This window comes from Cellulophaga sp. F20128 (genome assembly GCF_023015805.1).
GTDB lineage: Bacteria > Bacteroidota > Bacteroidia > Flavobacteriales > Flavobacteriaceae > Cellulophaga.
In genome coordinates this window covers 115,343-173,013 of the sequence record NZ_JALKBA010000001.1, presented here as the reverse complement: position 1 = coordinate 173,013, position 57,671 = coordinate 115,343, and the positions used below count along the sequence as shown (strand labels likewise).

General features: G+C 36.4%; 49 protein-coding genes, 1 tRNA gene and 1 pseudogene (2 of these 51 running past the window's edge). 14 read left to right on the top strand and 37 right to left on the bottom strand.

Going from position 1 to position 57,671, the window contains the following annotated elements; genetic code table 11:
• Nucleotides 1–346, bottom strand: partial view of a M20/M25/M40 family metallo-hydrolase gene (locus MWU65_RS00740; RefSeq protein WP_247074839.1) — the start only. 1,205 nt of this gene lie to the left of the window's left edge; only the first 346 of its 1,551 coding nucleotides appear in the window; the start codon lies at nucleotides 344–346; the stop codon falls past the left edge of the window.
• 386 nt (nucleotides 347–732) lie between these two features.
• Here MWU65_RS00740 and MWU65_RS00735 point away from each other — a divergent pair, with 386 nt between their 5' ends.
• Both MWU65_RS00735 and MWU65_RS00730 read left to right on the top strand, forming a co-directional pair.
• Nucleotides 733–2,124 carry a DUF1800 domain-containing protein gene (locus tag MWU65_RS00735; protein ID WP_247074836.1) on the top strand — a complete coding sequence of 464 codons (1,392 nt, stop codon included), beginning with the start codon at nucleotides 733–735 and terminating at the stop codon, nucleotides 2,122–2,124.
• 33 nt (nucleotides 2,125–2,157) lie between these two features.
• Nucleotides 2,158–3,348, top strand: coding sequence for a DUF1501 domain-containing protein (locus MWU65_RS00730; RefSeq protein WP_247074834.1), 1,191 nt, complete (start codon nucleotides 2,158–2,160; stop codon nucleotides 3,346–3,348).
• Here the strand turns inward: MWU65_RS00730 and MWU65_RS00725 are convergent.
• The 8 genes from MWU65_RS00725 to MWU65_RS00690 all read right to left on the bottom strand — a co-directional run bounded on the left by MWU65_RS00725 (nucleotide 3,345) and on the right by MWU65_RS00690 (nucleotide 13,833).
• Nucleotides 3,345–5,468 carry a Tex family protein gene (locus MWU65_RS00725; protein WP_247074831.1) on the bottom strand — a complete coding sequence of 708 codons (2,124 nt, stop codon included), beginning with the start codon at nucleotides 5,466–5,468 and terminating at the stop codon, nucleotides 3,345–3,347. The two genes, MWU65_RS00730 and MWU65_RS00725, sit on opposite strands and share 4 nt — an antisense overlap.
• Nucleotides 5,469–5,555: 87 nt before the next feature.
• Nucleotides 5,556–6,260 carry an OmpA family protein gene (locus tag MWU65_RS00720; RefSeq protein WP_247074829.1) on the bottom strand — a complete coding sequence of 235 codons (705 nt, stop codon included), beginning with the start codon at nucleotides 6,258–6,260 and terminating at the stop codon, nucleotides 5,556–5,558.
• 85 nt (nucleotides 6,261–6,345) lie between these two features.
• The gene (locus MWU65_RS00715; RefSeq protein ID WP_247074826.1) at nucleotides 6,346–6,816 is read right to left on the bottom strand and encodes a lipocalin family protein; all 471 of its coding nucleotides are present in this window, start codon (nucleotides 6,814–6,816) and stop codon (nucleotides 6,346–6,348) included.
• 390 nt (nucleotides 6,817–7,206) lie between these two features.
• Nucleotides 7,207–7,725: a ferritin gene (locus tag MWU65_RS00710; protein ID WP_247074825.1), complete on the bottom strand. Its 519-nt coding sequence runs from the start codon at nucleotides 7,723–7,725 to the stop codon at nucleotides 7,207–7,209.
• Nucleotides 7,726–7,848: 123 nt separating this feature from the next.
• Nucleotides 7,849–8,313 (bottom strand): META domain-containing protein, encoded by a 465-nt coding sequence (locus MWU65_RS00705; RefSeq protein WP_247074821.1) that lies wholly within the window; start codon nucleotides 8,311–8,313, stop codon nucleotides 7,849–7,851.
• 95 nt (nucleotides 8,314–8,408) lie between these two features.
• Nucleotides 8,409–10,487, bottom strand: a complete 2,079-nt coding sequence (gene metG, locus MWU65_RS00700) for a methionine--tRNA ligase (RefSeq protein WP_247074817.1) — start codon at nucleotides 10,485–10,487, stop codon at nucleotides 8,409–8,411.
• Between the two features lie 127 nt (nucleotides 10,488–10,614).
• On the bottom strand, nucleotides 10,615–12,324 hold the full coding sequence (locus MWU65_RS00695; RefSeq protein WP_247074814.1) for a DUF1501 domain-containing protein: 1,710 nt from the start codon (nucleotides 12,322–12,324) through the stop codon (nucleotides 10,615–10,617).
• 9 nt (nucleotides 12,325–12,333) lie between these two features.
• A complete protein-coding gene (locus MWU65_RS00690; RefSeq protein WP_247074812.1) occupies nucleotides 12,334–13,833 on the bottom strand; it encodes a DUF1800 domain-containing protein in 1,500 nt (499 codons plus the stop codon).
• A gap of 196 nt (nucleotides 13,834–14,029) precedes the next feature.
• Between MWU65_RS00690 and MWU65_RS00685 the strand changes: the two genes are divergently transcribed.
• Both MWU65_RS00685 and MWU65_RS00680 read left to right on the top strand, forming a co-directional pair.
• Nucleotides 14,030–14,395, top strand: a complete 366-nt coding sequence (locus MWU65_RS00685; RefSeq protein WP_247074808.1) for a YraN family protein — start codon at nucleotides 14,030–14,032, stop codon at nucleotides 14,393–14,395.
• A gap of 165 nt (nucleotides 14,396–14,560) precedes the next feature.
• On the top strand, nucleotides 14,561–15,220 hold the full coding sequence (locus MWU65_RS00680; RefSeq protein ID WP_247074805.1) for an aspartate kinase: 660 nt from the start codon (nucleotides 14,561–14,563) through the stop codon (nucleotides 15,218–15,220).
• Nucleotides 15,221–15,312: 92 nt separating this feature from the next.
• Here MWU65_RS00680 and MWU65_RS00675 read toward each other — a convergent pair whose 3' ends face one another.
• The 3 genes from MWU65_RS00675 to MWU65_RS00665 form a co-directional block, all read right to left on the bottom strand.
• A complete protein-coding gene (locus MWU65_RS00675) occupies nucleotides 15,313–16,626 on the bottom strand; it encodes a TlpA disulfide reductase family protein (protein WP_247074804.1) in 1,314 nt (437 codons plus the stop codon).
• A gap of 71 nt (nucleotides 16,627–16,697) precedes the next feature.
• Entirely contained in the window at nucleotides 16,698–20,045 is a 3,348-nt protein-coding gene (mfd, locus tag MWU65_RS00670; protein WP_247074800.1) for a transcription-repair coupling factor, read from the bottom strand.
• A gap of 200 nt (nucleotides 20,046–20,245) precedes the next feature.
• The gene (locus tag MWU65_RS00665; RefSeq protein WP_247074797.1) at nucleotides 20,246–20,488 is read right to left on the bottom strand and encodes a hypothetical protein; all 243 of its coding nucleotides are present in this window, start codon (nucleotides 20,486–20,488) and stop codon (nucleotides 20,246–20,248) included.
• Nucleotides 20,489–20,800: 312 nt separating this feature from the next.
• On the opposite strand from MWU65_RS00665, the gene MWU65_RS00660 reads away from it, so the two are divergent.
• Nucleotides 20,801–21,223 (top strand): TerB family tellurite resistance protein, encoded by a 423-nt coding sequence (locus MWU65_RS00660; protein ID WP_247074796.1) that lies wholly within the window; start codon nucleotides 20,801–20,803, stop codon nucleotides 21,221–21,223.
• 53 nt (nucleotides 21,224–21,276) lie between these two features.
• Here the strand turns inward: MWU65_RS00660 and fbp are convergent, their stop codons facing one another.
• Nucleotides 21,277–22,296 (bottom strand): class 1 fructose-bisphosphatase, encoded by a 1,020-nt coding sequence (gene fbp / locus MWU65_RS00655; protein ID WP_247074795.1) that lies wholly within the window; start codon nucleotides 22,294–22,296, stop codon nucleotides 21,277–21,279.
• A 113-nt stretch (nucleotides 22,297–22,409) separates the two neighbouring features.
• Here fbp and MWU65_RS00650 point away from each other — a divergent pair, with 113 nt between their 5' ends.
• From MWU65_RS00650 to MWU65_RS00640, 3 genes are all read left to right on the top strand, one after another.
• Nucleotides 22,410–22,889: a GNAT family N-acetyltransferase gene (locus MWU65_RS00650; protein ID WP_247075378.1), complete on the top strand. Its 480-nt coding sequence runs from the start codon at nucleotides 22,410–22,412 to the stop codon at nucleotides 22,887–22,889.
• Nucleotides 22,886–24,136, top strand: a complete 1,251-nt coding sequence (locus MWU65_RS00645) for an aspartate kinase (protein WP_247074794.1) — start codon at nucleotides 22,886–22,888, stop codon at nucleotides 24,134–24,136. The genes MWU65_RS00650 and MWU65_RS00645 overlap by 4 nt, the downstream gene beginning before the upstream one ends.
• 89 nt (nucleotides 24,137–24,225) lie before the next feature.
• A complete protein-coding gene (locus tag MWU65_RS00640) occupies nucleotides 24,226–26,031 on the top strand; it encodes a lysophospholipid acyltransferase family protein (RefSeq protein WP_247074791.1) in 1,806 nt (601 codons plus the stop codon).
• A gap of 123 nt (nucleotides 26,032–26,154) precedes the next feature.
• On the opposite strand, the gene MWU65_RS00635 is transcribed toward MWU65_RS00640, so the two are convergent.
• From MWU65_RS00635 to MWU65_RS00560, 16 genes and pseudogenes are all read right to left on the bottom strand, one after another.
• The gene (locus MWU65_RS00635) at nucleotides 26,155–26,547 is read right to left on the bottom strand and encodes a TM2 domain-containing protein (protein WP_247074788.1); all 393 of its coding nucleotides are present in this window, start codon (nucleotides 26,545–26,547) and stop codon (nucleotides 26,155–26,157) included.
• A 54-nt stretch (nucleotides 26,548–26,601) separates the two neighbouring features.
• Nucleotides 26,602–26,988 carry a VOC family protein gene (locus MWU65_RS00630; protein ID WP_247074787.1) on the bottom strand — a complete coding sequence of 129 codons (387 nt, stop codon included), beginning with the start codon at nucleotides 26,986–26,988 and terminating at the stop codon, nucleotides 26,602–26,604.
• 7 nt (nucleotides 26,989–26,995) lie between these two features.
• Nucleotides 26,996–27,450 (bottom strand): annotated as a pseudogene (locus MWU65_RS00625) (DUF1801 domain-containing protein).
• A 36-nt stretch (nucleotides 27,451–27,486) separates the two neighbouring features.
• On the bottom strand, nucleotides 27,487–28,425 hold the full coding sequence (locus MWU65_RS00620) for a 2-hydroxyacid dehydrogenase (protein WP_247075377.1): 939 nt from the start codon (nucleotides 28,423–28,425) through the stop codon (nucleotides 27,487–27,489).
• 2 nt (nucleotides 28,426–28,427) lie between these two features.
• On the bottom strand, nucleotides 28,428–28,793 hold the full coding sequence (locus MWU65_RS00615) for a cupin domain-containing protein (RefSeq protein ID WP_247074785.1): 366 nt from the start codon (nucleotides 28,791–28,793) through the stop codon (nucleotides 28,428–28,430).
• Between the two features lie 17 nt (nucleotides 28,794–28,810).
• On the bottom strand, nucleotides 28,811–30,487 hold the full coding sequence (gene ggt, locus MWU65_RS00610) for a gamma-glutamyltransferase (protein WP_247074781.1): 1,677 nt from the start codon (nucleotides 30,485–30,487) through the stop codon (nucleotides 28,811–28,813).
• Nucleotides 30,488–30,515: 28 nt separating this feature from the next.
• Entirely contained in the window at nucleotides 30,516–31,490 is a 975-nt protein-coding gene (locus MWU65_RS00605) for an MBL fold metallo-hydrolase (RefSeq protein WP_247074780.1), read from the bottom strand.
• A 73-nt stretch (nucleotides 31,491–31,563) separates the two neighbouring features.
• The gene (locus MWU65_RS00600) at nucleotides 31,564–31,854 is read right to left on the bottom strand and encodes a DUF1801 domain-containing protein (protein ID WP_247074778.1); all 291 of its coding nucleotides are present in this window, start codon (nucleotides 31,852–31,854) and stop codon (nucleotides 31,564–31,566) included.
• Between the two features lie 13 nt (nucleotides 31,855–31,867).
• Entirely contained in the window at nucleotides 31,868–32,830 is a 963-nt protein-coding gene (locus tag MWU65_RS00595; protein WP_247074775.1) for a YitT family protein, read from the bottom strand.
• A 203-nt stretch (nucleotides 32,831–33,033) separates the two neighbouring features.
• On the bottom strand, nucleotides 33,034–34,380 hold the full coding sequence (gene mgtE, locus MWU65_RS00590) for a magnesium transporter (RefSeq protein WP_247074772.1): 1,347 nt from the start codon (nucleotides 34,378–34,380) through the stop codon (nucleotides 33,034–33,036).
• A complete protein-coding gene (gene rsmA, locus MWU65_RS00585; protein ID WP_247074769.1) occupies nucleotides 34,367–35,227 on the bottom strand; it encodes a 16S rRNA (adenine(1518)-N(6)/adenine(1519)-N(6))-dimethyltransferase RsmA in 861 nt (286 codons plus the stop codon). Before rsmA ends, mgtE begins: the two co-directional genes overlap by 14 nt.
• 46 nt (nucleotides 35,228–35,273) lie before the next feature.
• Nucleotides 35,274–35,609, bottom strand: coding sequence for a DUF4286 family protein (locus MWU65_RS00580; protein ID WP_247074767.1), 336 nt, complete (start codon nucleotides 35,607–35,609; stop codon nucleotides 35,274–35,276).
• A gap of 56 nt (nucleotides 35,610–35,665) precedes the next feature.
• A complete protein-coding gene (locus MWU65_RS00575) occupies nucleotides 35,666–37,384 on the bottom strand; it encodes a tetratricopeptide repeat protein (RefSeq protein ID WP_348646010.1) in 1,719 nt (572 codons plus the stop codon).
• A 123-nt stretch (nucleotides 37,385–37,507) separates the two neighbouring features.
• Nucleotides 37,508–38,779: a serine--tRNA ligase gene (gene serS, locus MWU65_RS00570; RefSeq protein ID WP_247074763.1), complete on the bottom strand. Its 1,272-nt coding sequence runs from the start codon at nucleotides 38,777–38,779 to the stop codon at nucleotides 37,508–37,510.
• Nucleotides 38,780–38,894: 115 nt separating this feature from the next.
• On the bottom strand, nucleotides 38,895–40,205 hold the full coding sequence (locus MWU65_RS00565) for an HTTM domain-containing protein (protein ID WP_247074757.1): 1,311 nt from the start codon (nucleotides 40,203–40,205) through the stop codon (nucleotides 38,895–38,897).
• Nucleotides 40,202–41,131, bottom strand: a complete 930-nt coding sequence (locus MWU65_RS00560) for a bifunctional riboflavin kinase/FAD synthetase (protein WP_247074755.1) — start codon at nucleotides 41,129–41,131, stop codon at nucleotides 40,202–40,204. The genes MWU65_RS00565 and MWU65_RS00560 overlap by 4 nt, the downstream gene beginning before the upstream one ends.
• Before the next feature lie 47 nt (nucleotides 41,132–41,178).
• Between MWU65_RS00560 and MWU65_RS00555 the strand changes: the two genes are divergently transcribed.
• Together MWU65_RS00555 and MWU65_RS00550 are read left to right on the top strand one after the other, a co-directional pair.
• A complete protein-coding gene (locus MWU65_RS00555) occupies nucleotides 41,179–44,946 on the top strand; it encodes a reprolysin-like metallopeptidase (protein ID WP_247074754.1) in 3,768 nt (1,255 codons plus the stop codon).
• Nucleotides 44,943–45,620, top strand: coding sequence for a hypothetical protein (locus MWU65_RS00550; protein ID WP_247074753.1), 678 nt, complete (start codon nucleotides 44,943–44,945; stop codon nucleotides 45,618–45,620). The genes MWU65_RS00555 and MWU65_RS00550 overlap by 4 nt, the downstream gene beginning before the upstream one ends.
• Here the strand turns inward: MWU65_RS00550 and pth are convergent, their stop codons facing one another.
• From pth to MWU65_RS00535, 3 genes are all read right to left on the bottom strand, one after another.
• Complete coding sequence (pth, locus tag MWU65_RS00545) at nucleotides 45,621–46,256, bottom strand: aminoacyl-tRNA hydrolase (RefSeq protein WP_247074752.1); 636 nt, start codon at nucleotides 46,254–46,256, stop codon at nucleotides 45,621–45,623.
• Nucleotides 46,257–46,344: 88 nt separating this feature from the next.
• On the bottom strand, nucleotides 46,345–46,965 hold the full coding sequence (locus tag MWU65_RS00540; RefSeq protein WP_247074749.1) for a 50S ribosomal protein L25/general stress protein Ctc: 621 nt from the start codon (nucleotides 46,963–46,965) through the stop codon (nucleotides 46,345–46,347).
• 52 nt (nucleotides 46,966–47,017) lie between these two features.
• Nucleotides 47,018–47,965, bottom strand: a complete 948-nt coding sequence (locus MWU65_RS00535) for a ribose-phosphate pyrophosphokinase (RefSeq protein ID WP_247074747.1) — start codon at nucleotides 47,963–47,965, stop codon at nucleotides 47,018–47,020.
• Nucleotides 47,966–48,122: 157 nt separating this feature from the next.
• Between MWU65_RS00535 and MWU65_RS00530 the strand changes: the two genes are divergently transcribed.
• A tRNA-Leu gene (locus tag MWU65_RS00530) sits at nucleotides 48,123–48,202 on the top strand.
• A gap of 71 nt (nucleotides 48,203–48,273) precedes the next feature.
• On the opposite strand, the gene MWU65_RS00525 is transcribed toward MWU65_RS00530, so the two are convergent.
• The 3 genes from MWU65_RS00525 to MWU65_RS00515 are packed head-to-tail and all read right to left on the bottom strand — an operon-like array spanning nucleotide 48,274 to nucleotide 50,224.
• Complete coding sequence (locus MWU65_RS00525) at nucleotides 48,274–49,152, bottom strand: alpha/beta hydrolase fold domain-containing protein (RefSeq protein ID WP_247074745.1); 879 nt, start codon at nucleotides 49,150–49,152, stop codon at nucleotides 48,274–48,276.
• Between the two features lie 38 nt (nucleotides 49,153–49,190).
• Nucleotides 49,191–49,556 carry a DUF1801 domain-containing protein gene (locus MWU65_RS00520; protein ID WP_247074742.1) on the bottom strand — a complete coding sequence of 122 codons (366 nt, stop codon included), beginning with the start codon at nucleotides 49,554–49,556 and terminating at the stop codon, nucleotides 49,191–49,193.
• 32 nt (nucleotides 49,557–49,588) lie between these two features.
• The gene (locus tag MWU65_RS00515) at nucleotides 49,589–50,224 is read right to left on the bottom strand and encodes a DUF1801 domain-containing protein (protein ID WP_247074741.1); all 636 of its coding nucleotides are present in this window, start codon (nucleotides 50,222–50,224) and stop codon (nucleotides 49,589–49,591) included.
• Between the two features lie 78 nt (nucleotides 50,225–50,302).
• Here MWU65_RS00515 and MWU65_RS00510 point away from each other — a divergent pair, with 78 nt between their 5' ends.
• Both MWU65_RS00510 and MWU65_RS00505 read left to right on the top strand, forming a co-directional pair.
• The gene (locus tag MWU65_RS00510) at nucleotides 50,303–51,220 is read left to right on the top strand and encodes an endonuclease/exonuclease/phosphatase family protein (RefSeq protein WP_247074739.1); all 918 of its coding nucleotides are present in this window, start codon (nucleotides 50,303–50,305) and stop codon (nucleotides 51,218–51,220) included.
• A gap of 19 nt (nucleotides 51,221–51,239) precedes the next feature.
• Complete coding sequence (locus tag MWU65_RS00505; RefSeq protein ID WP_247074738.1) at nucleotides 51,240–52,487, top strand: alkaline phosphatase family protein; 1,248 nt, start codon at nucleotides 51,240–51,242, stop codon at nucleotides 52,485–52,487.
• Between the two features lie 160 nt (nucleotides 52,488–52,647).
• Here MWU65_RS00505 and MWU65_RS00500 read toward each other — a convergent pair whose 3' ends face one another.
• Together MWU65_RS00500 and MWU65_RS00495 are read right to left on the bottom strand one after the other, a co-directional pair.
• The gene (locus MWU65_RS00500) at nucleotides 52,648–54,198 is read right to left on the bottom strand and encodes an arylsulfatase (RefSeq protein ID WP_247074735.1); all 1,551 of its coding nucleotides are present in this window, start codon (nucleotides 54,196–54,198) and stop codon (nucleotides 52,648–52,650) included.
• 15 nt (nucleotides 54,199–54,213) lie between these two features.
• A complete protein-coding gene (locus MWU65_RS00495; protein WP_247074733.1) occupies nucleotides 54,214–56,079 on the bottom strand; it encodes a sulfatase in 1,866 nt (621 codons plus the stop codon).
• 418 nt (nucleotides 56,080–56,497) lie between these two features.
• Here MWU65_RS00495 and MWU65_RS00490 point away from each other — a divergent pair, with 418 nt between their 5' ends.
• On the top strand, nucleotides 56,498–57,671 hold the 5' portion of the coding sequence (locus tag MWU65_RS00490) for an FAD-dependent oxidoreductase (protein ID WP_247074731.1). It continues 620 nt past the right edge of the window; 1,174 of the gene's 1,794 nt are visible here — the first part of the coding sequence; its start codon is at nucleotides 56,498–56,500; the stop codon falls past the right edge of the window.

The window sequence follows — 57,671 nt, the reverse complement described above, 5'->3', positions numbered from 1 at the left end:
TCCAAGCTAGCTGCATACCATTAAGGCTTACAACTCTTGGTGAAACCAGATCTACATGGGTTATACCGCGTTCCCAACCACGCCATTTTCCCCATTCTTCATTCCTGGCTTCAATACCCCATTTTTTATAGGTAGCCACAGCCCAATCATTAGCTTGTTTCATTTGAGGTGTACCCACAAGTCTTGGACCTATAACATCCATTAATTGATGCGCTAAAGATTCTAATTGAGAATTTTCATTGGCTTCCTTAATTATTTGATCTACAATTTCGGTTTTTGTTTGTCCGCTTACCATAAGGCAGCTTAAAAACAGAGAAAAGGCAAAGATGGAAGTGATTTTTTTCATTTTTTATATCGTTTTGTTAAAATTTAAAGATACTAAATTTTTTATGTTCATTGCGGTTTAATTTCTGGCTAGAGACTGGCCATAAATTCCTTTTTTTTAGAGACGTACCCTAAAAGTAATACACATTCTTTTTCTATCAAGGAGAAGCAATAGTTGTATCTGTTGTTCTGGAATTGGTGTAAACATCGGTTCTGTTAATTTTCTAACGGTTGAAGTCTTAGTGAATCAAAAATTACTTTAGATTTAGGGTGTCAACAACAGGTTTTAAGCTCTCTTATGTCCAATACTATTTACTTTAAATAGCGCGAGTGCTATTATTTGCTAATTTTTTGTTAAACCTTTTAATTGGTTTGATGTCAAATGGATAGCGCCTTAAGAAAATTAGTATGAAAGAAAAGGAAATACAACATCTATATTGGAGGGCAGGATTTGGCCTTGGATACAACCAATTGCAGCATCTTAAAGGGAGATCTAAAACAAACATACTCGGTGATCTTTTTTCGGAGGCCCAAAACTATACACCCATACAACTTGACCTTTCTGAATTTGGTGTGGTCAATAGAAAGGATGCTGTAAATGTAATGAGCAACATGGGGGCAACCTCCCTGCAACAATTGCGAAAAAAAAGCCAGGAAAAAGTGAAGGAGCTCAACTTTGCTTGGGTAGCAAAGCTCGGAGATTCTAAGGCGGTTTTTAGAGAAAAAATGACTTTATTTTGGGCCAATGTATTTGTGTGCAGAGATAATAATATTGTACATCTTCAGCAGTACAACAATACATTGAGACACCATGCTTTGGGTGACTTTAGAACCTTTGTAAAAGCCATTAGCAGACAAGCTTCTATGAGTAAATACCTGAACAACAAACAAAACGTAAAACAAAGTCCCAATGAAAATTTCGCTAGAGAACTAATGGAGTTATTTACATTGGGGGTGGGTAATTACACGGAAAACGACATCAAAGAAGCGGCACGCGCCTTTACAGGATGGTCCTTTTTACCCAATGGCGATTTTTACCTAAGAAAAAACAAACACGATTTTGAAACGAAGACTTTTTTCGGAAAAACAGGAAATTTTGACGGTGATGAGATCATCGATATTATTTTAGATCAAAAACAATGTGCCACATTTATATGCACCAAAATCTACACCTATTTTGTAAACCCTAAAATTGATAAACAAAGGCTCGATGAAATTACAAATCTATTTTACCAAGACTATAATATAGAAACCCTAATGCATTATATATTTTCTTCCAATTGGTTTTATAAGGAAACCAATATTGGCGTAAAAATAAAATCTCCTATGGAATTGATAGCTGGGGTATATAAAATAGTTCCCTTTAGTTTCAATAACAAAAAGCAGCTGCTTTATTTGCAAAAAATGATGGGGCAAGTGTTGTTGTATCCCAATAATGTGTCTGGATGGAAAGGTGATACCTACTGGATAGATTCTAACACCCTAATGTTTAGAATGAAATTAGCCTCTTTACTTTTGAATAATGCCGTTATCAATTTAGAAGAAAAAGGAGAGTTTGAAGATTCCTTTGAACGCTATTATAAAAGAGAACAAAACCGAAATCGGTATTTAAAAATAACCCAGCAATGGGACACCTTCAACAAGGAATATGCCGGTGTTACCCCAGAAGATTTACAACAGGTCCTTATTTTATCTAAAATGGATACAGATACTGAAAATTTTATAAAAAATCTTTCCATAGGTTCTAATAAAGACTATTGTATTCAATTGATGTCGCTACCAGAATACCAACTTTGTTAAAGACAACAGAATTAATTACATAAACCTCAAAAGATGAAGAGAAGAAATTTTTTAAAACAAAGTACGCTAGCCAGTAGTTTGGTGCTTGTGCCGAGTTTTGTAAAGGCTTTTGAAACTGTTGCCAAAGAGTCCTTCGGATTTAAAAAACTGGTAATTGTACAATTGTCTGGAGGAAATGATGGTTTAAACACTATAGTTCCATTTACAAATGATTTGTATTATAAGAATAGGCCCAATCTTTTTATTCCCAAAAAAGATCTTATTAAAGCTACAGATCATTTAGGTTTTCATAAAAGCTTAGCACCTTTAAAAAATTTGTACGATCAAGGCTATCTAACGATCCTTAATAATGTAGGCTATCCCAATCCAAATAGATCCCATTTTAGGTCTACCGATATTTGGCAAACGGCAAGCGATGCTAATGAATACTTATCCTCTGGTTGGCTGGGTCGATATATAGACATCTATGGTAAAATGCCCTATTCGGGTATAGAATTAGATGATAGCTTGTCATTGATCTTAAAAGGGGAAACCATGAATGGAATTGCTACTAAAAATCCTAAAATATTATTTGGAAATACCCAGACGCCTTATTTTAAGAAGTTATTGAACAAACAAAGTGAAACCCATTTAAGTGAGCATAATTTGGGTTATTTGTACAAGACAATGATAGAGGCAAGTTCTTCTGCCAAGTACATTTATGAAACCTCTACAACCTTTGAAAGTACATTCACTTATCCTAAAAATCCATTTGGTGAGCAGCTTAAAACCACGGCAGAATTCATAAATTCGCATTTAGAAAGCAAAGTGTATTATGTTTCTATGGGAGGTTTTGATACCCATGCTAATCAGGCGAACAAACAGAGTAGTTTGCTACAGACCTATAGTGAGTCTATGGAAGTTTTTATTAAGGACTTAAAACAGAATGACACCTTTAAAGATACATTAATTCTAACCTTCTCTGAATTTGGAAGGCGTGTAAAACAGAATGCAGCCGGCGGAACAGATCATGGGGCAGCCAACAATGTGTTTATTCTTGGGCAAAACTTAAAAACCAAGGGGTTTTATAATGAATCTCCAGATCTAGAAAACTTGGATGCCAATGGCGATATAGTACATAGTATCGATTTTAGGTCAATTTATGCCACTATTTTGGATCAATGGTTGCGGGTAAATGACACTAAGATATTAAACAAAACATTCAGCAAGTTAGATTTTATCTAACTTGCTTTATGCAAGGCCAATTGGATTCGTTTTCTAGCTACATCTACTTCCAACACTTTTACTATAATTTGCTGGTGTAGGCTTACGTGTTCATTAACATCCTTTACAAAAGTATCTGATAAATTGGAGATATGGATAAGTCCACTTTCTTTAATACCCACATCTACAAAACAACCAAAATTGGTAATATTATTCACAATACCTGGTAGTAATTGACCTGGACTAAGATCTGTAATAGCTCTAATATTTTGATTGAAGGTAAATACCTTGGCCTTTTCTCTAATGTCTAGTCCTGGTTTTTCCAATTCTTTTACAATGTCTTGGAGGGTAGGTAGGCCAACAGTTTCAGAGCAGTATTTTTGCAAGTCTATTTTTTTGAGGAGTTCTTTATTACCAATAAGCTCATTCATTGCAACTTTTACATCGGTAGTCATTTGTTTTACCAAGGCGTAACTTTCTGGGTGAACGGCAGAATCGTCTAAAGGGTTTTTTGCATTTTTAATGCGTAAAAATGCAGCCCCTTGTTCAAATGCTTTTCCGCCCAATCGCGGTACTTTTTTTATATCGTTTCTACTGGCAAACGCACCATTTTCATTTCTATATAAAACAATATTTTCTGCCAATTTTGGTCCAATCCCAGAAACATAACTGAGCAAAGAAGTACTGGCGGTATTAATGTTAACGCCAACCGAGTTTACACAACTTTCTACTACGGTATCTAGCGATTGCTTTAATTTGGTTTGGTCTACATCGTGTTGGTATTGTCCAACGCCTATAGACTTGGCGTCAATTTTTACCAATTCTGCCAAAGGATCTGCCAAGCGTCTCCCAATAGATACTGCTCCACGAACAGTAACATCATAGTTTGGAAATTCATCTCGAGCAATTTTAGAAGCAGAATAAATGGAAGCACCGGCTTCACTAACTACATACACTTCCATGGGGTTTTTAAACTGAATACGTTTCACTAAAAATTCAGTCTCCCGCGAGGCTGTGCCGTTACCTATAGCTATGGCCTCAATTTTATAGGCGTCTACCAAGGAACTTATCTTCTTTATGGCTTCTGTGCTCTTGTTTTGTGGTGCATGGGGGTATATGTTTTCATTGTGAAGTAAATCACCTTGAGCATCCAGACATACGAGCTTACAGCCCGATCTAAATCCCGGGTCTAATGCCAGAATTCGTTTTTCGCCTAGGGGAGAACCTAATAAGAGTTGTTTTAGGTTGTTTGAAAAGACGGCAATGGCAGCTGTATCAGCCTTTTCTTTGGCACTTTTTAATAATTCATTCGAGAGCGATGGGAAAAGTAAACGTTTGTAGGCGTCTTCTACGGCGATTTTTATTTGCTCCGCGCAGGCGTTGTTACTTTTTATAAGGCGACTTTCTATTTTGTCTAGCGTACGTTCGTTATCAATCTCAATTTTAACGCGAATAAAGCCTTCGTTTTCTGCGCGTAAAATAGCCAATAATCTATGAGAAGGACAGCGCTTTAGCGCTTCACTCCAATCAAAATAATCTCGAAATTTTTGAGCTTTTTCATCTTCCTTTTTGGTGCCGATTACTTTGGTAGCAATTACCGCATAGTTCTCTAGTTGGTAGCGTATATTGTTCCGTATGTCAGTTCTTTCATTGATCCATTCCGCTATAATATGTCTAGCTCCTTCTAATGCTAGATCTTCGTTGATAATAGTGTCATTTAGATAGTTTGAAGCCGCATGTTCAATTTCCTCTGATCGCTGGGCCATAATTTGTTTGGCAAGGGGTTCTAAACCGTTTTTTATGGCAGTTTCTGCTTTTGTTTTACGCTTTTTCTTATAGGGCAGGTACAAATCTTCTAAGGCAGTAAGATTGGTGGTAGCTGCGATGGCAGCTTCCAGGTCGGAGGTAAGCACGCCTTGTTCTGTCAGCGCCTTTACAATGGCAGTTTTTCTTTTGTCCAGAGCTTCAAATAGTGCTTTGTAGGTTACAATAGCGCCAATTTGAACTTCGTCTAAGTTGCCAGTTTTTTCTTTTCGATACCTAGAAATAAAGGGAATTGTACAATCTTCGTTTAAAAGTTGTACCGTATTTTGAACACTGCTTTCTGGAAGCTGGGTGTGAGAAACTATAAATTTTATCATTAAAAAAGACCTTATAAATTTTATTTTATAAGGTCTCTAATATATTTAACTCAATTGATTTAATCGAATTTAAATGCTTAAAATTTTCTAGTTTTCGCCAGACTGCGCTTTGGCATCATTAATCATTTTCTCATTCGGTACAATGGCAATGTTTACCCTTCTGTTTTTTGCTCTACCATCTGCTGTAGTGTTATCGTTGGTTGGTTGCTCTTCACCAAACCATTTTGTGGTAAATCTACTAGCCATCAAACCTTTACTCATAAGGTTTGAAGTTACAGCATTTGCTCTGTTTTTAGAAAGCGTCATGTTGTAATCTGCAGGACCAGAACTATCAGTATGTCCAACAACTAAAATGTTGGTATCTGGATATTCTTTAAACACTCCAGCCAATTTATTAAGAGTTGCTTGCGAAGCAGTGTTAATAGTGTACTTTTCAGTATCAAAATAGACACCACTATTTTCATCAAAAGTAACTACAATAGCGTCATCTATACGTTCTACTTGCGCTCCAGGAATTTCCTCTTCAATTTTTTGTGCTTGCTTGTCCATTCTGTTACCAACTAGAATACCAGCACCGCCACCAACGGCAGCACCAATTACAGCCCCTAGTTCACTATTTCCTTTACCAACGTTATTACCTATTATTGCACCAAGTAAAGCACCACCAGCCACACCAATAGCAGCTCCTTTTTGCTTGTTGTTCGCATTTTGAACGGCCTTACAATTGGTAAAACTTGCAATTAATAATAGTACAAATACGGTAGTTGATATTCTTTTTAATGTAGTTTTCATGTGTTTAATTTAGTGTTTAAATCTGTTGAATAAAATGTATAAACTGTGTTTTATACACAGATATTGCTTTCTATTGGTATAAATTTTAGTACTTAGAGAAGTTCATGGTAATTGTGAATGGTTTTCCTTCTACAGCCAAAGTTTGTTGCCAAACCATAGTATTTTCAGTAAGTTGCGTTAGTTCTAACCTGAAACCTACATTGTTTTGGCTTTTTCCTTTTGGATTGGTAGGTTTTAAAAGAAAGTCATACAGGCCAGTAACTTTATCTACTTCTTGAATTGTAAAATTAAAATTACGCTCCCCTGTACCACAATTACTATCTGATATCATATATGTACCCGTATTGTTGTTAGGGATAAACTGCCAAGTACTCCCTTCAAAACAAGCTTTAGATGCATCGTTTAAAAGTGTTATGGCGTATTCTCCGGCTTCACTGTAACTAACAGTGCTTAGCGTCCAATCTCCTTTAATTTCTTTTTTGTTAATGCTAACATTTTTTGAAGCTCCACAAGAAATTAAACTAACGGACACTAATAGTAATAATATATGTTTCATAAGGTTAAATAGTTTTTATATATACGAAATAAGTTAAAATTTAGACCATTGCTTAACTCAAATAGAATAAATGCTAATTCATATACTTGTTCATGTGCAACATTGAGATTGTAGTGAGTCGTAAAATAGAATACAGCAGTGATTGGTGTTTAGGCTACTTTTTGTATTAAATCAAAACAAGGACATTTTTTACAGCGTTTGTGCTCGGATTTTTTAAATTTTTCGCAGCATTTACTTTTTACTTTGGAGCCAGCGATAAGCCTTGTCTTTTGTATTTTTTTGAATGCCTTTTCTCGCTTTTTTTCCTTCTTTTTACCCACAACAAAGTATAAAATAGTGACGCAAATGTAACTATTCTTACTTAATCTAAATAAAAATTTTTTGTTAAATTTAGGGTGTCGAACTGGTAGAGGCGGTGGTGATTGTTAGCTGCTGTATATCTCTATCAAACAGGTATAAGCCTCCTTTGTCATTGCCAATAAGGTTTATTTTGTCTAGAATTGTTCGGGCCATTGCTTCTTCTTCAATTTGTTCCGCTACATACCATTGTAAAAAATTATGGGTAGCGTAATCTTTTTCTTGAAGACTGATATGGACAAGCTCATTAATGCTGTTGGATACATACACTTCATGTTCAAATAATTTTTCAAACATTTCTTTAAAGGAAGCAAATGAACCGTTGGGAGCCGTAAGTGCAGATATTTGGGCATGGCCACCACGCTCATTGATAAACTTTACCAGTTTAAGCATATGATCGCGTTCTTCATCAGCCTGACTATACATAAAACCAGCAATGCCTTCTAAACCTTGAACTTCGGCCCAACAAGCCATTGCAAGATAGATTTGAGAAGATTCTGCTTCTATTTTTACTTGTTCGTTAAGTGCTTTTTCAATATTTTTTGATACCATAATTTACACGTTTATTTATACTGCAATTTAATAAAATTTAAGGGTATTTACTAGGAACCAGTGCTCAGATTACAATTGCTGTTTTTTAAGCAAGATGACTTTAAAATGCTGTTTTATTGCCAGTTATTCTTCGGTAATCGCTTCAAATGTAGCCAATGGGGCCATCCTAGCCTTGTTTAAGGACATGGTTATACCTTGTAAGGAGTAGTTGTCCGCTTTTTCTAATACAGCCATGAATTGTTTTTCAATTTCCATGTCTTCACACGCTCGCAAAGTTGCGGCCATTTGCCCTATAGAAACCTTTAAACCTGGCAAGTCTTCGTAGTTTCCATTAAAGGAATTACAACCCGTGTTTCCAAATACGGTATTGTCTTCTGAAAACGTGATAAACGCTTGTTTGTCGCTCACATCTAATCCCATTAAAGTCATTAATTTCCACTTTGTATTTTTCATAGTGGTGTTTTTATCGGTAATTTCTATTGCGGGTGATTCCTCTTTTGTATCGGTAGTAGGTTTGTTTTTTTGAGATGAATTACAACTTGTAAAAAGTACTAGTGTTGTACAAAAGGCTAGTATTATTAATTTCATAAAAATTGTTTTTTAGGTTGTTTGCTGTAATGTAAACAAAAAGCATACCGTCTTTAATTCATTTCATGAATTTTTTTATAAGAAGAAATAAAGATTTAATTAATGGTTTCACCATTATCAACTCCCGCTTCATCTGGGTTTACAAAAACCAATTTCCCATCGGCATTTTCTGTCATTAAAATCATTCCTTCACTTGTTACACCGCGTAATGCTCGGGGTGCAAGATTTACCAGTACGGTTACTTTTTTTCCAATAATTTCTTCCGGAGTAAAGCTTTCGGCAATACCAGAAACAATGGTACGTGTATCTAAGCCTGTTTCTACTTTTAAAACCAATAGCTTTTTGGCTTTTGCCATTTTTTCTGCTTCAATTATGGTTCCAATGCGCATGTCTAATTTCGTAAAGTCGTCAAAAGTAATCGTGTCTTTTTGGGGAGAAACAACTTTGTTCATTTGTTCGTTTGCTTTTTTGGTGGCTTGTAATTTTGATAATTGGGCTTCAATTTCGCTGTCTTCAACTTTTCGAAACAGCAATTCTGCTTTGTTTATAGCGTGACCAGCAGGCAATAATACATCTAAAGTAGCAACAGTATCCCATTGCACAGTTGTATCTGATGGAGCTATATTTAAAATATTTTTTAGTTTCGTTGATGTAAAGGGTAAAAAAGGCTCACTTAAAACAGCTAAGGCGGATGCTATTTGCAAAGCAACATACATAATAGTTTGTACGCGTTCTTCATCTTGTTTTATAACTTTCCACGGCTCTTCATCGGCTAAATATTTGTTTCCAAGACGAGCAAGATTCATTAATTCTTGTCCAGCTTCTCTAAACCGGTATCGTTCTAAAGAACTAGAAATGATCTCAGGATACTTTTTCACTTCAGCCAGCGTAGCGATATCAATTTCTGAAAATGCTGCTGGTGTAGGTAGTACACCATTGTAATATTTATTGGTTAAGACTACAACTCTATTGATAAAGTTTCCAAATATGGCAACCAATTCGTTGTTGTTGCGGGCCTGAAAATCTTTCCATGTAAAATCGTTATCCTTTGTTTCCGGGGCATTTGCTGTTAGGGTATATCGTAAAACATCTTGCATGTCTGGAAAATCTTCCAAATACTCATGCAGCCAAACTGCCCAGTTTTTAGAGGTAGATAGTTTGTTGCCTTCTAGGTTAAGAAACTCATTGGCAGGAACATTTTCTGGCAAAATAAAATCGCCATGCGCCTTTAACATACTCGGGAAAATGATACAGTGAAATACAATATTGTCTTTGCCAATAAAATGTAGCATTTTGGTGTTTTCATCCTTCCAATACGGTTCCCAATCTTTTCCTTCTCGGGCGGCCCATTCTTTGGTTGAAGAAATGTAACCAATGGGTGCATCAAACCACACATACAATACTTTTCCTTCTCCTCCAGGAACAGGCACGGGGATTCCCCAATCTAAATCTCGGGTTACCGCTCGTGGTTTTAAACCATCGTCGATCCATGATTTACACTGTCCGTAAACGTTGGGCTTCCAATCACTTTTATGTCCTACTAATATCCACTCTTTTAAAAAGTCTTCATACCTATCTAAAGGCAAGAACCAATGTTTTGTTTCTTTTAAGGTGGGGACTGCACCAGATATTGTGGATTTAGGATTTATTAGTTCCGTAGCACTAAGTGTGGAGCCACAATTTTCACATTGATCTCCATATGCTTCTTCATGACCACATTTAGGGCAGGTGCCAGTGACAAATCTGTCTGCTAAAAACTGTTGGGCTTCTGCATCATACAACTGTTCTGTGATTTCTTCTATAAAATCGCCTTTGTCATATAATTTCTTAAAAAATTCAGAGGCTGTATCGTGGTGTATTTGGGCAGAAGTACGGGAGTAATTATCAAAGGTTATTCCAAAGTCTTGAAACGACTTTTTTATAATGGCATGGTATTTATCAATAACTTCTTTAGGGGTAATTCCTTCCTTTTTTGCCTTCATAGAAATGGCAACACCGTGTTCATCACTACCACATACAAAGGCAACATCTTTATTAGTGCCTCGCAAATAGCGAGCGTAAATATCAGCAGGTACATACACCCCTGCTAAATGCCCAATATGAATTGGACCATTGGTATAGGGTAATGCTGCGGTGATGGTATATCTACTTGGTGTTTTTGATTGTTGAGCCATTAAATATTGAATTAGGCTGCAAAAATAAAGATTTTTATGGCGGAGGGCAGCAGAAAATGATGTAAAAAATTAAAGCCTTCACTATTTTTAAATAGTGAAGGCTTTATCATTATGGTTGTATTGTTGATTATGCCACCATAACGGACTTGCTCATTTTTTGATTCTGAACACTAATTCGATAGATATATTTACCTGTAGCAAGGTTTACGGGCATCCGTTCTCTTATGTTTATTTCTTGAGATCCTTCGGTAGTCATGGCATTGTAGACTGTACCGAGATTCTGACCTAAAATATTGTATAATTGAATGTCTACATGGGCTGTAAAAGGCATTTCTAAATGTATAGAGGGGTTGCCTTCTGTTGGATAATAGGGCTTATGTACAATGACATTTTCTAGTTCTGGGTTCGGATCTGTTGGGTCGGTTCCGCCATCTGGTGGTCCAGGTAAATCTGGATTTCCATCGCTGTAGACAATATCCGGAAAATCTTCACCGCTACAGTTAAATCCTAAATTAACAGGCACATATGGTCTTCCTAATAAATGTTGTTCAACTAAGGCTCTTGGCACACAAAGCCATTCTGCAAGTACGGTACCGTACAAATCTCTAAAATCCATTGTGTATTCTAAATTTCCTCTTTGATTGGGGTCTTCAAGCGAAGGATGATCTCCTACAAAGGCACTGCCATTTAATCCAGAGCCAAAGAATAGGGTAGGAGCAGCTTTTCCGTGATCTGTACCGTTAGAACCATTTTCAAAAATTCTACGACCAAATTCTGAAAAAGTCATACTTAATACTTTATCATCTTGTTCTGTACAAGCTAAGTCCTTGTAAAAATCATTGATCGCAACAGATAAGTTGGTCATTAAGCGCTCATGAGCTAAAGGTTGATTTCCATGGGTGTCAAAACCACCCATGGAAATCATATATACTTTTGTTCCTAAATTACCTTTAATTAAACTAGCCAAAAGTGCTAATTGTCTTGCAAAACTGTTGTCTTGGTATTCCACACACTTAAGGGCTTGACCCCTTTCATAGGCTTCGTGTATTTTACCCGAATATTCGTAGGTAGTATTTGCGACACCTCTTAAAAATCGAAGTTGGTCACCATACATACAATCACCAAATAGCATAGGATCGTTTAAAGCAAAATTTTCTCCCGTTTCTGCAATGCGCTCCAGCTGATCTATATTGCTGGTTACAAAAGCATAATTGGTTTCCTCGCCTTGAAAGACCAAACTACCGTATTGACCAATTTGTATAGCAGCAGGTGATTCTGGGGGATTTATTAAATAATCTTCATAGAGCGATTCAAAATGTCTACCCATCCAACCTGTATCTTCTCCGGTGAAACCAGTTGTGGTTAAATCTGTATTGGCAAAAATATCCGAGCCTGTAAAATGGGAAAGACTCTGATTTTCATAACCCACACCATGTACGGCCTTAAACTGACCTTCACCCCACATAGCTTCTAAAGACTGCATGTAGGATGGTACCCCAAATTCATTGGTTAATTTCAGAACTTTACTTTCAGGAATGTATATATTAGGTCGTGCATTGGCATAAGCATCATATTGCTCAATAGGAATTACCGTACTTAAACCATCATTACCACCAGCAAGCCGAATTAGAATTAAAATTTTATCGGTTTCTGCGGCTGCAATTGCATTTGTTAAAGGCGAAGGTGATGATGCTGTTACCATATTACTACCTAGCATTATAGAACCAGAACCGGCGATACCCATAGCTTGTAAAAAGGAACGTCTGTTCCAGATTTTGTGCTCTAAATCATGGGCATCCTTGTCTTTGTGATGTATTTTGGGGCGTGTATTGCACATAATAATAGGTTATTTTAGTTGAAATTCAGGTTGTCTTATAATATGTAGTAGTAAAAAATATATTTGTTGCTTGGAGTGCTCTTCGTAATTATACAATGACCAAGACCCATTTCCTTCTGGAGCTGCGTAATATTGTGTTAGCGCATCATCCCTAAAAACATCATAGGCGTTTTGCAATTGATCATCGGCAATTCCTTTCGGTAGAAGTTTATCTAAAATCGCCATTGTAACAACATCAGGATTGCTTTCCGTTGCCGGATTAGGTGTTAAAGAAACTGCAAAATCAAAAAATTCATCTGGGTTATTTGTATAAAATAGTTGCAAGAACATTTCGGAAGATAACCAACGGCCAATCATAAAATTGGTATTAATCCAAGTTCTGTCTCTATACCAACCTTCTACACCTGGCGGATTAAACATTTCTTGTCCTATAAGCCTACAAGTGTTGGCTATGTTTGCAATTATAGCATCATCATAGGTGAAACTTGTTTCGTTTAAGAGATTTATATAGATGTCAAAAGGACTCTTAATAATTACGCCAATAGCCTCGTCATCAAAAAAGTGTTCACTTTTAAATAATTGGCTTAAAACGGCTGCTATTTCAAAACCACTGGTTCTAAAGGTTGTAGCAAGTTCATCAATGACTTGTTTTGCATTTCCATTGTTTTCTTCGTCATCAGAATCGGGATGTACAAAAAATTCATATAATTTTTTACAGATAAACCAACTGATTTCTGTAGTTCGTTCATCAAAGAGATTATCTATAACGCCATCGTAATCAAAAGTATCCGTTTGGCCAAAAATAGTCTTGCTTCCTGCGTCGTGTTTTGTTGGGTCAAAAGTAACAGGGGTATAGCTTTCATCACCACGTTCTACATAACCCGTTAGGGCTTTGGCGGTCTCTATTATATCTTCTTCTGTATAATTATTTCCTTCACCTAATGTAAAAAGCTCGTACAATTCACGAGCGTAATTTTCATTTGGGTTGTTTCCGTTATTATACACACCATCTAGATAATACAACATGGCATCTGTTAGGCCTATTTCACTTACAAAAGTTTTGAAGTTACCAATAGCGTTGCGTTGCAAACAATCTACGTAGCGATACAAAAAAGGGTTTGCTTGGTAGTTCCTGTATTCCGTAACAAAATGATTACTCCAAAAGAAACTAAGTCGATCTCTAAGGTTGTTGGTCACTAAGCCACTAACATATATATTGTAAAATTCTGTACGTTGCTGATTGTGAAGTTGATTTCTAGCATCATCATCTGCGGGGTAATCTGCGCCTGTCCAATCTGCCCAAATTGGTGCCGTTTGAGGAGGCATCGTAATTGCTTCAGCAATTAGATTGTCTACATAGGCAGAAATAGGCTGGCCTATAGCAGTATTTATAGTTGTGACGGAGGCGCTAAAGCCTAGTCGCCTGAATAAATGTTCCGCTTTTTGTTTATCTAGAGTGCCTCCAATGGGGTTTAAGGATGCGGAGTTACAATTCACAAAATATTCCATAATTATAGTTGCATTAGTCCGTAGGTTCTTTGGTATTGTGTTTACTTTTAACGTAAAAAAATAAAAATCAGTATATTAGAAGGATATATTTTAGGTTAGAATCACATTACAATTTACGGTAGAATCGCTAGTTTAGATGCTGAAATGCTTATTTTTTCGATGAAATGCCGTTTTTTGAATAAAAAAAGAGTCGTGTATGGGGGCGCACAATGAGTTTGGTAAGGAGGGTGAACAATTAGCGGTAGCTTTTTTGCAAAAAAAAGGATATGCTGTTTGTCATAGAAATTATAGGTATTTAAAAGCAGAAATTGATATTATTGCTAAAAAAGGGGATGTTTTAGCCATTGTTGAGGTCAAGGCTAGAAGTAGCGATTTTTTACAACATATAGCAGAGACGGTAACTGAAAAAAAAATTGAACTTTTGGTTATGGCTGCTGATCATTATGTTATTAGTAAGGATCTAGATGTTGATGTACGTTTTGATATAATCACCGTTTTAAAACAAAATTCAAACAAAAATATAGTAATAGAACACCTAGAAAATGCTTTTTACCATTTTTAAAGCAAAAAAAGTATTGGTTTTTGCTAAAATAGAATTTGTTTTATATGTAACATGTTGTTATTTTTGTAGCTAAATAAATTTTTTTAGTATCAAAAATACTATTTGAACATAAAATTCTAACTTATTATAGGTTAGAAACTGGTCTAATTATCAAACAAGGAATACATGAAAACAATTTCATCAGTAGTTGAGCAATACATTAAGAAGAAGCCTTTTTTACAAAGTGCCTTAGCACAAAATATTATTAATTTAACTTCTTTGTCGCGCATTATAAAGCCTGAAATAGAAAATGAATTAGGGAAAGATATTAGAAATGGCGCTATTGTAATGGCACTAAAGCGACTTTCTGATGATTTGGAATTTAGAGCAACACATAAAATTATTAAGGTTTTAAAGAATATTGGGGAGATAACGGTACGCTCTTCTTTAACCGATTTTACGTTTTTAGTGTCGGATTCAATTTTAGAAAATCAAACACACCTTTTAAAGGAGGTTAATAAAAATAAAGATATTTTTTATACCTCTTCACGTGGGGTAAACGAACTAAATATAGTAGTTAACAACTCACTGGAAACTACGGTTGAAGAATTGTTTAAAAATGAAAGGTGCACCCAAAAAGCGGTAAACTTATCATCCATTACAGTGAAATTACCCGCCGAAAATGTTTCCGTACCTGGAATTTATTATTTTATCTTTCAGCGATTGGCATGGGAGGGTATTGTGCTCTATGAGGTAATTTCAACAACCAATGAATTTACTATCTTGGTTAATGATGATCAAGTAGATATAGCCTTTAAAACAATAAAAGATTTAAAAGCATTGTAGGAATCTTGGATTCTCATTAGTAGTTAATCCATTACTTTGGATTTCGCAGCTATTATCCGATGGATCCTTTGAGGCTTGTCTTGTGTCTTTGCTTATTTTTTAAAATAGGAAAGCACGTCCTCATAATTCTCAGGGCTACTAATTATTTTCTTATCCTTATCCAATATAAAATAGGTAGGAGTTGCAGAAATATTGTAAATCTCCGCATACTTACTGTCCCATTTTCCTAAGGCGAGTGCGTGTGTAAAATCACTTAACTTAGCCGATTCTTGTTTCCACTCCACAGCATCATCTTCCAGGCCAACCGCCAGTACTTTAACCGTTTTATAGCTTTTTAACCCTTGGTGTAATAAGGGTAATTCAGTTAAACAATGTGAACAGCCGCTACTCCAAAATACAAGCAGGTAGTTTTCAGAAGCCGGCAAGGTACTTAAGCTGTCTTTATCGTTGTTCCATGTTATTTCTGGCGCTATTGCGCCTTCTCTAAGCCTTGAATGTGCTTCTATGCCTTTGATTAATTCTTGGTTGTTTGTACTGATTCCTAAGTTTTTTAAATAATTGGAATAAATGTAATCAGAGGTGATGTCGTATTTAGCACTTGCCGCATAAATCCAGAGATCATAGTACAGGTTAAATTGAAACATTTCTGAAACTCCTTTTAAGTTTTTAGCTACCGTTTGTATGTTCTGATTCAGGAAATTTTCAGTCTCCGACTTGGTGATTTTATGAAGTGGCAAAGAGGTAAAAACATAGTTTAAGACTTTATCTGTTAAAAAAGCAGAAGCCTGTAATTGTGGGTTATTAAAATCGAGATGTATAAAATAGTTCTTCTTTTTATTTTCAACAAAGTCATAAATAGACTCATGGGTTTTAGCGATGTAGGGAGCGTTGGCCTTAATAAAATGGTTTGAAAGTAATTCTTTAGAGTCATTTTCATAGGTTGCTTGGGTGGATGCTAGTTTTTTGTAGAGATTGGCTAATTCATTTTTATTGGTGTTGCTAGCTGTATAAAAATCTATAATTTGTTGTTGCACCGCATTTATCTCTAAAAAATACTTTGTTAGCAGTATGTTTTCTTCAGATTTGGTGTAAGTAACCTTGTCTTGGGCATTAAAATGCAATTCAATATCCTCGGTTCCGCTGTAGATTACATCAAAATTAAAATCTTCTTGAGGCACGGCATATACCAACCTATAGGTTCCTGGGCTGGTATCTTCAGGTAAGGTTAAGTTAAACTTACCGTCTTCTATTTTTGTGTCGGCTATATAGACCTGTGTGCCTGGTTTTACCTGATATACAATAAGCCAAGTAAAGTCCTTTGCAGGTGTAAAAGTTCCAGATATGGTATGCTGGGCAGTCAATCCTAGAGTAGCAAGTAATAGTAAGAATGTTGTAATTTTTTTCATCTCAGTTTTTTAAATGAATCCTTAATAACTGTATTTTCAAAAACCGCACCAAACTGATGCCGGTTTTGGTTTTATGTGGTTGTTGGTTGTTCTGTAAAAGGGTTTAGCCTAGATAACCCCTTTTCTACTGTCGTTATTTTGTCAAAAACTAGAAGTAGGCGTAAACCTGTACGGGTTTGTTTTTCTTTTATTTTGCAGATGGTATTAAAAGCTTGTACAAACTGTAGTACTTTGGTAAAGGTTGGACTTTGGTAAAAACCAGATTGTTGATCAGCGATAAAATACCCAATCATTTTTCCTTGTTTCAGAACAATTTTTTCCAATCCAATACTGTTGGCTATCCATTTAATACGAACTGAGTTCAGTAAATCTTCAACTGGTGTCGGGATTTCTCCAAAACGATCTACCAATGCGGTTTCAAATGTCAGCAGCTCTGCCTCTGTCTTTAATTCGTTCAATTGGGTATATAAATTTAATCGTTCTGAAATATTGTTCACATAATCGTCTGGGAATAAGAGTTCAAAATCGGCATCTATTTGTGTTTCTTTAACGAAAACTTTGTTTTTACCTTCTACCTCTTCGTAGAGCTCTTTAAACTCATTTTCTTTGAGCTCCTCAACAGTTTCAGCAAGTATTTTTTGGTAGGCATCAAACCCAATTTCATTTATAAATCCGCTTTGTTCACCACCCAAAATGTCACCTGCGCCACGAATTTCTAAATCTTTCATAGCAATATTGAAACCACTCCCCAATTCCGTAAATTGTTCCAAGGCTTGTATTCTTTTACGGGCATCATTGCTCATTGCATCATAAGGAGGTGTTATAAAGTAACAAAATGCCTTTTTGTTACTACGGCCTACACGTCCGCGCATTTGGTGCAAATCACTAAGTCCAAAATTGTTGGCGTTGTTTATAAAAATGGTATTGGCATTGGTAACATCCAAGCCACTTTCTATAATGGTAGTAGAAACTAATACGTCAAATTCTCCATTCATAAAAGAGAGCATTGTGGTTTCTAGTTTTTTGCCTTCCATTTGTCCGTGTCCAATACCAACTTTAGCATCGGGGACTAACCGTTGAATCATCCCTGCAACTTCCTTGATGTTTTCTATGCGATTGTGGATAAAAAATACCTGTCCGCCACGTTGTATTTCATAAGAAACGGCATCCCTTATGGTTTCTTCATTAAAACGTACTACCTGACTGTCTATGGGGTACCTGTTTGGTGGTGCTGTATTTATCACCGATAAATCGCGAGCTGCCATTAAACTAAATTGCAAAGTTCTGGGTATAGGGGTAGCCGTTAACGTAAGGACATCCACATTCTCTTTAATAGATTTTAGCTTGTCTTTTACTGCAACACCAAACTTCTGCTCTTCATCTACGATAAGTAGCCCTAAGTCTTTGAATTTTACATTTTTATTTACCAATTGATGGGTGCCAATAATGATATCTACCTTGCCGGATTCCAACCCTTCTAAGGTGTCTTTTTTTTCTTTGGCCGTCCTAAATCGGTTTACGTAATCTACAGTAACGGGCATATCTTTTAAACGCTCAGCAAAAGTGCGCTGGTGTTGAAAAGCTAAAATAGTGGTAGGTACCAAGACAGCAACTTGTTTGCCATTATCTACGGCTTTAAAAGCGGCACGGATAGCTACTTCTGTCTTGCCAAAACCAACATCACCACAAATTAAACGATCCATTGGACGTTCATTTTCCATGTCTTGTTTAATATCTTCCGTAGCTTTGCTTTGGTCTGGGGTGTCTTCGTAAATAAAAGAAGCTTCTAGCTCATGTTGTAAATAACTATCCGGGGCGTATTGAAATCCTTTTTTTAACCTGCGGTTGGCATAAATTTTAATAAGATCAAAAGCGATCATTTTAACCCTAGACTTGGTTTTTTGCTTTAATTTTTTCCAGGCACCAGAACCTAATTTATAAATCTTTGGGGGCTTCCCATCTTTGCCCGTAAATTTAGATATTTTGTATAAGGAATGGATGCTAACATAGAGTACATCTCGTTCTCCATAGGCCAATTTTATGGCTTCTTGTTTTTTGCCTTCTACATCTATTTTTTGAAGTCCACCAAATTTCCCTACCCCGTGGTCTATGTGGGTAACGTAATCTCCAATCTCTAATTTGGTGAGTTCTTTTAGTGTTATTGCTTGTTTTTTGGCGTATCCATTTTTAAGATGAAATTTATGGTAGCGCTCAAATATTTGATGATCTGTATAGCAGGCAACCTTGATGTCATCTAAAATAAAACCTTGAAAAAGTGGAAAAACAACGGTTTGGTACTGTACTTCTTGCTCTACTTCATCAAAAATATCGTGAAAACGTTTGGCTTGTTGCTCGGTAGCACAAAAAATATAATTGGTGTATCCGTTGGCGTGATTTTGATTTAAGTTTTCAATTAATAAATCGAACTTTTTATTAAACGAAGGTTGTGGCTTTGACGCAAAGGAGATGGCGTTTTCTGCCGATTTCTGCTGAATGTTAACCACACTAAAATCCTGAAATTCTTTTTTTAATTGATCAGAATCAATGAACAATTCTGAAGGAATTGCGTGTTTTAATTCGCCCGTAAGTTTTGTGAAGGCTTCCTCTGCCTTGTTAAAAAGAGAATCTAACCGGTCGTATAATAAATCTGTATTTTTAGAAAAAAGCAGTGTATTTGAAGCGATATATTTTAAGAAACTCTCGCGAGATTCATTCAAAAATTTATTCTCAACATTGGGTATGATGGTAATCTTAGTTACCTTTTCTGTGGATAGCTGCGTTTCTACATCAAAAGTCCGAATACTTTCCACTTCATCCCCAAAAAATTCAATACGATAGGGAACATCATGCGAAAAAGAAAACACATCTACAATGCCCCCACGAACGGAAAACTCCCCTGGTTCTGTTACAAAATCTACACGTTTAAACTTGTATTCAAAAAGCACTTCGTTTAGAAAGTCAAGACTTATAGTATCATCAATCTTAATTTTTAAAGTGTTTTTATCCAACTCTTTCCGGGTAACTACTTTTTCAAATAAAGCATCGGGATATGTAATTAGTAGGGCCGGTTTTTTACGGGAGTTTATGCGGTTCAATACTTCTGCGCGTAAAAGCACATTTGCATTGTCTACCTCCTCTATTTGATATGGTCTGCGATAACTTCCAGGATAAAAAAGCACATCTTTTTCACCTATTAGTTGTTCTAGATCATTTAAATGATAAGCTGCCTCTTCTTTGTCGTTAAAGACCACCAAAAAAGGGAGACTAGTTTGCTTAAAAGTTTCTGAAATAACAAAGGAAAGCGCGGAGCCTGTTAATCCTGTAAGGGTGCTATTCTTTTCGTTGTTGGCAATAGCAGCCTGCAGTTTCTGCATTTGCGGAAGCTGTGCCAATGTTTTTAAAATAAGGGATTTTCCCAAAAGTCAATACAATTTTTGCAAATATAAAGCTACAATTTAAAACAACTAGAGTTTGTGGTTAATTTTAAATTGGATATTCAGGCTTGCTTAAATGGGTCGCCGGGGCCCTGAAAAAAATACTCCAAGTGTCCCTTGTTTATAGGGTGATCCCAAAAAAGTAGTAGAACCTAGCCGGGTTTAAATGGTAGTATCTTTAAAATTTATAAAAGGTCACTTTCATTCCATAACAACGGTTTTATCCTTTTCCATAATACGATTAAGGTGAGTATAAGTGTTAAAAACATAGAAAAGAAAATGCCAAAAGCAGCTAGTGAAAAGTAAAACCTCCATTCATTAGGTTTGCCTAAGGTTTCTATATTTCCATAGAATACCTCAAACGATTCCACCGTGCTTGTAAGTCCACAGATGATTCCAATGAGTATTAAATATTTAAAGTATTTCATGTGGTATTCAGTTTATACGGTATAAAAATTGCTGTTATTACCAATGGATATTTTAGTACACATACCATTAACCGAGGACGTTGAAAATGATTAAGTACTAATAAATCAGTGTATTCCGTTAGTAAAAAAAGGGAAACACTCCAAATATTTTGTATAGTTTAAGCTAGGACTTTGAACTATTGGATATGCGGAATTGGAATTATGAGAAAAAGTATTGCTGGTAGTTTCTGTAAACCCACAAAATATCTTTTAAAAAGTTGAGTTTGTACACTACAAAAATTTATATTTGTATTTTAAATAAAATAGAAAATTATGTCTTTTGTAGATTTATATGGTAATAGTGAACACAGGAAAAATGTAGCTCATTTTGCCGCAATAGTTTCTTTGGCAAGTGTAGATGGAGAAGTTAACGCGGAAGAATTGGAGTTGTTAAATAGATTTGCTTCTAAGTTAGATATTACGGAAGTGGAGTATAAAACAATAATGAAAAACCCAAGTAGCTATCCAATTGATCCTCCGACAAACTTAGATAGAAGATTAGAACGTATGTTTGATTTGTTCAAAATCATATTTGCAGATCATAATATTGATGATGAAGAACGTACACTTCTTAAAAAATACGCCATTGGTTTAGGCTATTCTAATGATGCAGCGGATCAAGTCATATCTAGGTCGGTTGCTATTTTTACCGGAAAAATAGATTTTGAAGATTACGCTTTAATGGTACGGAAATAGTTGTATGTCGTTTTATAAACAAAAAGCCGAAGCAATTGCTTCGGCTTTTTGTTTTATGATGGTTTCTGATTGTTTTTTCTCATAAATTCTTCTGCTTTTTCAACCATTTTAGTGCTACCACAGAAAAAAGGGACACGTTGGTGGAGTTCTGCTGGTTTTAAATCTAGAATACGGTGGAATCCATCACTTGCTTTTCCATTGGCCTGCTCTGCCAAGAAAGCCATAGGATTACACTCGTATAATAAACGTAATTTTCCGTCAGAAGCAACGCTACTTTTGGGATACATATAAATTCCTCCTTTGATCATATTTCTATGAAAATCCGACACCAAAGACCCAATATACCTAGAAGTATATGGTCTGTCTCCTTCCTCTTGTTGGCAGTATTTAATATAGTCTTTTACGCCTTGAGGAAAATGAATGTAGTTCCCTTCATTTACGGAATATATTTTTCCATTTTCAGGAAACTGCATGTTGGGATGTGATAAGTAAAATGTACCTATTGCAGGGTTTAAGGTAAAACCATTTACACCATCTCCGGTGGTATAAACCAGCATGGTAGAGGTGCCGTAAATAATATAGCCCGCTGCAACTTGGTTCTTTCCGGGTTGCAAAAAATCTTCTATGGCAACGGGTGTGCCAACCGGGGTGACTCTTCGGTAAATAGAAAAAATAGTACCAACAGATACATTTACATCTATATTGGAAGAGCCGTCTAGAGGATCTATTAATACAACATACTTATTTTGGTGTTGTTTGTCATTACTATTTACACTGATAAAGTCATCTTCTTCTTCAGAGGCAATACCACAAACAATCTCTCTGTTTTTTAAGGTTTGAATAAATTTTTCGTTAGCTAAGACATCTAATTTTTGTTGGTCTTCTCCTTGAATATTAGTATCACCTGCGGCTCCTAGGATATCGATAAGCCCCGCTTTGTTTACTTCGTGGTTTACAACCTTAGCTGCAAGACGCAAAGCGTTTATAAGTTTAGAAAGCTCTCCAGAAGAATATTGAAATGAAGATTGATGCTCAATTATGAATTCTCCTAATGTCTTGTTTTTTTTGTTCATTGAGAAAGATGTTTATTTTGAGTACAAATATCGGTTATTTTGTGATACTACAACGTTTTCGTAATGTAAAGTCGCCCAAACGTCTTACTTTGCAGATTATTTTTAAAAATGGTATGAATTATAGCATAAGAGAGGCAAAAAAGGAAGATATGAAGCAGGTGCTTCATCTCATTCATGAACTAGCCTTATTTGAAAAAGAACCAAACGCTGTTGAGGTCACTGTAAATGATTTAATTTCTGATGGCTTTGGAACTCATAAATTATTTCACTGTTTTGTTGCTGAATCTGGTAATGAAATTGTTGGAACAGCTTTAGTATACACACGATATTCTACATGGAAAGGCGTGGTATTGCATTTGGAAGATTTAATAGTAACCAAAAAAATGAGAGGTACCGGTTTAGGTACCTTATTATTGAATGAAGTAGTTAAATACGGATATGAGTTAGGGGTAAAACGTATTTGTTGGGAGGTTTTAGATTGGAACGACCCAGCTATTAATTTTTATGAGAGCAAGGGTGCAGATGTTAAGAGAGATTGGGATGTTGTGCATTTGGATGAAAACGGAATACAAAATTTTATAAAGAATATATGAGAATTTTTAAGTTTGGAGGAGCATCTATTAAAGATGCAGCTGGTGTAAAAAATGTTGTTAGTGTGTTACAGCAAGTTGGATACGACAATACGTTGGTTGTAGCCTCTGCAATGGGTAAAACTACAAATGCAATGGAGAGTATTGTAAATGCCTACCTTAACGATAAGAGTTCCTTGCCGGCTGCCGTGCAAGAAATAATAGATTTTCACAATGCTATAGTAAAGGAACTTTTTCCAAACAAGCAACATATAGTTTACACTAAGGTGAAAACATTATTTGACGAAGTTCAAGGTTTTTTGGTATGGAACAAATCGCCAAAAAAAGGTTTTGTGTACGATCAAGTTGTGGGATATGGAGAGCTATTAGCAACTACAATTTTAAGTGAATACCTCAATGAAGTGGGCATACAAAGCAATTGGTTAGATGTACGAAATTTTATAAAAACCAATGATAATTATAGGGATGCCACTGTAAATTGGGACAAAACCCAAGAAAGGATTTCTGCAGGAATAAATAAAAATAAATTAAATATTACGCAAGGTTTTTTAGGTAGTGATGACAATAACTTTACAACTACTTTAGGCCGGGAAGGGTCAGATTATTCTGCGGCAATCTTAGCGTATTGTTTAAATGCTACCGAAGTTACAATCTGGAAAGATGTACCGGGTGTTTTAAATGCAGATCCTAGGTATTTTGAAGATGCTGAGCTTTTAAATAAAATATCATACCGAGAAGCAATAGAATTGGCTTTTTATGGGGCTTCTGTAATTCATCCAAAAACATTGCAACCACTGCAGCGCAAAGAAATTCCATTGCATGTGAAATCATTTTTAAACCCATTAAACCCGGGAACAACGGTTGGAAAAGGGGTGGGGATAGAACCTTTAGTGCCTTGTTTTATTGTTAAAAAAGATCAAGTATTAATGAAATTGTCTTCCTTAGATTTTTCATTTATTGTAGAAGATAGTATTAGTGAATTGTTTAAGTTGCTACACGATCATAAAATGAAGGTAGACCTTATTCAAAATTCTGCAATTAGTTTTTCGTTGTGTATTGATAATAAGTTTGATAGGCTTCAGGATTTATTAAACATTCTAAAAGGAAAGTTTAAAGTAGTACATCAAGAAGGGGTTTCTCTTTATACCATTCGTCATTTTAGTTCCGATGCCATTACAAGCATCCAAAAAGGGAAAGAAATTTTATTAGAACAACGCACTAAGGAAACGGTTCAGTTGGTAGTGAAATAAAGATTAGCATCGGTTTTAAGTATTAAAAGAAAAACACAACCTTAAACATTAAAACTAATAAGCTATATTTGTTTATTACAAAATGATGTATGGGATTAGTTACAGCAAAAGAAGTCGCAAAAGCCATAAAAGTAGATAAATATGGCTTTCTTGGTACTTTTATTGGTTGGGTATTGATGAAAGTGACTAAAATATCTAGTATCAATACTTTCTATGATGATCATAAGCACCTTAGTGGTACGGTTTTTTTAGATGCTATTTTAGAGCACTATAAAATTAAGTTCGAAATACCGGAAGAAGATTTTAGAAGGCTTCCGAAAGGTGGAGCCTATATTACAATTTCGAATCATCCTTTAGGGGGAATAGACGGTGTTTTATTACTAAAATTACTTTTAGAACACCGGTCAGATTTTAAAATAATGGCTAATTTTCTATTGAATAGAATAGAACCCATGTCGCCCTATATATTACCTGTCAACCCTTTTGATGGAAGAAAGGATGTTAAAAGTAGTTTGGGTGGTTTTAAAAATGCAATGTTGCATCTTCGGGAAGGACATCCCTTAGGTATTTTTCCGGCAGGGGAAGTGTCTACCTATAGAGACGGAAAATTAATAGTAGACAAACCTTGGGAAGAAACTGCCTTAAAATTAATTAGAAAGGCCGAAGTACCTGTAGTACCCATTTATTTTCACGCAAAAAATAGTAGGTTATTTTATCGATTGTCTAAGATTAGCGATGTTTTTAGAACGGCAAAATTACCCTCTGAAGTTACAACCCAAAAACATCGAACTATAAAAGTTAGAATTGGGCAACCCATTAGTGTGCAAACCCAAAACGAACACGAATCCCTTGCCGATTTTACAGAATTGTTGCGCAAGAAAACATACATGCTTGCTAATGCCTATGAAAAAGGGCGTCTTATAGACAAAGTTCCTACAACACTTAAACTACCAAAGGCACCCAAAAAAATCATCACTCCCATTAGCAAGGAAATTATAGCGAAAGAGATTGAAGAATTGCGGAAAAAGGATTGTAGGCTATTACAGAGTAAATCCTACGAAGTCTTTTTGGCAAAGGCCGAAAATATGCCTTCTATTTTGCAAGAGATAGGCAGGCAAAGAGAAGTCACTTTTAGAGAAATAGGAGAGGGAACAAACAAGGCTATCGATTTGGATGCCTTTGATCAATATTACCACCATTTGTTTTTATGGGATGATGCGGCTAAAACTATAGTAGGTGCATATCGTATGGGTATGGGCGCTGAAATATATGAGAAATATGGAATCGACGGATTTTATGTGCAAGATTTGTTTCGATTAGAACCCGAATTGCATGGGATGATGAAGCAGACCATTGAAATGGGGCGAGCTTATATTGTAAAGGAATACCAGCAAAAACCTATGCCATTATTTTTACTTTGGAAAGGAATCGTACACACTACCTTGAGGCACCCAGAGCATAAGTATTTAATTGGTGGGGTTAGTATAAGCAATCAATTCTCTAATTTTTCTAAATCTTTGATGATTGAGTTTATGAAGTCTCATTATTGGGATCCATACGTAGCACAGTACATACGACCCAAGAAAGAATTTAAAGTAAAATTGAATGATGCAGACAAGGAATTTGTTTTTGATGCTACAGAAGCAGATTTAAACAAGTTTGATCGGTTAATTGATGAGGTAGAACCAGGCAACTTGCGTCTGCCAGTATTAATTAAGAAGTATATTAAGCAGAATGCTAGGGTAGTGGCTTTTAATGTAGACCCGTTGTTTAATAATTCTGTTGATGGCTTAATGTATATTAAAATAGCAGACCTACCGGAAAGCACCGTTAAACCTGTTATGGAGGAGTTTCAGGCAGAACTAGAACAAAAACTACATAACGGACAAGTGTAATAATTGGTTAGATCCCTACCTATGGGTTTGATGTTCCAAGATCTTTGATTTTTAAACAAAAAGTAAAGCCGCAAAATGTATTTTTGCGGCTTTTATATATTTACTCCTCAAGGTTTCTATTTTTTAGAACCAAGGTTTTCTTCCAACTTGGTAGGTGTTGTAGAACTCTTGATCAGATTTAGTTAGATACATAATACCTTCAATAAGTCCAACAATCCATACTAACATGGAAGGGATTCCACATAAAAACCATCCAACGATACTAACAACAAGCATAATAATTCCTTCCTTATTGTATCCTAGGATAAATTTATGTACGCCAAATCCTCCAAGTACAATAGCGAGAATTCCAGCTAATATTTTTTTGTTTTCACCGCTATTAAAAGTTTCTTTTGCACTATCAGTAAATTCTTTTGCACTATGTTTTGCATCTTCGGCAAAATCCTTTGTTGCGCCTTTGGCATCTTCAAATGCTTCTTTCGCCTTATCTCCTAAATCTTTATTTTCTTCAGACATAATAATTTGTATTGGTTAATATTGTAGGGTTAAAAGTAACAATTATTTTTAATATTATAGGAATGCTTTGTCAACAGGTTCCCATAACTCCAACTTATTACCATCTGGGTCTAAAATCCATCCGAATTTACCGTAGCTATATTCTTCAATCTCACCAACTATGGTAACACCTTCCGTTTTTAATACCGCTAGTAAAGCAACTAGATTTTCTACCCTAAAATTCATCATAAAGGAAGATTTGCTAGGCTCAAAGTAGGTGGTGTCATCCTTCATAGGACTCCATTGGGTAGAACAATCCTCACCTTCTTTGTCTTTCCACCAAAATGTACAGCCATATTGGTCTGTGTTAAGCCCTAATTTGTCTTTGTACCATTCCTTAATTTTATCAGGATCTTTTGTTTTAAAAAAGAATCCGCCCAAGCCAGTAACCCTGTTTTTCATAAGTATCCTATTTTTTAGTGTTTTTCTCGTATAATTTTATCCATTCTTGTGGTGTCATTTTAGAAGCCAGTTCCCCGATAAGTGCATAAGGAATCGTTTCCATTTTTTTAAATCGAATACAGCTTTTTCCCATATCTAATTTGGCTGTATTGTTTTGGAGTATGCTGTTGTAAACCAATGCAAAAGTTCCGGATCGGCATACACACCAGAATGGTAAATAGCTATGAAATTTTTTTGTGAAGCTAGATTTATAAAGGGCAGGGGCAGTTTTGGGTCACAATGGTACCCGGGTGGATATAAGGAATGAGGTACCACATACCCTAGCATTCCATAACTCATCTGTTCTTGAAAACCTTGCGGTAATTTTTTTAGAAAAATGTTGCGAAGATTAGAAATGGCTTGTTTTCTATCTTCTGGTAGTTCTTCGATGTATTGTTCTACTGTCGTGGCCTTTGATTGCATAACTACTAGGAGATTGTTGGAATTTATCTACTAAAGTTACAAAAATTTTCCTTTTACCTTGTTAACTATAGTTTGGGCTAGTTTTATTTTGCTTTCAATCGTCCACCCAGCTACGTGCGGACTAAGGAGTACGCTGTCTGAAGCAATTAAATATTGAAAGGCTTTGGGCAATTCCTTGTCTGTAAACATATTCTCAAAGGAGGATTTTTCGTATTCTAAAACATCTAACCCAGCTCCTGAAATTTGTCCAGACTGCAGTGCAGCTACCAAATCCATAGTATTTACGCATTTGCCTCTGGCGGTGTTAAACAACCAAAATGGCTTGCTAAAACCTGAGATGAATTTGCTGGTCACCATATTTTTTGTGGCTTCAGTTTGTGGCACATGTAGGCTTACGACATCAGCTCTTTCTTGTAACTCTTTCAGGCTTACTTGGGTTGCATTTTCATTGCCAACATTGGCTTTTAGATCGTAACAGAGTACTTCAACATCAAAACCTCTTAATTTTTTGGCAAAGGCATTGCCCATATTGCCATAACCAATGATGCCAACTGTTTTTCCGTCTAACTCAATACCGCGATTTCCTTCTCGATCCCATTTGCCATGGCGTACTTCTCGGTCGGCTTTATTTAGCTTATTAAATAGGGATAAAATCATTCCCAAAGTGTGTTCCCCAACAGCATTTCTATTCCCTTCTGGAGCAGAAGCAAGAAAAACACCTTTTTCAGCAGCATAATCAGTATCTATATTTTCTAAACCAGCACCGAGCCTTCCAATAAATTTTAAGTTGGTAGCCTTGTTTAAAAAAGTTTTATCAATTGGAAATCGACTTCTAATGATTAGGCCATCATAGGTATCAATTATTGCTTCAACCGCTTCCTTTGTGGCTGTATAATCTACATCATTTGTAAAACCAAATTCTTTAAATTGTTCAATAATTAAAGGGTGATTTTTGTCTAAATGTAATACTTTCATCATTATATTTTTGGATATTCTGTTTGTGTTTTTTTATCTATAACGGAACCTGTATGTGCTGTAGACAGTTGTTCAAAAAGTAATACTTCTACCACTTCGTTATTTTCTGTTTTTGGACAATGTTCTACTCCTTTTGGGACAACAATGATTTCACCCTCCTTTACTACCTCAGTACGGTCTCTAAATTGCATGTACAAGGTGCCTTTTAATACTTGAAAAAGTTCATCTTCATTCTCGTGTGCATGCCAAACAAATTCTCCTTTGAGTTTTGCTAAAAGAACCTGCATGTTATCTACAACAGCAATTTGGTGTGGATGCCATTCTTTGTGAAACGCTTTTTGTTTTTCGTTGAGGTTGATGGTTTTCAATGGAATGCATTTTTAAATTAATAGCCTATTGCTCCACCATCTGGACTAGATGAATCTGAAGCACCTATATACACTTTGTTTTCTTTATCAATGGTTATCCCCATTAATCGGCCTAATTGCCCAGAGCCAACCAGAGTATGTCCCATTGCTTCTAAAGCTTTTATAGTGTCTGGAGACAATAGGTCTTTTTCGTATAAAATACGATCTGGCAACCATTGGTGGTGAATTTTCATAGCTTCAATAGCCTTGTGAACCGGCATGTTGAATTCTATTACGTTTAATACGGTCTGAAAAACGGTGTTAATAATGGTTCTACCCCCAGGAGTTCCAATAATTAAAATAGGCTTGCCGTCTTTTGCCACTATGGTAGGGGTCATACTAGATAACATTCGTTTTTCTGGTACAATAATATTTGCTGGCGAACCTATTACTCCATTGTTGTTGGTATAGCCTGGTTGGGGATTAAAATCGCCCATTTCATTGTTGAATATAAACCCTAGTTTTGGTGACCCAAGTCTAGAACCATAAGAATGTTCTAGAGTATAGGTTAGGGATACAGCATTGCCCTCTCTGTCGATAACAGAGAAATGAGTTGTATTTGTGCCGTCATAAATTTGACCGAATTTTGTGGAATCACTTACAGAAGCTTTTTGCCAGTCAATATTTGCATATCGGTTTTTAGCAAATTCTTTGGAGGTTAGTTTTTCTAAAGGCAAGTCTGAATTAAAATCGGGATCGCCCAAATGTTCTGCTCTGTCGGCAAAGGCCCTTCGCATAGCTTCAGCCATAAGATGTACATATGCTGTAGAGTTAAATGGCGCTTCCTTAAAATTGGCCAATTCCATTATATTCATCATTTCAATAAGTGCCACTCCACCTGAACTTGGAGGTGCCATAACATAAATATCATGTCCTTTGTACGTTCCTTTCATAGGAGCTCTTTCGATTGCCTCGTATTTCTCCAAGTCTTTTAAGGTAATAATGCCTCCGTTTTTTTTCATGAACCGAGCAATTTCTTTGGCAACTTTACCTTTGTAAAATCCGTCTTTCCCTTTGTCTCGTATGCTTTTAAGTGTATTTGCCAAGGCTGGTTGTTTCCAAATTTCATCCATTTGCACAAGAGCTCCGGCTTCATTTTTAAAGTAATTGGCCATAAAATCAGAATCCCCATTTTCTTTATAATAGAGCGCATGTTGGTATAGTGTAAACGATAAGGGAACCCCTTGTTCTGCTAAATCTATGGCGGGTTGCACCAAGGTTATCCAAGGCAGTTTGCCGTATTTTTTATGAGCAAAAAATAAACCAGCTACCGTTCCAGGAACACCAACAGATTGTAAACCATTGTGGTTTGAGCCTTGGATAAGCGAGCCATTTTCATCTAAAAACATCGTTTCAGAAGCTTTTAGAGGGGCTTTTTCCCTGAAATCTATTGTAGTGACATCACTATCAGATTTCATATATACTAAAAATCCACCCCCTCCGATATTTCCAGCTTGTGGGTGCGTTACAGCCAAGGCCAATGCTGTGGCTACAGCTGCGTCAATTGCATTTCCACCTTGTTTAAGAATGGCTGTGCCAACAGTAGATGCTGCGATATTGTCTGAAACAACCATACCATTTTTGGCATAGGTTTGTGTATTGCCCACATGTGCAAAGAGTAAAATGGCCGTAAAAAATATCAATTTAATTTTCATCCGTTGTAGGTGTTAGTTTCCTGAAAAATTATAAGCCATAAATATCGTTAATTTGAGCGATATTAAATCCGTTTTCTAAAATTAGCTGTGCTTTAGGACTGCCTATATGTAAAGCAGGGTTTGTATGGTTAAAATGAATAAAATTGATTTTACTTTTTTCTTTTGATGACAACTTAGAAAAAAGTTGCATACTTTCTATCACAAACGGATGTGGTATTTCTGAAATATCCCTGTTGTTTATTTCTTCGCTATCAAAGAAAGTAGCATCGATAAAGGCGTAGTCTACCTTGGCAATTTGTGCTTTAATATCTTGATCCCATTTTTCCCATTTATCAATATCGGGAATAAATAAAGCTTTTTTGTTAGGGCCAACAATAGTGTAGCCAACCGTTTCAGAAAACTCATCCCGATGTGGTACAGAAAAGGGAACAATTTTTAAATTGGAGGTAAGTTGCAAAGGAACGAGCTGTTGCATTTCTTTAATTTCGATGTTATTATTCGTAACCAACTGACTCCAAGGGCCATTATTTTCTAAAAATAATTTCATTTTTGGCATTGCATAAACAGGAGTTCGTTTTGCATTGATAGCCTCCTTTCCTAAATACATCAACCCGGTATAATGGCCAATATGAGCGTGTGTTAAAAAAATACCATTAGGGGTTTCACTAGCATTAAAATTAGCACTTTTTTTTAAGGTTTTTAATTGTGTTGTTATATCTGGGGTAGCTTCAAAAAGATAGGTGGTTTTATTTTCTGAGTCTATGACACCTAAGGAGACTACTTTTCTGTTTTTATCTGGATGTTCCAATAAAAGGCTGCAGCAATCTTTTGTACAGGCAATGTGTGGTGAGCCAGCATCTTGAACCGTACCCAAAATGATCAAGGATGTTTTGTACTTGGTTTTTATAGTAGTGTTTGAAATAACATTTGTCTGTTTCTCCTTTTGTTTGCAAGCGGAAAAAACAATTAGCAATAGCACTATTTTAAAAAACTTTATGGTCATTATTTTTTATTTTTTGGAGTTGCTATTTCAGTGTTTTCTAGGATTCTAAATTGTACAATTTTTTTAATGAGACCTAAAGGTAGTGGTTTGTCTCATGGAAATTGCACGGCGCCTTTGCCTTGTTTGTACACAGAAAACTCGGATACAAACTTAGTATGGCCCGAAGCTGTGGCATAGAAATCGATATGATTTCTGTATGCAGCGTAGTAAACAAGGGTAGGCCTTTTAACCTATAGGCTGGCATTCCATAACTGATATTTTCCTCTGTATATGGCGCAAGTTGTAAAATAACCGGACTTACTTCCTTTATAATGGCCTGTTTTTCTACAGAGAATGCTGTTGTGTATTTGTAAACCTTATTCATTTAAAGCAACGGTTTACTTAATAGTCCGCTTTTTAATCATACCCCCTTTAACATCTTTAATACTGCTCATGACAATAAAGGCATCCTTGTCAATTTTATCTATTTCTGTTTGCAATCGTGCGAGTTCCAATCGGGTTAATAGGGTGTATATTATTTCTTGTGGCTTTAGTAATTCGCCTCTTTTTGCGTATCCTCTTTTGCCGTCGTATAGGGTACAACCTCTTCCCATTTTTTCAATAATCATAAGTCTTACTTCTTCTGTCTTTGACGAGATGATGGTAACACCCACGTATTCTTCTAATCCGGAGACTACAAAATCTACGGTTTTAGACGCGGCCAAATAGGTTAATATGGCGTATAATGCTGTTTCAATATCAAAAACATAGGCGGCTGCAATAAAAATAAAGAGGTTAAAGATTAAAATTACATCGCCAATAGTCAAAGCAGCTTTTCGGTTAATAAAGATTGCCAATACCTCTGTGCCATCAATAACAGAACCGCCACGTATCGTAAGGCCAATTCCCAAGCCTAAAAAGAAGCCTCCAAAAACGGAAATAAGTAATTTGTCGTCTGTAATGGTAGGTAGTTCTATATAGTGTACTGCAATGGCCAATAATAGGATGGCAATGATACTTTTAATGGCAAATTTTTTGCTGATGGTAGAATATCCCATTATAACAAAAGGAATGTTGATTATGACAAGTAAAATAGACAAAGGTAAGCCTGTGCCCTCTGCGAGTATTAATGAGATGCCAGTTACACCGCCATCTATGAACTGGTTGGGTAAAAGAAAACCTTTTAAGCCAAAACAAGCCGAACAAATACCGATAAAAATAAAAATACTGTCGTGTATTAAATGAGAAAATTCTACTCTTCTATTTTTTATCTTAGCGGCAATCTGAACATTAGAAAGTTGTTGTTTTCTTAATTCATACTTGGTAACTCCCGAGATGATATATTTAAAAAATGGATTCATTTATGGCGTTGTTTGGTCATTAAGTAAGGTGCTCACTTGGGTATAAGGTAAAATAGCTACTTTGGGTAGCGGCAAAATAATAATAATCTAGGCTTCTATGAAAGCAATTGAAATTAATTATCTGAAACCTAATAGGCTAACAAAAAATAAAACCTTAACTTTTAGTTAGCCTTAGAATGACGCATCACTACGAATAGCATTTTTTATAAAAACATTTTTGCTATAGAAAAGTAAATTAGAATCCCAAAAATATCATTACTAGTAGTAATAAAGGGTCCTGTGGCAATGGCAGGATCTATACCTCTTTTGTGTAAAAATAAAGGTACAAATGTCCCAATTAAACCAGCTACAATAATTACGGCAACCAGAGAAACAGACACGGCAATTGCTACTGCTAATTCACCTTTGTAAATCCATACAAATCCGAATAAAAACAAAGCCAGAATAACGCCATTTAGAGCTGCTAATAGCATCTCTTTAAATAGTCTATTGGTTATACTGCCTTTTAAATCATTATTAGCCAATCCTTGCACAACTATGGCGCTAGATTGTACCCCAACATTACCAGCCATTGCTGCAATTAATGGGGTGAATAAAAATAGAATTTTATGACTTTGCATAAGGTATTCAAAGCCACCCATAATAGATGCAGCGCCAATACCCCCAAGTAAACCTAGGGCTAGCCAGGGTAAACGTGCCTTTGTAAGCTCTAAGATACTATCATCTGCTTCTACATCTTGTGAGATACCCGCCGCCATTTGATAATCTTTTTCAGCCTCTTCCTTGATGACGTCTACTATATCATCAATGGTAATTCTGCCCACCAATCTGCCAATTTCATCAATGACTGGAATAGCTTCTAAATCGTATTTTGTCATTATTTTGGCAACTTCCTCTGGTTTTTCGTTTACAGAAACGTAATCTACCTTTGGGATATAAATTTCACTGATATGTGTTTTTGTAGACGTGGTCAAAAGATCCTTTAATGATAATCTCCCCTTTAGTTTGTCTTCATCGTCTACTACATATATAGAATGGACTCTAGTAACATTCTCGGCTTGTGCACGCATTTCCTTAACACAAGTAAGTACATTCCAGTTTTCATTAACCTTAACGAGTTCCTTTGCCATTAATCCCCCTGCAGAATTTTCATGATATCGCAAAAGGTCAACAATGTCCTTGGCATGTTCTTTGTCTTCTAATTCTGAAATTACCTGTTGTACAATTTCTTGAGGTAATTCCCCTATAATATCTGCGGCATCATCTGTATCTAACTCATCTAATTCTTCGGCAATTTCCTTGTTAGAAAGATTTCCTAAAATAGATTCTCGAACATCTTCATCTAGTTCAGTTAAGATATCGGAAGTTACATCGCTTTCTAATAGTTTTATAAGATAGGTGGCGTCTTCCGTAGAAAGTTCATTCACAATTTCCGCGATATCCGCAAAGTGAATATCGTGCAAAAGAAGCTTTAGATCGGTATCGTTTTTACTTTCAATTAATCCTTCTATTTGTTCTAAAAACTCGTCTGTTAATTTAAACGGTATCATTGGCTATCATTTTTGTAAGTGCCACAAAGCCTGCAACTGCTAATTGTTCTGGACGTTTGTCAAAGATAGTGTCTTCTTTTAGATTATCAGAAAGTTCAAAGGTTTTTAAACTATTTCTAATGGTTTTTCTACGCTGATTAAATACGGCTTTTACCACCTTATAGAATAATTTTTCATCTACTCCTAACGCAAGATTATCTTTTCGGGTTAAACGTAAAACACCTGAATCTACTTTAGGAGGGGGGTTAAAAACGGTAGGGGGTACGGTAAACAAATACTCGGCTTCATAAAAAGCTTGAGTTAAAACAGATAAAATACCGTAGGTTTTGCTCCCTTCTTTTGAGCAAATACGCTGCGCAACTTCTTTTTGAAACATCCCCGTAAATTCTGGTATTTGTTCCTTATTCTCTAAGGTTTTAAATACAATTTGTGTAGATATATTATAGGGAAAATTGCCCGTTACGGCATATTGTTCTGAGCCAAAAAGAGTACCTATGTCATACTTTAGAAAATCTGCTTCTACCACTTTAAAACTTCCTTTGCGTTGCAATAGGCTTGGGTTTTCTAGTAAGAAACTCTGATTTAAATAAGCAATGGATTCTTTGTCCAGGTCCATAGCGACCAAATCTATATCGTTTTTCAAGATATACTTTGTTAGTACTCCGGTTCCAGGTCCAATTTCAATTATATTTTTATAATTTTTTAGGGTTAGCGTTTCTGCTATTTGTTGCGCAATGGGTTCGTCAGTTAAAAAATGCTGTCCTAAATGCTTTTTTGCCTTAACGGGGCTTTCAGCTTTACGATCGGCTTTGTTTTGTTTGAAAAATTGTTTTTTCTTTTTCGACATTTGCGGGAACTATAAATTTATAATTAATTGGGTATTTGAACTGCTCTTACTTCTTGTTTGAAGGTGTTAATACAGCCTCACCTATCACTTCTAGTTCGGTTCTAAATGTTACAAATTTACCCGCGAATTTTTCATTGATCTCTTGATGTAAGCGGTCTGCATCTTCACTGTAGTAGACCTCTAAGGTTTCTTTGTTTGGTGTTTCATACTGTGCCGAATAGGTAACACCTCCCATTTCTTCTTCAACCAAGACTTTGCATAACTTGGCCTTGGTAAACTTCCCTGTAGCCAACATAGCTGGTATATGAGTTTCTTTCATCCAATTTAACCAGTCTAAATGAACAGCTTCTTCAATGTTTACGGTTACATTATATATATACATTTTTTCTTTTTAAGTTTTATTGTTTTAAAATGCCTCTATATTAGAGCATCTGCTATTTAATTAATGATGTCCCCTCTTAGTTTTCTAAATTCTTTTCGAGCCGTTGGAAAATAGTAACTGTCTTGATAACTGTATATTATTTTCTCGTAATGATATTTTGCTTTTTCAATGTTATCAAACACATTGCGATACATTTCCCCCAAAGCGTAATGGGCATCATCGGCCAAGATATCGTTCCCGTAAAATTCAACTATTTTCAGGTAATTAAATTCAGCTTCTTCATATTTTTTTAATTTTTCTAATAATTGTCCCTGCTTTAAAAGGGCTTCATCTTCAATTTTTTCTCCTTTGTGGTTTATTAGAATATCATCTAAAACCGTAATGGCTTCTCTGGTTTTGTTTTGGTATGCCAATAAATCTGCAGTGGCATATTTTTTTAGAGCGGTTTGTGTAGAATCCTGAAGTGAATTGTCTGATATTAATAGGCTTAATTGCATAGCGTCATTGGCTATGAGTTGCGAAGTGGAACTGCGCAATACTTTTAATTGATTCAGGGCCCAATCAAAATCGCCTTTGTAAAAACTAGCTTGTGCTACCTTATACCTTGCGTTTTGGCCTAAAACATCATTTTTTAATTCTTTCTGAATTTGGGTAAAATAGATTAAAGCCTCATTGAATTTTTTATGGTATACCAATATGTCTCCCAAAGCCATTTTCACATATGCTTTACTGTATTTATTTAAGGGCAGCTCTAAGGCTTTTTTAAGAATAGCTATGGCTTGGGTAGGGGTTTCTTTCTTAAAAGTTAAAAAATTGGCGTAGGAGGTAAGTAGTAGCAAGCTGCTCGATTTATAGCCGTAGGTTTCTAGTAAGGATTCGTACGATTTCTGAGCGTCATCTAATTGCTTATCATCAGACAATTCTAAATCAATTGCAATGATATGTAGTTGGGCATTTAGTGTAGTGTTATTTTCAATACTGTTATCAACTATATAGCTAAAAATATCTTTTGCGGTATCTTTCTCACCTTCTTTTAACGCAATGTTTCCCAAGATATTCAACCGTTTTAAGTTGCCCTCTTCAGACCTTTTGTAAATTGCTTTTTCTTGATTAAAGGCACTGTTGTACTGCTTTTGCTCTATAAATAACCAACTCAATAATTCATTCCAAATTACATCTGGATTATTCTGGGCCTGTTTTAAAACGGCTCTTTTAAATTTAATATTGTTTTCATCTTCGGCATCGGAAGAAATAAAATCATCGATGCTACGGATCACTGCAGCTAGTTCGTCTTTGTCTTGGCCTACCAGGGCTAAGTAGCTACTAAACATTTTTTCAATGGCTCCTTGTTCCCCATAAATACGCGCCAATTGAAAATTAAAATCAAATTTCGGATTTAATTCCATGGCTTTGATATAAGTTTTTGAAGCGTAGTCTAAAAGCGAATATCCTTGAAAGCGATAGCCTATACCATATCCATTATTTGGATTTTTTAATACAGATTCATAAGCAATTTCATAGTTTTTAGTAGCTTCAGCATCCTTGCCTTGTAAGGTGTAATTATGACCTAATTCTATATAATAAACCGGATGTGCATTAAGTTCTTGTAACTTCATCGCAATTAGACTCTCTGCGGCATCATAGCGCTCTAGTTGCTGGTAACAGCTTATGAGGTTCGTATAATAATCTGTACGTCTGGGGTTTTCTTCCACTAGTTTTTCGTAGAAAACAACCGCTTTTTCAAAATCCCCATCATCAAAATATTGTTTGGCCAAAAAACTATTTTGCGCAGTTATACATTGCGCAAAACAAAAGACCAAAACAAATACAAATAACTTCAAGAAATTTAATTTTCCGTAAAGATACCAAGAATATGGATAGTTGTTTATAAAACCACTTTAATCTATGGTGTCAAACCCACAATACGGAATTAATACCTCTGGTATTTTAATCCCATCTTCAGTTTGATAATTTTCTAATATCCCAGCCAAAACTCGCGGTAATGCTAAAGAACTACCGTTTAAAGTATGGGCAAATTGACTTTTTCCATTTTCATCTTTAAAACGTAATTTTAGCCTGTTGGCTTGGTAGGTTTCAAAATTAGAAACTGAGCTAATTTCTAACCATCGGTCTTGTGCCGTAGAAAACACTTCAAAATCAAATGTTAGCGCTGCAGTAAACCCAAGGTCACCTCCGCAAAGACGTAATATACGATAGGGTAGCTTAAGCTCTCTTAAGATGGTTTTAATGTGTTCTACCATACCGTCTAGGGCAGCAAAAGAATTGTTAGGGTGTTCTACGCGTACAATTTCGACCTTATCAAACTGATGCAATCTGTTTAACCCGCGAACGTGTGCTCCATAACTTCCTGCTTCTCTTCTAAAGCAAGGGGTATAACCTGTATAACAGATGGGAAAATCTTTTTCATTTACAATAGTATCCCTGAAAATATTAGTAACTGGAACTTCTGCGGTGGGTATTAAGTATAAGTCATCTGCAGTTATATGATACATTTGCCCTTCTTTGTCGGGTAATTGCCCAGTGCCATAACCAGAAACCTCATTAACCAAATGGGGAACTTGAATTTCAGTATAGCCAGCTGCTGTATTTTTGTCAAGGAAATAAGAGATGAGGGCCCGTTGTAGCCGAGCACCTTTTCCTTTGTATACAGGAAAACCGGCACCGGCAATTTTAACACCTAACTCAAAATCTATAATATCATATTTTTTAGCAAGCTCCCAATGGGGTAAGGCGTTATCTATCAATTTAGGAATGTCGCCCTCCTTAAAAATTTCTTCATTATCGTCTTCTGTACTTCCTGCAGGAACGCTAGCATGCGGTACGTTCGGAATTTGATACAGTAAAGATTGTAATTCATCTGCAGCGGTATTTAATTCTTCTTGCAGCACCTTTACCTCTTCTTTTAAAACAACAGTACGTTCTTTTAATGCCGTAGCTTCTTGCGCTTTTCCGGATTTAAAAAGCTGCCCAATTTCTTTAGATAGTTTGTTGCTTTCGGCAAGGGTATTATCTAATTTGGTTTGTGCTTCTCGGCGTTTTTCATCAAATGAAATAACGCTGTTTAGCAAAGGAGCTGCGTCGATATTTCGCTTTTTTAGGGCGATTATGATCTCTTCTTTTTGTTCACGAATAGCTTGAAGCTGTAGCATTGTTTTTTATTTGGTGGCAAATTTAGGATTAAATGTTGAAAGTTAGAAAGATTGCATGTCTAAAGTCTATTTTAATCCGAAGAAAAGATTTTAGGTATAAAAAAGAAAGCGGCTGCTAATAGCCACTCGGGAGAATCCACGAATGGTGTTTAAAATGATGCCATTCCTCCTTAGCCAAATCTACCGTAGGGTCTATAAAAGGAGCAAAAGCTTTCCCATTTATACTAACGCTAGAGCGCACAAAAACTGAAATTTCTTCATTTTTAGCCAAAGCTTCTTGTTTTAAATGCTGGGCAAACTGCCATATAAAATCGGGATAAGAGCTAACTTTTCTCTGTTGTTTGTTGGTGAGATAATCGGCCAGGTTTATCTGTTTTTTTTCTTTCGTTGTTTTGTTTATCGTAGTGAAATTAATAGTGCCACCGCGCGTACGGAGCATCATACGCCAACTCAGCCTATGTCCCTCTTCGGTCCATACCACAGCATCTTTAATAAAATGATGACGAAGAGGCAACCCTATTTGAAAGAGGAAATATACAGTCCATAGCGTATAGATCACTTTTTTTAATTTTGGTTCCTTGGGGTTAATTGTAGGATAATTTAAAGCTTTTTTAAAGAATATTTTACGTAGGGTTTGAGGCTCAAAAAAGAAGACCGTAAAGGCAAGGGCTAAATAGGGGAAAATGCCTATTTGAAATACGATGGAGTTAAACAGATGAAAAAATATAGCGATTAAAAAGGCTATTTTACGGGTAGGTTTCCAAAGTAGGGCAGGGATTATTAGGAAGTCAAAAACAATACCAAAAATAGCGATTAGTTGATGTACCCATGGTTCTTGTAATAGTCCGCCAATTAATGGGTAACCTGCCTTGTCCTGCATGAGTATTTTTATAAATCCATAATCTAGCCAATCTGCATAAAGCTTGGCTACGGAAGCAAAGGTGTAAACGATACATAATTGAAGTACGATAATCCATTTAAAGTAAGCGTACATGGTATTGCTTCTAAGTTTTGGATTGTATTTAGCATCCAAAGAATATGCTGCATTAGCTGGAAAGAAACAGAGTATACTGGCAATTAAAAGCAGTAAATAATAGTGGTTGTTGTATGCTGTTTTTTGCATCAGGTAGGCTCCGGCCCACAGAAGCGTAAAGGCGAAGATCGCAACTCTGTATTTGTAGCCTAAAGCGATGAGAATTCCCAAAGTACCCATGCAAAAAAAATAGGCATACATTCCACTACCTGTAAAAACAGACAGCCATTCAAAACCAATGAAAGTAAAGGTAAATTTAGGATCGACAAGATTTCTTTTAACCCACCCGGTTAGGAGTGCACCATAGCACTCTAAGCTAATTAAAATTCCAAAAAAAATACGGAAAAGGATTAGTCCGGCATTGTCTATTTTTTGAAAAAGAAAGGCATTCATAATTTAGATATGATGCCTGTAGCAATCTCTTGATCTTTGGTGAGTTGAATTTTTAAATCATCAACCGAGTTAAATTTTTGCTCGTCTCTGATACGCTCTAGGATGTCTACTTGAATTTTTTGGCCGTATAGATTGGCTTCAAAATTAAGGAAATGTATCTCTATACTTTGTTCAGTGCCATTTACAGTGGGGTTAAACCCAATATTCATCATGCCAAATACGATTTTTGAACCAAGTCTCGATTTTACAATATAGACTCCGTTTTTTGGAATGAGTTTATAACTTTCTTCAATATAAAGATTGGCGGTCGGGAAATTTAATTGCCTGCCCAAGCCCTTACCTTTTTTTACAACTCCTGTAAGCATATACGCGTAACCTAGGTACTTATTGGCAGTGCCAATTTTCCCAGATTCTAAGGCTTTTCTGATTTTCGTGGAGCTTACCGATACATCATCAATTTCTTGTGCAGTAATTTCTTCAACCTTAAAATCAAAAGTGAACCCAAAGTTTCTTAGGTCATTAATGTCGGCGTTTCGGTTTCTGCCAAACCTATGGTCATACCCAATAATTATACTTTTTATTTTTAATTTATTTACCAATACATCACGAACAAATTCAATAGCACTTAATCGTGAAAATTCCTTGGTAAATGGGTGAATGATAAGATAATCGAGTCCTGTTTTTTCTAGAATCTTTACCTTTTCCTCTATCGTATTTAATAATTTTATATTACTATCTTGCTGCAAAACCATTCTTGGATGTGGAAAAAAAGTAAGTACGGTTGCATTTATTTCAAGAAGCTTGGCATTATTTATGAGACGTTCAAGTATCTTTTTATGTCCAATGTGCACACCGTCAAAAGTGCCAATGGTAATAACGGAGGATTGATTTTTATCGAATTTGGAAATGCTTTGGACTGTTACCACGGTATAAAATAATAAAAAGACTATTTTTAGTCTATAAATTGCTTTGTATGATTACAAAACTACGTCTTGTTTTTTCAATTACCATATTATTTGGGAGCTTTTACGGCTTTACCCAAGATAATTATTGGAAATCAGGAACCTTGCAGCCTACAACAGTTGCTAATTCAGTGCAGGATTTGGATGTAAACAAGGCAAAATCCTTTGTTTTGGATGAGGTTCTTTTTTTAAATAAATTAGAAGAAAGCACACAGAACAAAGGTTCACGAATCGTATATTTCCCTACTGTAGATGGCCAATTAGAGGCATTTACTGTACAGGAGCATGCTGTTTTTGCTCCAAAACTGGCCGCGAAATACCCAGGGATAAAATCTTATATTGGCTATGGGGTTTCAAACCGGGAAGATCGAATACGGTTTAGTATGTCGCACAAAGGGCTGCAGAGTATGGTGGTTCATGGAGATCAAAAAAAATCCACTTTTATGCAGTTGGCCGAAACCAATAAAGGAGTTTATGTGGTGTATTCTCGGGATGCAAAAGATGTGAAAAATGATTTTCTATGTGAAACCCAATCAATTTTAGAAAAAACAGTAGGCTCTAAAGCCTCAAAATTAGTAGACGATCAAATGTTGCGAACCTACCGCCTGGCAATTTCAGCTTCTGGGGAGTATACCAACTACCACGGAGGTTCCAAAGCAGATGCTTTGGCGGCAATCAATGCGACATTGACACGGGTAAATGAAGTTTTTGAAGTTGATTTGGGTATACGATTAGAATTAATAGCAACTACAGATCAAGTAATTTATACAGATGCAGCTTCAGATCCGTATACCGGAAGTTTAAATACAGAGGCTCAAAATACGTTTACAACGGTAATTGGTTCGGAAAATTATGATGTGGGCCATCTATTTCATCAAGGTCCTAATGGGGGAAACGCGGGTTCTGTAGGGACCGTATGTAATGATAATTGGAAGGGTAGGGCTTATTCCTCGAGTAGTGTGCCAGAAGGTGAATTGTTTGATATGGATTATGTTGCACATGAAATAGGTCATCAATTTGGGGCAAATCATACATGGTCTTTTGAATCTGAAGGTACTTTTGTGCAAGCAGAGCCTGGTAGTGGTTCTACAATTATGGGATATGCAGGGATTACGGATGGAAATAATGTTGCAATGAATGGGGACGATTATTTTCATTACTACAGTATTTTTCAAATAGCGGAGTATATTCAAAGCGCAAGCTGTGGCGTACCTACCCCTATTACGAACAATCCACCTTTGGTGTCTCCTTTGGCTAATTATGTGATCCCTAAAGCAACTGCATTTGTACTAAATGGAGAAGCAACAGATATAGATGCTCTAGATGTGCTTACCTACACTTGGGAGCAACTGGATGATGGTGTAGTTACAAGAGCAAATTTTGGTCCGGAGAATCCAAGTGGCGCTAATTTTAGATCCCTGAAACCTACCACTAGTCCAGAGCGTTATTTCCCTGAGTTGGAACGTGTTTTACAAGGGAATTTAACCCAGATTAATCCGCCTGAGGGTTCTAGTTGGGAGACAGTTTCTAATGTTGAACGCGATCTTAATTTTGCATTTACAGTAAGGGATAATGTGGTAGGTGGCGGACAAGTGGCTTCAGAGACTATGCATGTACGCGTTGTGAATGCGGCGGGTCCTTTTGTTGTTACCTCACAAGCTACAAATGTAAGCTACCAATCGGGTTCAAGTCAGCAAGTGACGTGGGATGTGGCCAATACACATATTGCACCGGTAAATGCCCAAACCGTATCTATTTATTTGTCTACAGATGCGGGCTTAACTTTTACTAGATTACTGGCCGAAGATGTTCCCAATGATGGAGCTCAAATGGTTCAAATACCTAGCGTTGCAACCGCTACAGCAAGAATAAAGGTTAAGGCGAGTAACAATGTGTTTTACGCTGTAAATTCTACCAATTTTACGGTAACCAATGCCAATGTAGAGCTTCAGTTTGCTGCCTTGGAACATACGGTTTGCCAACCGGCAGATTTGGTGGTTCCTTTTGTCTATAAAACAAACAATGGATTTACGGAAACATCAACCTTTAGCGTTAACGGTGCTCCGGCTAATTTAGGAGTAACATTTTCTTCAAATACGGCCACAGTAAATAACACGAATCTTACAATTGAATTTTCTAATACAGCGGCGGTAGCAGACGGAAACTATGCCTTAACAATATTGTCTGCCTCACAAAATAACACCACTCCTGTTACCGTGAATTTAACTATAAATAATACGGATTATAATGATGTAGTATTGTTATTGCCTTTGAATGCTGCAACTGAAGTTGATATGGGCGGACCCTTATTTTGGGGACAAAATGACAATTATACGTCCTATGATGTGGAGATTGCTACGGACAATGCCTTTGCTACTATAGTAGAAACGGCCACTACATTATTTACGTCCTATAATCCTATAGATTTGCAGCCTGAAACGCTGTATTATTGGCGTGTGAAACCTAAGAATGAGTGCGGAGAAGGGGTTTTTGGGCCAGCCTTTAGTTTTACAACGGCCTTGGTGAGTTGTATGGATAAGGGTACAGAAGACTTGCCACAAGAAATTTCAAACATCGGTACACCTACCGTGTTGTCTAAAATTACTTTTCTAGATGATTTGCCTATTTCTGATGTAAACGTGACCCTTAATTTAACACATTCGTTTTTGGCAGATTTAACCATTAGTTTAATATCCCCTCAGGGAACTAGAGTAGTGTTAACATCAAATTCATGTGGTGATTACCAAGATATAAACGCAGTTTTTGATGATGCTGCAGATAATTTTGAATGTGGCGCAGGAGGTGGAGCAGCCATAAATGGTACAGTAAAGCCATTAGGTTCTCTGGCTTCGTTAAACGGGGAGTCTCTTTTGGGTGATTGGATTTTAGAGGTAAAAGATGGTGCATCATCTGATGGGGGACAGGTGATAGATTTTGCTTTGAACATCTGTGTTGCTGGTAGTTTCAGACCCGATGCAGATAACGACGGCATTTTTGATGATGGGGATGATTTGTGCTTGGGAACACCTCAGGGTGCTTCTGTAAATTTAAATGGGTGTGCCATCTATAGGTATGCGCCGGATAATTTTTCGATAGTGGTAAAGAGTGAATCTTGTAGTATTGCCAATAATGGAGAAGTGCTTATTGAAGCAGTAACACCTATGAATTATGCTGTACGTATTTCAGAAGGTCAGCCAACGAACTTTACAGATGCTATATCACTTTCAAACTTAGAAGCAGGGGTGCATACCATCTGTATTACAGGAAGCAATGGTAGTATAACGTATGAGCCTTATTGTGTAGATGTAGTGATCACAGAACCTGATGATTTAAATGTTTTTTCTACCCTGAGTATAGACGGTAGACAGGTAGAAGTTGAGCTTAGTGGTGCAAGATTGTATTCCATAGAATTGAATGGTGTATTGGAGCAAACCGAAATAGGTAGTCATCAATTAAAGCTTAAAAACGGATTGAATACGCTAAAAATATATACGTCCCTGGAATGTCAAGGTGTGTATGAAGAACGCTTTTTTGTGTCTAGTAAACCTGTAATTTCTCCGAACCCAGTGGCTGATTTTACCACGGCTTATGTTGGACCTGTTTCAGGGAGTGTTAAGGTTGCTATTTATACCTTTGGTGGGAGTCTAATACAGCAAAAGAACTACAGTGTGGCCAATGGAAAAATAACTATGGAATTGTCTGGTCTTGCTAAAGGAATGTATATTGTGTACTTTGAAGGAACTGAAATTATAGGAGCAACCAAATTAATTAAGAAATGAAAAAATTACTGATTTTATGCTGTGTTGTTTTGTTTGTAGGTTGTAAAAAATCACCCAAACCACCTAAGGCAGCGCAATTGGTTTATCCTTTGCAAAACTCGGAATGTACAACAGGAGTAGATGTTGCAAATACGGATAAAAGTGAAGTGGAGTTTAAGTGGGATGCGTCTAGTAGAACAGACTTTTATGAGCTTAAGGTGACTAATCTTAGTACAAATCTTACCCAAACCCTCATAACGGGGCAAACTTCGTTAAAAGTTGCTTTAGATAAAGGATTGGCCTATTCTTGGTTTGTAACCTCTAAAAGTGATGAGCTTTCAGAAACTGCCGCAAGTACTATTTGGAAATTTTATAATGCAGGGGTAGAAACTACATATCCTCCTTTTCCTTCAGAATTATTAGCGCCTAAATCTGGGCAAACCGTCTTTAAGGATTTAAACAATGAAATTAAATTGGAATGGTCAGGTGCCGATGTAGAAGATGACTTACTTGAATTTAAAGTGTATTTTTCTAATACAACGCCACCCACGGTATTGGTGGCGACCAATAGTCCAGAAAATACTGAAACTATGGTTTCTGTAACAGCTGCTACTATTTACTATTGGAAGGTAATTGCTACGGATGTAGCTGGGAACTCTTCGGATTCTGGGATTTACGAATTTAAGGTACGCTAATTAGGTATTGTTAAAAACATTCATCGTGTCTTTGATGCCTGCTAGAACAAAGGATTTAATAAGGTCTACGGATTTATTTAAACGTTCTGGAAGTTTGTCTCTTTCTTCCTCATTCCATTCCCCTAAAACATAATCTACCTGTCTGCCTTTTCCAAAATCGGCTCCCACACCAAAGCGGTATCTATTGTAAGTGGTGGTTTGTAAAGTGTTTTGGGTGTCTTTTAAACCATTATGTCCACCATCACTCCCTTTTGTTTTAACGCGAATAGTGCCAAATGGCAGGTTTATGTCGTCTGTAATAACTAATAAATTTTCTAAGGGTATCTTTTCTTTTTCTAGCCAGTAGCGGATGGCCTTACCACTTAAATTCATATAGGTGGAAGGTTTTAAAAACAAGATAGTCCGTCCTTTTATTTTAAAACTAGTTACGGCCCCTAATTTTTGGGGTTCAAAAAGTAAGGACTCGCTTTTTGCAAAGCCATCTAAAATTTTAAAACCAATATTATGGCGAGTTTCGGAATATTCTGAGCCTATGTTTCCTAAGCCAACTACTAAAAACTTTTTCATTATATCTGTTTCTTCTAAATAGGATGAGGTTTTTGTCTCAAAAAGTGATTTAATTAATTGTAGTATCATGGTACGTAATAAAGGCTAAAAATACAAAAGCATCCTGAAACTTGGTGAATTTCCAAGACAGGATGCTTTGTTTTGTTTTTGCAAAGGGTTACTCAGCAGCGTCAGCAGCCGGAGCTTCTTCAGCACCTTCTTCACCTTCTTCCTCGTCCTCTTCTGCAACAATGTTACGTGAAGATTTCACTTGTACCACTACTGTAGTATCTGGGTGTAAAATAGTAAAATCATCATTTAATAAAGATGAAACCGCGATGTTAGCACCAATTTTTAATTTTGATATGTCTACATCAAAGAAATCTGGCAAATTAGCAGGTAATGCTTTAATTGTAAGTTTTCTTTTTCTAAACAATAATCTACCACCGTTTCTAACTCCAGGAGAACTACCTGTTAAACGAACTGGAATATCCATAGTTACCAATTTGTCATCAAACAACTGATAAAAATCTATGTGAATAATTCTATCTGATACTGGGTGAAACTGAATGTCCTGTATAACAGCATTCAATTTTTCTCCATTTTCCAAATCGATCACAACGGTGTGTGCGTTTGGAGTGTACACTAAGTGTTTGAACGCTAGTTCTGGCGCTGAAAAGTGTAGTGGCTTGTCTCCTCCGTATAACACGCAAGGAACCAGTCCAGCATTACGTAAGGCTTTTGTTGCTTTCTTGCCCACGCTTTCTCTTTGTGATCCTGTAATTGTAATTGACTTCATTATATATATTTAATTAATATTAAAATTCTATTTCTTATTCTTTAACGATGCGTTACATTAAAAATTTTGAACTTATAGAAGTATTGTTATGTACTCTAGTCATAACATCCGCAAATAATTCGGCAGAATCTAGCACTCTTATTTTAGAACTTTCTTTTTTTAACGGAATTGAATCTGTTACAATAAGCTCTAGCAATTGTGATTTTTCTATTTTTTCATAAGCATCACCCGATAATAAGGCGTGTGTGGTAATTGCTCTAACGCTAAGAGCACCTCTTTTCATCATTAAATCTGCTGCTTTTGTTAGGGTTCCTGCAGTGTCTACCATATCATCTACAAGAACAACATTTTTACCTTCTACATTACCTATAAGTTCCATATGTGAAATAATATTGGCTTTTTCTCTTTGCTTGTAGCAAATAACAACATCACAATTTAAAGCCTTAGAATAGGCATAAGCTCTTTTAGAACCACCCATATCAGGGGAGGCAATGGTTAAATTATCTAGATTTAAGCTCTTTAAATAAGGTAAAAACAAAGTAGAAGCAAACAAATGATCCACAGGTTTTTCAAAAAAACCTTGAATTTGATCGGCGTGCAAATCCATTGTTATAATTCGAGTAGCACCTGCTGTTTCCAGCATTTTAGCTACTAGTTTAGCAGCAATAGGGACTCTAGGTTTGTCTTTTCTGTCTTGCCTTGCCCAACCAAAATAAGGCATAACAGCAGTGATATGTCTAGCAGATGCTCTTTTAGCAGCATCTAACATTAACAACATTTCCATTAAATTTTCCGAACTAGGATTTGTTGATCCTATGATAAATACTCTAGCCCCACGAACCGACTCTTCAAAAGAAGGCTGAAACTCACCATCACTATACCTCGAAAACTTTACGATACCTAATTTACTGCCGAATGCTTTGGCAATTTTTTCGGCCAAAACAGTACTCTGTGTACAGGCAAAAATTTTAGGATCAGGAACAAAGTAAGGTGTGGTCATGTTGTTGTTTTCTATCTAGGTCGTTATCAGGATTTTAATAGCCTTTTTGTAAGGAGGTGCAAATTTAAATATTTATTTATTCATGCTAAAGAATATTTGTTCTTATTTTTTGCGAATAACTAGAAATTTATTTTATTTTTGCAAACCCTTACGGAATGCTCGAGTGGCGGAACTGGTAGACGCGCTGGATTCAAAATCCAGTTCTTCGGAGTGTGGGTTCGATTCCCACCTCGAGTACAAAAAAAACCTTCCTTTTACAGGAGGGTTTTTTTATGTCTTTTTTTTAAAATTAAAACTCCAAAAGCCTACTATTTAGACAAAGTAGGTTTTCCTTTGAGATATCCCAATTTTTTAAGAAACACATCGGTGTCAAACATAGTTGCGTTGAAATTTTTATCACTACTATTCTTTCTAAAGTAACTCCCATTAAAAAACCCATGCCCTTCGCCCTTAAAAGCAATCAATTTGCAGTCATTTCCATTGGCTTTCATTAAGCTTGTAAAACGTTCTGCATTCTCAAAGGGAACCGTGGTGTCTGCCGTACCGTGAAATATTAACATGGGTGGGCTATTTTTTTTAACTTGATGGGTAGGCGAAATTTCGGTCTCTCGTCCTTTTAGTTTTTCGTTGCCATACCCTTTGTCTGTGGTATCTAAAACTGGATTATAAGCTACAACAGCATTGGGTATAGAACTTATGGTTAAGTCTTCGGCAGTACTTTCATTGTTTGTAATAAGCGCAGTGCAGACTGCAATATGTCCGCCTGCAGAACCACCACTGGCTACAATTTTGTTTGGGTCTATATTTAGTTCCTTGGCGTGAGCTCGTACCCAACGAATAGCAGACTTACCATCTTCAACACATTTAAAGGGCGAAGTGCCATGTATGCTTTTTATTCTATATTCGGCACTAATGGCCAGGATGCCTCTACTTGCTAAATATTTGGCTTGTTGGTAAAATTGTCTGGGATGACCACCAGACCAACCACCTCCAAAGAAAAAAACGATAGCGGCTGTTGGTTTTTTACCAATTGTTTTGGTTGGATAAAAAATATGAAGTTTTAAATCGGTGTCGCCTATTTGTTTGTAAGATACTAGGGTGTCTGGTAAAAGGGCTACTTGAGCAATAGCGTTTTCAGCGATCACAAAAAGCAGTAGGGTAATCGCTAGAAATTTTAGGTTTTTCATAGAATGACTTTAAAAGGATAAAGTTAGTGGTTTTAATTTTATTTGAGGGGTATTGTTCCGTTGCGATATAGATCTAAGGCCTGATGCACTAGCAATGCAATAGTTTGTTGTGGAAGATCTTTGGTTGGGTTTATCCGGAATATTTTCATTCTGGCACGCGTGCCAACCTCTAGCTTTGGGTGGGAAAGGTGTTGCCCTTCTACAAAAAGAATATAGGGTTCCTTTGTTTTTTTATCGACCCACAAATAGCAAAACATTTTTTTCTTGAATGAAAAACAAGGCATTCCGTATTTTTTTGTTTCTGTGATGGCCATATCCTGATGTAGAATAATGGCACGTAAGCTTAGCAAACAACTTTTGTTTGGTTCTTCTTTGCTGTTATAGAAAAGATCTGTTTCTTTCATTTTTAGTAAACTACGCTTGTAGGCAGTGGGTGTTAAAGATACTTATGCGAACCATCACAATTTGGCATTTTTTTAGAGTGTCCGCAAGTGCAATCGTGTATGCCTTTCCCATCTAAGATTCGTGATTCATATTTTTCTATCCGAGCCACACGTGTTTTGGATTGTTTGGCCGCTAAAAAATAGAGATTGTAGGCCCGTTGTCTTCCTGGTGTTAAGCTATTAAAAGCTATTTTTAGGGTCGGATTTTGCTTTAATTTGCTTTGCAGTTCTTCAACAAGTTGCAGCGTTGTATTGTCTTTAAAAGCTACTTTTAAACCCGATTTTTCAATGGCTATGGCTTCTTGAATATAGGCTATTATAATTGGTTTTAACCGAATTATTTCTCCTGATGTGGTGAATTTTAGGAGTCGAGCCGATTGGGTATGTTCTCCCGGTTTTTCAAGGAATTCTTTGGGGTCTTTTAACAGGGCTCCTTTAATAAAACTTAGGGCGCAATAATTTTTAAAGGTTGCTAATAACACAACATTGCTGTTATTATAAGTGTAGCAGGGTTGGCCCCATTTCAATTCTTCGGTTAGGCCGCAGTCTAGAATAATGCTTCTTAAGAGGGTTAATTCTTTAGGCCAAATTTTGACTTTACTTAAATATTCATCAACTTTAGGGTTCATAAGCCTTAGGTCCTTTTTAAGGGAAATAATGTACAATAATTATGAAAAGCAGACCAATTTTTCAGAAACTTTTTAAAAATGAAAAGAACATTATTTTTAGTTTTGCTTGTTGCAACTATTACTAGCTGTGCAGAAAAAAAGGAAACCAAAAGCTTTAAAGTTTTGGCTTGGAATATTTTTCACGGAGCCAACGATATTGAGAACGGACAGGAAAATGCCATTCAGATCCTAAAAGAACTAAATCCAGATATTATTTTAATGGTAGAAACCTATGGCTCGGGTAAGAACATCGCAGACGCTCTGGGGTATAATTTTCATTTGGTAGCGCAAAAAGGCACAGCTTTGGATGATAAAGGGGTGAACTTATCCATTATTTCAAGGTTTCCTTTTGGGGAACGGATAGATACGGACTTTCCTTTTTTCTTGGGAGGGAGAGAAATTCTGGTTCACGATCAAAAGATGCGATTTTTTTCAAATTGGTTTCATTATGCACCTTGGCATGCAGAACCAGAAAAAATGGGGAAGTCAGTGGAAGAGCTTTTAGCATGGGAAAAAACAGGAGCCAAATATGAAATGATTCAGAAAGTGTTGCCTTATATTAAAACCTATGCAGCGGAAGCCGATTCTATTCCGATGATTTTTGGCGGAGATATGAATGCTCCTTCGCACTTAGATTGGGGAGAAAGTACCAAAGACATACACAATGGGTTGGTAGTACCGTGGTATACCACAAAGGTGTTAGAAGGTATTGGTTTAACCGATAGTTATAGGTTTGTAAACCCAAAACCCCTGAAACACCCTGGGATAACTTGGCATTCTAAAGGGGAGCCCGATGCCCATAGAATCGATTATATCTTTTATAAGAGCCCTAAAATAAAGGCCGTAGCATCTACTTCTTATAAAGTATTTTTTAACGAACCCTTTATTATTAACGGCAAGGAAATTATGTATCCATCAGATCACGGAATGGTGATTACAACTTTTGAAATTAAATAGTTTTTATACGATTTAACAGATGATAAAAAAGAATTCAATACTCGTTTACACCTTACTATTAGTAAGCAGTTTTGTCTTTTCACAACAAAAAAATAAAAAAATACTCTTTGTTATTGTTGATGGAATTTCTGCAGATGTTTTGGAGAAAATAGAAACCCCTAATTTGGATACAATTGCAAGATTCGGGGGTTATACAAGAGCCTATGTTGGTGGAGAAAAAGGAGGGTTTTCGCAAACACCTACTATTTCTGCTGTTGGGTATAATAGTTTGTTAACAGGTACCTGGGCGAACAAGCATAATGTCTGGGGGAATGGCATTAAAAATCCTAATTATAAGTATTGGACCATTTTTAGATATGTGCAAAAGTATAAACCCAAACTAAAAACGGCTGTTTTTTCTACTTGGCTAGACAATAGGACCAAGTTGGTAGGGGAGGGCATGTTAGCAACAGGAAGCCATCAATTGAATTATTCTTTTGATGGCTTTGAACTCGATACCATCAATTTTCCACACGGAACCGATAGAGATTATATTCGTAGGATTGATGAACATGTGACCAACGAAGCCACTAGATATATTAAAGCCGAAAGTCCAGATGTATCCTGGGTGTATTTGGAATATACAGATGATATGGGGCACCAATTTGGGGATAGTGAACAGTTTTATGGTGCCATTAGATTGATGGATGACCAAATTGGAAGGTTGTGGAGTGCCTTGCAATTTAGAATGAAAAATCACAATGAAGATTGGGAAATTTACATTACTACCGACCATGGTAGAAATGGAGATACCGGGCAAGGGCATGGCGGGCAAACAGATAGAGAACGACTTACTTGGATGGTTACCAATGCAGTAAATTTGAATCAGTATTTTAAAGAAAGCCAACCGGCAATTGTAGATATACTACCAACAATGTTGCGGTCCTTAAATATAAAGCCTACTAAAGCCCAATTGTGGGAAATAGACGGTACACCAATAACTGGAAAAGTTTCGGTGACCAATGCAAAGGCTGTACGCAACAAAGCATCCTTAGATATAACATGGACAGCTTTGGATAAAAATGGTAAGGTAAAAATATGGGTGAGTACAACAAATACTTTTGCTGAAGGTGAAAAAGACAACTATTTGCTTCTGGCAAAATCCAAATTAGGCAGTGAAAAAGTAAAGATAAATGTAAGCGAATTACCATCAGACTTTTATAAGATAGTCGTTGAAGGTAAGCATAACAGCAGTACTACTTGGATGGTTAGTAAAAAGGAAGAATAAACTATGTAGTCTGTACCATTCAAGACTAGGTGGTGTATAGAATTTCACAAACCACAAAATTGGGTGGTTTTACATCTTATTTTTTATAAATAACAACAGTTTTTTAAGCTGTCTAAGAATGCATCAGACCATGTGGTTTGTGAAATTTGTATACTAGCTTTTATTTAGCCTCTTTAATTCCTCTTATTTTTTCAAAAGCGTCTGAAAGTTCTTTCAATTTTTCAGGGTTTTCTGTTGCTAAATTATGTTGTTGTTCAAGGTCTTCTTTTAAATTATAAAGTTGCGGTTCTATGTCATTTCCTATTTCAATATTCACAGATTTAATTAAAGCATTTCCTTTATGTGGAGGAATATATGCCCAATCTCCGCTGCGGAATGCCGTCCTTGAGGTAGCTTCAATAACGAGTTCTTTTCTTCCGTTATCACTTTTACCCATAAAAACATCCAAAAGGTTATGACTGTCTGGACCTTGATCCTTACTTCCAACCAGTGCAGCTATAGAAGTTAGTAGGTCTATTTGTGAAACGAGTGCGTCTGAAGTTTTAGGTTGAATCTGTCCTTTCCAATAGGTGATAAAAGGAACTCTTGCACCTGCTTCAAACAAACTGTATTTTCCACCCCTCAGTTTTCCAGCGGGCTTGTGGTTTCCTATTTTTTCAACAGCATCATCATAATACCCGTCATTTAGAACAGGGCCATTATCACTAGAAAATACAATTAGGGTATTTTCTAATATTCCTTCTTTCTCCAATGTTTTAAGCAATTCACCAATACACCAATCTGCCTCAACAATAACGTCTCCTCTTGGTCCCATACCCGATGCACCTACAAAACGAGGGTGTGGTGTTCTTGGTACATGGGGTTGCTGTAATGCGTAGTACAAGAAGAAAGGTTTGTTCTTATGTTCAGATACATATTGCTGTGCTTCCTTTAAAAAGTAATCAGCCATGTCTTCATCTACCCATTTGGCTTTTTCGCCACCTTTCATAAATCCAATTCTAGGTATGCCATTTACAATACTATTGTTATGGCCGTGATGCCATTTCATTTTTAAAAGTTCAGGATTCTCTTTGCCTGTAGGTTCTCCCTCAAAATTTTTCTTATAACTTATTTCAATTGGGTCGTTCGGGTCTAGACCAACTACCGCGCCATTTTCAATGTATACAGTAGGCACACGGTCTTGGGTAGCTGCCATAATATTGCTGTAATCAAAACCAACTTCATTGGGTCCTGGAGCAATAGTTTGGTTCCAATCTACATTTCCGTTCCCTAAGCCTAAATGCCATTTGCCAACAATACCCGTGAAATACCCTTGTTTTTGGAGCATACTAGGAACTGTTAATTGTGCGGTATCTATTATTAAAGGTGCTGTTCCTGGAAGGATATGCGCTTTGCTATTTCGCCAAGGATACATGCCTGTTAAAAGGGCAAATCTACTGGGGGTACAGGTAGCTGATGACGCATAGCCATTGGTGAATTTTACGCCGCCATTGGCTAAAATATCCATGTTAGGAGTTTTAAGCTCGGTGGCGCCATAAGCCCCCAATTCTCCATAACCTAAATCATCGGCATAGATGAATATGATATTCGGTTTTTTGGTTTCTTCTGCAGAGCTTGTGGCTGTATTTTCTTTATTCTTTTCCTTGCATCCTGATATAAGTAGGGTAAAAATCGCTAAAAATACGAAGGGAATGTTTCTTGTTTTTTTCATAAGTGGTATTAATAATTAGTTTTCATTTATAAAATTTATTCGTCTAAGTAGAACGTCTCCTTCTTTGGCAACCCACTCTTGGTTAAAAAGTGATTTTGGAATATTGAGTTCAAATTCAGGAAGCATTGTTTTGATTAAGGCAACGGAATTGAGCATTAAGTTCGCTTCCGCTTCTGAGGTGGCATTTTTAAGAATATCTATGAACAGTGCTTTTGGAACATGTTGACCGCTTAATGCTAAAAATTCTGCAGCCCGCATCCGTACCAAACCATTGTTGTCTAGAGCAGCTATTTTATGCGCTTTCCTGTAAAAAGTTTGCGCTTTTTGTCCAAATGAGGTACATACTATAAGTCCCCAATACCTTTTCCAAGGATCAGTAGATTTTAAAGCCTCGTTAATTTTTGATTTAGCTTTAGAAAATGGTAAATATTCTAAATCGGCAATAGCTACCAAATCTGCAATGTTTTCTTTGTTGTTTTGCCCAAATAGAACCGGATTGGAAAGCCCTTCTTCTAAAAAATAGGATTCTGGATAAAAGCTTAGATCGGGCATGGCAATAACCTTTTGTTTTAGACTTGCTCTAAGGTCTTGTAATACGTATTGGTACTCAGATTTATTGGCTAAATTATGAGTTTCATACGGATCGTTTTCAAGGTCATATAATGCTTCGGCGTCACGTTTCCTAAAAAATTGTTGTTGAATTTGGTTTAGGGACCCCGCTTTGAATAAATCTTCCCACTCTTTGTAAGCCGCCATTTTATAACGGTAAAAATTAAACAACCCATCAATATTAAATGGTTGATAATTTCGGATGTACTTGTATTTTAATTTCCGTAGCGAACGGACCAAATCGTATTTTTCATCAAACCGATCTGCATAACCAAAGGCAGTATTTTTATTCTCTAAATTGGCCAATGTAATTCCCTTTCCAAGGAAAGGTCTGCCGTCCATTTCCTCGGGAATAGGTATGCCAGCCAAATGCAAAACTGTTGGGCCTAGATCTATAAACTCAACAAACGTATCTGTTCTTGTTCCTGTTTTAAATGGAAGCAAATGCTTCCATTTTTCCGGTGCGTAAGCAACCATGGGTACATGTAGGCCGGTTTCATATAAATAACCTTTACTTCTAGGCAATACACCGCCGTGATCACCATAATAAAAAATAATGGTATTATCCAGTTCTCCATTTTTCTCAAGCTCCTTTAAAAATGCTCCTATTTGTTCGTCCAATGCCTTGTGTTTCTCTAGGTAAACGGAATTTGTAAATCTAAAAGTCGGTGTATTTGGATGAAAAGGAAAAACGTTCTGTTCTGGTTGGTCTACGATTTGGCTTTCAGGAAAATGAAGTGATCCCTCATGTGTTACTCCAAAATTTTGAACATGAAAGAAGGGTTGTCCGGCGGTTCTATTCTTGTAGCTTGCTTTTCTTGACGAATCATCCCAAACATCATCCGATTTAATGAGGTTATAATCTTCTTTGGCGTTATTGGTAGTATAATACCCTGCAGTTCTTAGGTAATGCGGAAACATTTTTAAACCTGTTGGTAGTGGGGCTAATTTAGTTTTCCTGTGGTATTGTGCACCAATTCTGGGAGCGTAGCATCCAGAAATAATAGTACTTCTAGCCACCGAACAAACGGGCGCATTAGAGAAGGCATTATTAAAAACAACGCCTTTTTTAGCCAGGGCTTCAATATGTGGTAACTCAGCGCCTCCTTCCTGGTATAATTGTAAATAATGCGTAGAATTATCTTCAGAAACGAGCCATACTATATTGGGTTTGTCTGATGCTGATTGTCCATTTGTTTTTAAAAACAAAAAGAATGAAAAAGTAGATAATAGGAAAATTTTTGTAGCTCTAATTGAAAGATATCGTATCACAGTTTAATTTATTTCAAATAAATATGAAGCTATAAAAATAGATGTATTGTGTTCAATATGCAATGAAATTTAGTGAAATTTAGAAAGGGTTTAAGATTGATGGTTAATACTTTAGTATTTCATATTCAATATGTTTGTGAAGTGTTAGGAGTTGGGTAGGAAGAAGGAAGTTGCCATCGTAAGGGCATCTACAATAGTGTTTTTACAGTGACAGCACTAAGGGTTAGTGTTTTGAGGTGCTTAAAATTTGTAGGATTTTGGTAAAACTTTGGGTGTAGATGCTCAATATGTAGCATGAACAAAAACTTAATAAAACGCATTGTGTATTTAATGAGGGGATACAATGAAAAAACAGTAACTTTAAAATCAGATTAAGATGGTATGGCCGTCATGGGTTTACGTATAAATAGATAGTAGTATGAAATTATTTTTAACACTTGTGTTCTTCGGAATAGTAACCTTAAATACCAATGCTCAAGAGCTTCTTGTAGAAGCAGAAAGTTTTGATGATCCGGGAGGTTGGGTTGTAGACCCTCAGTTTGTGGAGCAAATGGGTTCTCCATATCTTATGGCACACGGTATGGGTAAAGTTGTGAAGAATGCTAGAACTAAGGTGAATTTTACAAAAAAAGGAAAATATCATATTTGGGTACGTACTATGAACTGGTCTCCGGGAGAATGGGATGCCCCAGGAAAGTTTAAGCTAAAGGTAAATGATAAATTATTCGAGAAGTCTTTAGGATTACGCTCGGGCTGGGGTTGGGAATATGTAGGAGAGTTAGCTTTGGTAGCAAACAAGCCTACTCAATTAGAACTATTAGATGAAACCGGGTTTAATGGTAGGTGTGATGCAGTGTATTTTTCAATGTCGGATAAAGCACCACCTTCTGCATTGGAAAAAATAGCGACCTGGCGCAAAACGGTTACTGCCGAAACAAATATTCCAGAAATTACTAAATATTATGATTTGGTTGTGGTTGGTGGGGGAATAGCTGGTTGTGCAGCGGCTATAGCAGCTGCCGAGCAAAACCTTAGCGTGGCTTTAATTCATGATAGGCCTGTTTTGGGAGGTAATGCAAGTAGTGAAATAAGAGTGCATACCTTAGGAATTTATGGGCATTTTGAACGCATTTTAAAAATGCTAGATACTGAACATTACCCAAATGGTTCTTCAAAAGCAAAACTAGATCAAGAAAAAAGAGATAAAAATGTTAAGAGCTTTAGTAATATTGACTTGTTTTTAAACTGGAGGGCTTATGATGCTAAAGCGTATAGTGATGTTATTCGGTTTGTAGATGCAAGGCAGACAGCTACTGGGGAAAGATTGAGGTTTGGAGCTCCTTTGTTTGTAGATGCTACTGGAGATGGTTGGATAGGGTATTGGGCTGGAGCCGAGTTTTCTTATGGCAGGGAAAGTAAGGATACTTATGGTGAAGAATGGGATAAGTGGGGCGAATTGTGGAGTCCTAAAGAAGCTGATGATGCCGTGATGGGATCTTCTGTACTGTGGCAATCTAAAAAAGCAAATCAAAAACAAAATTTCCCAAATGTTCCCTGGGCAATGACGGTAGCAAAAAACCATACAGCCATAA

Excerpts from the sequence above, each read along its gene's own strand:
- MWU65_RS00735 (WP_247074836.1), top strand. The coding sequence starts at position 733 with ATGAAAGAAAAGGAAATACAACATCTATATTGGAGGGCAGGATTTGGC.
- MWU65_RS00730 (WP_247074834.1), top strand. The coding sequence starts at position 2,158 with ATGAAGAGAAGAAATTTTTTAAAACAAAGTACGCTAGCCAGTAGTTTG.
- MWU65_RS00725 (WP_247074831.1), bottom strand. The coding sequence starts at position 5,468 with ATGATAAAATTTATAGTTTCTCACACCCAGCTTCCAGAAAGCAGTGTT.
- MWU65_RS00720 (WP_247074829.1), bottom strand. The coding sequence starts at position 6,260 with ATGAAAACTACATTAAAAAGAATATCAACTACCGTATTTGTACTATTA.
- MWU65_RS00715 (WP_247074826.1), bottom strand. The coding sequence starts at position 6,816 with ATGAAACATATATTATTACTATTAGTGTCCGTTAGTTTAATTTCTTGT.
- MWU65_RS00710 (WP_247074825.1), bottom strand. The coding sequence starts at position 7,725 with ATGGTATCAAAAAATATTGAAAAAGCACTTAACGAACAAGTAAAAATA.
- MWU65_RS00705 (WP_247074821.1), bottom strand. The coding sequence starts at position 8,313 with ATGAAATTAATAATACTAGCCTTTTGTACAACACTAGTACTTTTTACA.
- metG (WP_247074817.1), bottom strand. The coding sequence starts at position 10,487 with ATGGCTCAACAATCAAAAACACCAAGTAGATATACCATCACCGCAGCA.
- MWU65_RS00695 (WP_247074814.1), bottom strand. The coding sequence starts at position 12,324 with ATGTGCAATACACGCCCCAAAATACATCACAAAGACAAGGATGCCCAT.
- MWU65_RS00690 (WP_247074812.1), bottom strand. The coding sequence starts at position 13,833 with ATGGAATATTTTGTGAATTGTAACTCCGCATCCTTAAACCCCATTGGA.
- MWU65_RS00685 (WP_247074808.1), top strand. The coding sequence starts at position 14,030 with ATGGGGGCGCACAATGAGTTTGGTAAGGAGGGTGAACAATTAGCGGTA.
- MWU65_RS00680 (WP_247074805.1), top strand. The coding sequence starts at position 14,561 with ATGAAAACAATTTCATCAGTAGTTGAGCAATACATTAAGAAGAAGCCT.
- MWU65_RS00675 (WP_247074804.1), bottom strand. The coding sequence starts at position 16,626 with ATGAAAAAAATTACAACATTCTTACTATTACTTGCTACTCTAGGATTG.
- MWU65_RS00665 (WP_247074797.1), bottom strand. The coding sequence starts at position 20,488 with ATGAAATACTTTAAATATTTAATACTCATTGGAATCATCTGTGGACTT.
- MWU65_RS00660 (WP_247074796.1), top strand. The coding sequence starts at position 20,801 with ATGTCTTTTGTAGATTTATATGGTAATAGTGAACACAGGAAAAATGTA.
- fbp (WP_247074795.1), bottom strand. The coding sequence starts at position 22,296 with ATGAACAAAAAAAACAAGACATTAGGAGAATTCATAATTGAGCATCAA.
- MWU65_RS00650 (WP_247075378.1), top strand. The coding sequence starts at position 22,410 with ATGAATTATAGCATAAGAGAGGCAAAAAAGGAAGATATGAAGCAGGTG.
- MWU65_RS00645 (WP_247074794.1), top strand. The coding sequence starts at position 22,886 with ATGAGAATTTTTAAGTTTGGAGGAGCATCTATTAAAGATGCAGCTGGT.
- MWU65_RS00640 (WP_247074791.1), top strand. The coding sequence starts at position 24,226 with ATGGGATTAGTTACAGCAAAAGAAGTCGCAAAAGCCATAAAAGTAGAT.
- MWU65_RS00635 (WP_247074788.1), bottom strand. The coding sequence starts at position 26,547 with ATGTCTGAAGAAAATAAAGATTTAGGAGATAAGGCGAAAGAAGCATTT.
- MWU65_RS00630 (WP_247074787.1), bottom strand. The coding sequence starts at position 26,988 with ATGAAAAACAGGGTTACTGGCTTGGGCGGATTCTTTTTTAAAACAAAA.
- MWU65_RS00620 (WP_247075377.1), bottom strand. The coding sequence starts at position 28,425 with ATGAAAGTATTACATTTAGACAAAAATCACCCTTTAATTATTGAACAA.
- ggt (WP_247074781.1), bottom strand. The coding sequence starts at position 30,487 with ATGAAAATTAAATTGATATTTTTTACGGCCATTTTACTCTTTGCACAT.
- MWU65_RS00605 (WP_247074780.1), bottom strand. The coding sequence starts at position 31,490 with ATGACCATAAAGTTTTTTAAAATAGTGCTATTGCTAATTGTTTTTTCC.
- MWU65_RS00600 (WP_247074778.1), bottom strand. The coding sequence starts at position 31,854 with ATGAATAAGGTTTACAAATACACAACAGCATTCTCTGTAGAAAAACAG.
- MWU65_RS00595 (WP_247074775.1), bottom strand. The coding sequence starts at position 32,830 with ATGAATCCATTTTTTAAATATATCATCTCGGGAGTTACCAAGTATGAA.
- mgtE (WP_247074772.1), bottom strand. The coding sequence starts at position 34,380 with ATGATACCGTTTAAATTAACAGACGAGTTTTTAGAACAAATAGAAGGA.
- rsmA (WP_247074769.1), bottom strand. The coding sequence starts at position 35,227 with ATGTCGAAAAAGAAAAAACAATTTTTCAAACAAAACAAAGCCGATCGT.
- MWU65_RS00580 (WP_247074767.1), bottom strand. The coding sequence starts at position 35,609 with ATGTATATATATAATGTAACCGTAAACATTGAAGAAGCTGTTCATTTA.
- serS (WP_247074763.1), bottom strand. The coding sequence starts at position 38,779 with ATGCTACAGCTTCAAGCTATTCGTGAACAAAAAGAAGAGATCATAATC.
- MWU65_RS00565 (WP_247074757.1), bottom strand. The coding sequence starts at position 40,205 with ATGAATGCCTTTCTTTTTCAAAAAATAGACAATGCCGGACTAATCCTT.
- MWU65_RS00555 (WP_247074754.1), top strand. The coding sequence starts at position 41,179 with ATGATTACAAAACTACGTCTTGTTTTTTCAATTACCATATTATTTGGG.
- MWU65_RS00550 (WP_247074753.1), top strand. The coding sequence starts at position 44,943 with ATGAAAAAATTACTGATTTTATGCTGTGTTGTTTTGTTTGTAGGTTGT.
- pth (WP_247074752.1), bottom strand. The coding sequence starts at position 46,256 with ATGATACTACAATTAATTAAATCACTTTTTGAGACAAAAACCTCATCC.
- MWU65_RS00540 (WP_247074749.1), bottom strand. The coding sequence starts at position 46,965 with ATGAAGTCAATTACAATTACAGGATCACAAAGAGAAAGCGTGGGCAAG.
- MWU65_RS00535 (WP_247074747.1), bottom strand. The coding sequence starts at position 47,965 with ATGACCACACCTTACTTTGTTCCTGATCCTAAAATTTTTGCCTGTACA.
- MWU65_RS00525 (WP_247074745.1), bottom strand. The coding sequence starts at position 49,152 with ATGAAAAACCTAAAATTTCTAGCGATTACCCTACTGCTTTTTGTGATC.
- MWU65_RS00520 (WP_247074742.1), bottom strand. The coding sequence starts at position 49,556 with ATGAAAGAAACAGATCTTTTCTATAACAGCAAAGAAGAACCAAACAAA.
- MWU65_RS00515 (WP_247074741.1), bottom strand. The coding sequence starts at position 50,224 with ATGAACCCTAAAGTTGATGAATATTTAAGTAAAGTCAAAATTTGGCCT.
- MWU65_RS00510 (WP_247074739.1), top strand. The coding sequence starts at position 50,303 with ATGAAAAGAACATTATTTTTAGTTTTGCTTGTTGCAACTATTACTAGC.
- MWU65_RS00505 (WP_247074738.1), top strand. The coding sequence starts at position 51,240 with ATGATAAAAAAGAATTCAATACTCGTTTACACCTTACTATTAGTAAGC.
- MWU65_RS00500 (WP_247074735.1), bottom strand. The coding sequence starts at position 54,198 with ATGAAAAAAACAAGAAACATTCCCTTCGTATTTTTAGCGATTTTTACC.